Here is a 55,445-nt window from a genome sequence, read left to right as displayed (position 1 = left end):
TCAGTCCTTTTGGAGAAAATTTTTCTATCAAACAGCTTGCATGGTAGAACAAAAAGGAATTCTTTTTTCCAGCGATCGGTAACATTTGCCCTCAAGAATAGATGTGTTTTTGCCGAGGCGCAGAGTGATGAATAACTGGATTCGTACCGCGATCAAAACCCTTGCCTGTGATCAGCAGCGCTCGGCCGATACGCACATGCTCAAGCTGGATGTTCCGGCACTTGGCGCCATCGATATTTACATCAAGGACGAAAGCACTCACCCCAGCGGCAGCCTGAAACATCGTCTGGCGCGCTCTTTGTTTCTTCATGCGATCTGCAGCGGCAACATTCGCCAGGGCACGCATGTGGTGGAAGCATCTTCCGGCAGTACGGCGGTATCGGAGGCTTACTTTGCAAAACTGCTGGGATTGCCCTTCACGGCGGTCATGCCGCGCCATACCGCCAGCAGGAAAATTCAGCAGGTTGAGCTGCTCGGCGGGCGCTGCCACTTCGTGGAGCAATCCTGCGACATGTACCCGGCGGCGGAACGCCTGGCTCGGCTCGACAGCGGTCATTACATGGATCAGTTCACCTACGCGGAACGGGCTACGGACTGGCGCGGCAATAACAATATTGCTGACAGCATCTTCGACCAGTTGAGCGGCGAGGAGCACCCCATCCCCACAGCGATTGTGATGAGCGCGGGTACTGGCGGGACTTCAGCGACCATCGGCCGCTTCATTCGCTACAAAGGCCATGACACGAAGTTGATCGTCGTGGATCCGGAGAACTCGGTGTTCTACGACAGTTACCGCAACGGCGATACCAGCCTGACCAGCCTCAAGGGCAGTCGCATCGAGGGCATTGGAAGGCCGAGGGTAGAGGCGTCGTTTTTGCCGGGTGTGATCGATGACATGCTGCAAGTCCCTGATGCAGCGAGCATCGCTACCCTCGGCTGGCTGGAAAAACGCCTGGGGAAAAAGCCGGGCGGTTCCACGGGGACCAACGTGTGGGGCGCACTGACCGTAGCGCTGCAAATGCAGGAGCAAGGCTTGAAGGGGTCAGTGGTGACGCTGATGTGCGACAGCGGCGAACGCTATCTGGATACCTATTACGACCCCGAATGGGTCGCCCGCACCATCGGTGACCTTTCGCCGTATACGAAAAGGCTGGAGCGGTTGTTGATTGAGAGGTGAGGCCGATGCAAAAAGAGATGCACCATTTGTGTCCGCAGGATATGTCCCTTTTATCCTGACACGCCCCTGTCATGCAGCAAATGAAAATCCTTGTGGGAGCGGTGCTTGCCCGCGATAAGGCTGGACGCGGTCCACGTGAGATAGTGTCCAGACTCATCGCGGGCAAGCACCGCTCCCACAGGAACATCATTTCAAATCAGGTATTTGGGCGTAGCCCACACACTCGGCGCTGGCTACTCACCCACAGGTGGGTTCAGCTTCGCTTCCATCTCTGCAACTTTCGCCTCCAGTGCTTCAAGGCGGGCACGGGTGCGGGCGAGGACGGCCATCTGGCTGTCGAACTCCTCACGACTGACCAGATCCAGTTTGCTGAAGCCGCTTTGCAGCAGGGCCTTGAACTGGGTTTCGAATTCGTTACGCGGGATCGGCGTTTCGCCATTGAACAAGCGCGAGGCGTGGCCGCTCAGGGCATCGAGAAAAGCTTTGGGCGCGAGCATGTCTACCTCCGGTTTCAGATGGGCGGCAGTGTAGCACGGAGCGTCTATAGTCATTTCTAGCGACAACGGGCGCACGATAATGGCGCACCACTGCGTGCACGAACGCACTTTAGTTGTGCGCTGACATGCCTCGCAGGGCGGTTCCGGTGCCTGAAACAGGGATCAAGAGCCTGTATTCAATGAAAATTCACGAGATGGCAAGCTTTCTGCTTAGTCGCTGATGACCCATGCACTGATGCAGTCGCGTTGACGATTACAGTGCGGCAGGCGGAGCGGGGAATGTTTCGTCAAAAGCGGTTTTCTGGGGTTGGTCGGACCTCCTTCAGGCGACCGATGCGTTACAAAGCCAGGCACTGCGCTTAGACTTGAGTCGGGTTTGTTTTCCTGGGGCAAGTCCACCAATTCGGGAGAAAGTTTCATGAAGCTAGTCACTGCCATCATCAAGCCGTTCAAATTGGACGACGTGCGCGAGTCGCTGTCCGAAATCGGCGTGCAGGGCATCACCGTTACTGAAGTCAAAGGCTTCGGACGTCAGAAAGGCCACACCGAGTTGTATCGCGGTGCGGAATACGTTGTCGACTTCCTTCCCAAGGTGAAGATCGATGTTGCCATTGACGATAAGGATCTGGATCGCGTTATCGAGGCGATAACCAAGGCCGCCAACACCGGCAAGATTGGTGACGGCAAGATCTTTGTAGTGAATCTGGAACAGGCTATTCGCATCCGTACCGGCGAAACCGATACCGACGCAATCTAAGCCGCCAACCCAACGCCCCAGGAGAAAACAATATGACTCTGCGTCAATTCGCAGGGCTAGGAGCCCTGTTGTCCCTCGTAACCCCTGGCTTGGCCATGGCGGCAGACGAAGTGGCAGCCCCAGTCCTCAACTCAGGCGACACCGCCTGGATGCTGACCGCAACAGCCTTGGTGCTGTTCATGACCATTCCCGGCCTCGCGCTGTTCTACGGCGGTATGGTCCGTTCCAAAAACATTCTTTCCGTGATGATGCAGTGCTTCGCTATCACTGGCTTGATCAGCATCCTGTGGGTCGTTTACGGCTACAGCATTGCGTTCGACACCACGGGTATGGAAGAAGGCGTCGTCAACTTCAACTCGTTCTTCGGCGGCATGGGCAAAGCGTTCCTGGCAGGTGTGACACCTGCGAGCATCACTGGCGCTGCGGCTCTGTTCCCTGAAGCGGTGTTCATCACCTTCCAGATGACCTTCGCGATCATCACTCCAGCCCTGATCGTCGGTGCTTTCGCAGAACGCATGAAGTTCTCCGCAATGCTGATCTTCATGGCTATCTGGTTCACCCTGGTCTACGCGCCAATCGCGCACATGGTCTGGGGCGGCGTCGGTGGCTTGATGTGGGACTGGGGAGTCCTGGATTTCGCAGGCGGCACCGTTGTTCACATCAACGCTGGTGTGGCTGGCCTGGTGGCGTGTCTGGTACTTGGCAAGCGTAAAGGCTTCCCTACCACTCCAATGGCACCGCACAACCTGGGTTACACCCTGGTCGGCGCGGCAATGCTCTGGATTGGCTGGTTCGGTTTCAACGCCGGTTCCGCCGCAGCTGCAAACGGCACTGCAGGCATGGCGATGCTGGTTACTCAGATCGCAACCGCCGCTGCCGCACTGAGCTGGATGTTCGCCGAGTGGCTGACCCACGGTAAGCCAAGCGCACTGGGTATCGCTTCGGGTGTTGTTGCAGGTCTGGTTGCAATCACTCCGGCCGCGGGCACTGTAGGCCCGATGGGCGCCCTGATCATCGGTCTGGCTGCAGGCGTGATCTGCTTCTTCTGCGCCACCAGCCTCAAGCGCAAGCTGGGCTACGACGACTCCCTGGATGCTTTCGGCGTTCACGGCATCGGCGGTATCGTCGGCGCAATCCTGACCGGCGTGTTCGCAGCCCCTGCTCTGGGCGGCTTCGGCACCGTAACTGACATCGCGGCTCAAGTCTGGATTCAGTTCAAAGGCGTAGCGTTCACCGTCGTGTACACCGCGATCGTGACCTTCATCATCCTCAAGGTGCTGGACGCGGTCATGGGCCTGCGTGTCACCGAAGAGGAAGAAGCTGTAGGCCTCGACCTTGCGCAACACAACGAGCGTGGCTACAACTTGTAAGCCACTGTAAAAAAATGCCCGGTTTACCGGGCATTTTTTTGTCTGGAGTTTGTCGATAGATTGCCCGGCCAAAACGCTTCACCCGATACAAGAGCAGCATTACAAGGGACATTCCTGACAGTTTGCAGAGATACCCGCCATGTCGGCGAGCAAGCGTTGATGGCTTACACAAAAGACGGATTATTGCGCGCTTTGCTTTTTCTTCCAGCGCGTTAGAATGCGCGCCGAATATGCGGAGAACTGTATGTGGCAACAAACCAGAATTACCCTGCGGGCAAGGCCACGCGGGTTTCATCTGGTAACCGATGAAATTCTTGCAGGCTTGCCCGAGCTGCGAGAGTGTCGAGTCGGGTTGCTGCATTTGTGGCTGCAGCATACCTCGGCTTCGTTGACCATCAACGAGAACGCCGACCCGGCTGTGCGTCGTGACTTCGAGCGCTTTTTCAACCGTCTGGTGCCACAAGGCACCCACGGCTTTGAACATGAAGACGAAGGCCCTGACGATCTGCCGGCGCATTTCAAGGCCAGTTTGCTAGGCTGCCAGTTGGTTTTGCCGGTCTCGGCAGGTCGATTGGCGTTGGGCACCTGGCAAGGTGTTTATCTGGGTGAGCACCGAGATGCTGGCGGTGCTCGCAACGTCCTCGCCACCCTTCAAGGTGAACAGGCCTAACCGCTGTTTTGCAGCGGATGTTGAATTTTTTCCGGCAGCATTCGAAAACGTACGCAGCTGGGCTATAACTAATCTGCTTTCGCAAGTCATGAGGTAGAACATGAGCGACGACGACAACGACGATCTGGTTGATGATCTGGAAGGTGAAGAGGACGGTGAGGAGCTTGCAGCTGCTCCCGAGGACGACGGTGCTGAAGCCGATGACGGTGCGGAAGTTTCGGTAACGCCAACCAAAGGCAAGGCCAAGGCTGCCGTCTCGGTTGATGAACTGCCTAGCGTAGAAGCCAAAAACAAAGAGCGTGATGCTCTGGCTCGCGCCATGGAAGAGTTCCTCGCCCGTGGTGGCAAGGTGCAGGAAGTGGAGGCCAACGTGGTCGCCGATCCGCCCAAGAAGCCTGATAACAAATACGGTAGCCGCCCTATCTAAGGGTGTCTGATGCCGGATGAAAAAAGCCCGCTGTCGCTGCGGGCTTTTTTTTGGCAAAAATTGTCCGCTGGTTCGGGCCTGACGCGGCACTGTAGGACTGATGATGACTGTGGGAGCGGTGCTTGGTCTGGGCGGCATTCCGACGATAAGGCTGGACGCGGTTCACTTTAGATCGCGTCCAGCCTTATCGCGGGCAAGCACCGCTCCCACAGTCATCACAAGCCTCAACATCACCTACACCCAGCGACTCAACACATCCGGCAACTGCGTCAGGCTGCTGATCTCGGCATCCGGCAGCGTGTCTGTTTCCCACGGCTTACCCGCCGGGTTGTACCAGATCGCTCGCATACCAGCTTGCTGGGCGCCTGCGATGTCATCGCCGGGGTGATCACCGATGTGCACTGCGGCGCCAGCCTCAACGTTGGCACGCTTGAGTGCTTCCAGAAATGGAGCCGGGTCGGGTTTGCCGATCCCCAGGTCTTCAGCACATAACGCGAAGGCGAAATAATCGGCCAGTCCCAGACGACGCACATCGGCATTGCCGTTGGTGATCACGCCCAGGGTGAAGGTCCTGGCCAGAATCTCCAGGGTCGGATGAACCTCCGGGAATATCTCGACCTGATGGCGGCCATGCAGGAACACCTCAAACGCCTGATCAGCCAGCTCCTGAGCTTCAGTCGAGGCATAACCGGCGTCTTGCAGTGCATGGAACAGCACCCGCCGCCGCAGGGCGCTGATGCGGTGTTTGAAGGTAGGGTCAGCTTCTACCAGACGCGCACGAATTTCCCACAAATGCTCCACCGGCACCGGGCCAAGCTTGGGCGCGTTGGTAGCCAGCCAGTCACGCAGGATGGCCTCGGCGCTGACGATAGCCGGGGCGGTGTGCCACAGGGTGTCATCAAGGTCGAAGGTGATCAGCTTAATCATGGTCAGAACCTTTACGTTTGGCCCGCGGATGGGCGCTGTCGTAGACCGACGCCAGATGCTGGAAGTCCAGGTGGGTGTAAATCTGCGTGGTCTTGATGTCGGCGTGCCCAAGCAATTCCTGCACAGCGCGCAAATCCTGGGACGACTCGAGCAGGTGGCTCGCAAATGAGTGGCGCAACATGTGCGGGTGCAGGTTCTGCCCCAACTCGCGCTCGCCTACGGCTTTGACCCGTTTCTGAATCGCGCGGGGGCCGAGACGCCTGCCTTGCTGGCTGATGAATACCGCATCATCCTCAGGGTTGGCCAGGGCACGTAGCGCAATCCACGCGTGCAGCGCCTCACGGGCCTTCTTGCCCACCGGCAGGACGCGGGTCTTGCTGCCTTTACCGAGCACCTGCACCAGACCTTCGCTCAAGTCCAGTTGCTCCATATTCAAACTGGTCAGCTCGGACAGCCGCAGCCCTGAAGAATAGAACAGCTCCAGAATGGCCTGATCGCGATGAGCCAGAAAGTCATCTTCCACGCCGCCATCCAGCAGCTGCAAGGCGCGATCGGTATCAAGGGTCTTCGGCAAGCGACGTTCACCCTTGGGAGGCGACAGGCCATTGGCCGGATCGTGTTCGCAGATGCCTTCACGATTGAGATAGTGATAAAGCCCGCGCACTGCCGAGAGCAGACGCGACAGGCTGCGCGAGGATTGACCCTGCTGATGCTGACGGGCGATCAGGCTGCGCAGATGCTGAATGTCCAGCGCAGCCCAACTGCTCAGTTGTTGCTTCTCGCAGTACGCCAACACTTTGTTGAGATCACGGCGATAAGCTTCGAGTGTGTGTGGCGACACTTGGCGCTCACTGCGCAAATGTGTGCAGTAAGCGTCCAGCTGTCGTTCCATCACTAGCGAACCGAGCGTAAGGAGTGGGTGAAGCGCGGCAGCAAACGGCTCAGCACATCGGCGATGTAGTTGAGGAACAGGGTGCCCACCGAGCTTTTATAATGCTGCGGATCGCGACTACCAATGGCCAGCACGCCATGCAGACCGAGATGATTAAGGGTCACAACGGCGGTGGAGCCGACTTCCTTGCCTTGCTCGGCGCCGAACAAAAAGATCAGCTCATGCTCACGTAACGCGCCGCACACGGTCTTGTCACCGATCAAACCACCGATAGCCTTTTGCGCATCGACACTGCTGACCCAACGGCCGACCGGCATGGCGTTGTCACTGAACAGAATCAAACTGACGAAGGGCACCTGGAAGTCCTGACGCAGGCTGTCTTCTACAGCAATCACGATCTCTTCGAGGCTGGCGGCATCCATCAGCGCGAGGTTCAGGCGGCGGGTCTTCTCGAACAGCCGGTCGTTGTCGCGCGCAACGTCCATCAGTTGCGACAAACGATGGCGCATCTCGATATTGCGCTCACGCAACAACTTGAGCTGACGCTCGACCAGCGAGACAGTGTCGCCGCGCTGATGCGGGATACGCATCGACACCAGCAACTCGTCGTGTTCGGCAAAGAAATCGGGACGGTCGAGCAGGTAAGCGATGATCGCCTCTGCTTCAAGATTTGGCGCTGCGTTATCGACCGGCGATTCGCTAGGCTTGTCGGTTGAAGTCTGAGGCTTGTCAGTCATCGCTTTTGCTCACTCATAGACGAACTTGGCCTTCATATACGCGGACCGCAGGACCGGTCATCAGCACCGGATGGCCAGGACCGGCCCATTCGATGGACAGTCGACCGCCCGGTAGATCGATCAGCAGTGGCGAATCCATCCAGCCCTGGCTGATCGCCGCGACCGCTGCCGCACACGCACCGGTGCCACAGGCCTGGGTTTCCCCGGCTCCGCGCTCCCAGACGCGCAACTGTGCACGCTGGCGATCAACGACGTAGAGAAAGCCTACGTTGACCCGTGCCGGAAAGCGCGGGTGGTGTTCAATCTTCGGACCCAGCGCATGCACCGGTGCGTTGTTGATGTCGTCCACACGCAACACCGCATGCGGGTTACCCATGGAGACAGCGGCCAGCTCAACCGTTTGCCCATCAACATCAAGGCTGTAGCTCAGCGCCTGCTCGGTGGCCTGGAACGGAATGTCTGCCGGGACCAGCCGTGGCGGCCCCATATCGACGCTGATCTGGCCGTCATTGCGGATTTCCAGCTCGATAATTCCGCTTTTGGTTTCTACCTTGATCAGGCGCTTGGCGGTCAGACGCTTGTCCAGCACGAAGCGGGCAAAGCAGCGCGCACCATTGCCGCACTGCTCGACCTCGGAGCCATCCGAGTTGAAGATCCGATAACGGAAATCGACATCCGGATTGGTCGGTGTTTCGACCAGCAACAGCTGATCGAAACCGACGCCGGTGTGCCGGTCACCCCATTGTTTGGCGTGCTTGGGCAAAATATGCGCGTGCTGGCTGACCAGGTCCAAAACCATGAAGTCGTTGCCCAGGCCGTGCATCTTGGTAAAACGCAGCAGCATGGGTTACTCCGGCAGCAGGCTTTCGCCAGCAAACAGCTCGGCCACGGTCTCGCGGCGGCGTACTTCGAAAGCCTGCGACCCATCGACCAACACTTCAGCGGTACGGCCACGAGTGTTGTAGTTCGAGCTCATGACAAAGCCATAGGCACCGGCCGAATGCACAGCCAGCAGATCACCTTCAGCCAACGCCAGTTCGCGGCCTTTGGCCAGGAAGTCACCGGTTTCGCAGATAGGACCGACAATATCGTAAGTGCGAGGGGCGCTGTCACGCGGGCGAACCGCAGTCACGTCCATCCAGGCCTGATACAGCGCCGGGCGGATCAGGTCGTTCATTGCCGCGTCGACAATGGCGAAATCCTTGTGCTCGGTGTGCTTGAGGTACTCGACTTGAGTCAGCAGCACGCCAGCGTTGGCGACGATAAACCGGCCGGGTTCGAAAACCAGCGACAGGTCACGGCCTTCCATGCGCTCACGGACCGCCTTGATGTAATCGGAAGCCAGCGGTGGCTCCTCATCGCGGTAACGCACGCCAAGACCGCCACCCAGATCGATGTGACGCAGCAGAATGCCGCAATCGCCAAGACGATCCACCAAGGCAAGCAAACGATCCAGAGCGTCAATGAACGGCTCCAGCGTGGTCAGCTGTGAACCGATGTGGCAATCGACGCCGACCACTTCCAGATTCGGCAACTGCGCAGCGCGCACGTAGACATCTTCGGCGTCAGCGATGGCGATACCGAATTTGTTTTCCTTGAGGCCAGTGGAAATGTACGGGTGCGTACCGGCGTCGACGTCCGGGTTGACGCGCAGCGAGATGGGCGCACGCACGCCCATTTCAGCGGCTACGATCTGCAGACGCTCAAGCTCGTCAGTGGACTCGACGTTGAAGCAGTGCACGCCGACTTCCAACGCGCGGCGCATGTCATCACGGGTCTTGCCGACACCGGAGAAAACGATCTTGTCGGCCTGGCCGCCTGCAGCGAGTACACGCTCCAGTTCACCACGGGACACAATGTCGAAGCCAGAACCCAGACGCGCCAGAACGTTGAGCACACCCAGGTTGGAGTTGGCTTTTACGGCAAAGCAGACCAGATGCGGCATGCCGCTCAGTGCATCTGCATAGGCGTTATATTGCGCTTCAATGTGAGCGCGGGAGTAGACGTAGGTCGGCGTGCCGAAGCGCTCGGCAATCGCAGACAACGCTACACCTTCCGCGAACAGTTCACCGTCGCGGTAGTTGAAGGCGTCCATGGAATACCCTTAAAGATGCTTGTGCGATTGCGACTTGGCCTGGTCGTCGGAAGACTTCTGGTCATCCGGCAGGTACAACGGGCCTTTCTGGCCGCAGGCAGTAACGAGGCAAGCGACCGCGACAAGCGCAGCAAGCGAAGAGATCAGGCGCTTCATGGCGAAATCCTTTGTAAAAGCAGTAATTGCGCCCGAGTATACCGGCCACCCATCGGCTTGCCTACGTGGCGGTCCTCCCGTCCGGCGGGGCTTTGACGCAACGCTACCGAATTGCAGTCGACAAAGCGGATTATTGGCGTCTGTAAGGGTCGTTGGGCGGGTATGCTTTGCATTTGCCTTTAAGCGACCGTATCTTGCGTCGCTGCGCAAACAGCCGACACTTTTTGAGGTTCCCCCATGAGTTTGACCGAAGCCCGCTTTCACGATCTGGTGGATGCCACCCAGCAAGCGCTGGAAGATATTTTCGATGAGAGTGGCCTGGACCTGGACATCGAAAACTCGGCGGGCGTGCTGACCGTCAAGTTCGAAAATGGCACTCAGTTGATCTTCAGCCGCCAGGAACCGCTGCGCCAGCTGTGGCTGGCAGCACGCTCAGGTGGCTTCCACTTCGACTATGACGAAGAAGAGAAGCGCTGGAGCTGCGACACCAGCGATGAGCTGCTGAGCGAAATGCTTGCGCGCCTTACGCTGGATCAGGCGGGCGCAGAGCTCGATTTCGACGAGATTTGATCGTGACCGCTAACACCGCATCAGTCCGCCCGCCCAAGCCGCTGTACAGCAACGTCAGCCCGGCGGTGCCTTCGCCTTGTATCAGTCTGTGTCGACTGGACGAGCAGAAAGTCTGCCTGGGTTGCTTCCGCCATGTGGAAGATATCCGTGAGTGGCGCTCGGCAGACGACAATCGTCGCCGACAAATCCGCGCCAACGCGGACCAACGTCGGGCAGTCGCTGATTCAGACCCGGCTCCCGACGCATAACAGCCCTACCCAGACTGTGCCGGGTTGTGTAATGCCCACGCTGTGTTAGTGTCCAGACATGCTTCATCGATGAAGCCTTCAAAACCCCGCCACTTCAGGCGGGGTTTTGCTTTATGCAGCGCAGAAAAGGAGCCTGCCAACATGTCGACACAACCTTCCATCATTTTGACCCGGCTGGACGTTCAGCGCCTTGAGCAGTTGATCGAGAGCCTTGAAGAAACCACCCCCGGCCTCGAAGCCCTGCAAGCCGAGCTGGACCGTGCCGAACAGGTGGTTGGCCACGAAGAAGTGCCCGCGGGTGTCGTGACCATGAATTCAAAAGTGCATTGCCGCGAAGAAGTCAGCGGCAAGGACTACCACCTGAAGCTCGTCTACCCGAAAGATGCCGGCGCCGAAGGCACGGTGTCTATCCTCGCCCCGGTTGGCTCGGCGCTGCTGGGGCTGCAGGTCGGTCAGCACATCGACTGGCCCGCACCGGGCGGCAAGACCCTCAAGCTGACCCTGCTGGCGGTGGAGTACCAGCCGGAGGCGGCGGGGGAGTATTTGTAGAGCCTTACCTTCTATCAAACGAAATACAGATCATTGAATGGATGCAACATACATGTGGGAGCGGTGCTTGCCCGCGATAAGAACGGCGCGATTTATCCTAGACCGCGCCGTTCTTATCGCGGGCAAGCACCGCTCCCACACTACGCCCTGTGCAACGTCGCCAGGAAACCCGCAGCGCCCACGAACAAACCGGCAAAGGTGCGGTTCATGCGGCGCTGCTGTTTTGGGGTTTTAAGCGCTCGCAATACGCGCGAGGCCAGCCCGGTGTAGCCCGCCATCACCGTCATGTCTACAGCAACCATGGTTGCCATGATTGTCAGGTACTGAGCCAGCAACGGGGCATTGGGATCGATGAACTGCGGCAGGATCGCCAACATGAACACCAGCGCCTTGGGATTGCTGATGTTGACCAGAAAACCTCGGGCAATCAGCGCCATTGGTTTACCGATAGGGCGAATGGTCGAGTCATCGGTCAGGTCGGCGGGCAACGCACGCCACTGCTTGATACCTAGATAGACCAGGTATGCCACACCGAACCATTTGATCAGCGTGAACGCCATGTCCGAAGCGGCGAGTACGGCGCCAAGGCCCGCGGCAACAATTGCAATCTGTGCAATCAGTGCCAATTGCAGGCCCAGAGCGACCCAGTACCCTCGCAGGAATCCATAGCGCAAACCGCTGGACATCGACGCAATAGCGCCCGCACCCGGCGAAAGACTGATTACCCAGCACGCGGCAAAAAAAGCCAGCCATGTTTCGAAAGACATCACACACCTCGGGCGAACACCATAGCCCGCTAAGCTAGTAGCTTCTCGGGCAATTGACTAGGCTCTGCGAGACGGCAACTTCAAAAAAAATCAGTTTTCGGGCGTTTTATCGACTGCGATGGTCGGGAAGCCATCTGTGCCACGCCAGCGGCGTACCGACTTCTGGAAGAACTGGCTGTTGGGGACCTGAACCAGCGCACCGCCCGCTTCGGCAGGCTCGATCAACGTGGTAAACATCAGGTTGATCTCTAATACGCGGCCTTTAACGCCCGGCTTGTCGAGGGTATCCACCAACTCGACCACATCACCGATGCGAAACGGGCCAATCGTGTAAATAAGCACGGCGCACAGCAAGTTGGACAGCACACTCCACATGGCGAAGAACGCCACAGCGGCAACGGCGACAAAGCCCGAGAGCGCGGTCCATAGCACGGTGGCAGAAACACCGAGCTGGCCCAGCACGATGACAAACGCGCTGCCCATGATGAACCAGCGCAAGCCACCACGCAGAGGCAGCAGCAACTCGGGCGGCAATGGATAACGCTCGCCCAGACGGGTCAGAAAACGCCCCACCAGCCGTTGCGCCATGTAACCGGCGACCAGGATCAACAGGATCTGCAGCCCCAGCCAGATCGGCTCCACCCAGTGTGGCGGAACCAGCGATCCAAAAGATTCCATCAATCCCCCAACGTATTTACGAAAGTGCTTCCAGCTCGGCCTGCATGGACTCCAGCAACTCCAGAGCTTCCATCCAGGCTTCTTCCAGCTCGCCCTCGCTCACCTTGAGCTTCGCCTGCTCAGCCAACAGATCGCGCAGTTTGTCTTTGTTGGCGGCCTCGTAATTGGCGCTGTCGGCCAACTCGGCTTCAACCCTGGCAAGCCGCTCATGCAAAGTACCGAGGTCGCGCTCAAGCTTGTCGGCCAGTTTCTTGTGCGGAGCCAGTTGCTGACGCAAGGCAGCTGCCTGCTGGCGTTGCGCCTTTTTATCGGTCTTGTCGGCGTTGACCGGTGTGTTGCTGACGGGCGCATTGCGCAGCCGGTAATCAGCCAGCCAGCGAGCGTAATCTTCAAGGTCGCCATCGAACTCCTGAACACGGCCGTCAGCGACCAGCAGGAAATCATCGGTCGTACTTTTGAGCAGATGCCGATCGTGAGAAACCACCAATACCGCACCGCTGAATTCTTGAAGCGCCATGGTCAACGCCAGACGCATTTCCAGATCCAGGTGGTTGGTAGGCTCATCGAGCAGCAACAGGTTCGGCCTGTCCCAAGCGATCAAGGCAAGCGCCAGACGTGCTTTTTCCCCACCGGAGAAATTCAGTACGGGCTCATCGAGACGCGCGCCACGGAAGTCGAAACCACCCAGAAAATCGCGCAAAGCCTGCTCACGCTCAGTGGGTGCTATGCGTTGCAGGTGCAGCAACGGGCTAGCCTTGGCATCCAGCGAGTCCAACTGGTGCTGGGCAAAGTAACCCACCACCGTGTTCTCACCCCGAGCCATGCGACCGCTCAAGGGCTCAAGCTCACCAGCAAGGTTTTTGATCAGGGTCGATTTACCCGCGCCGTTCGGCCCGAGCAAGCCAATACGAGCGCCTGGAGTCAGTTGTAACTTGACCTTCTCCAGCACCGCTCTGTCGCCATAACCCAAGCGAGCGTCGGACAGGTCCAGCAGCGGGCTGGAGATCTTGCTCGACTCGCGGAAGGTGAAATCGAACGGCGAATCCACATGCGCCGCAGACAGTTCTTCCATTCGCTCCAGCGCTTTGATCCGGCTCTGCGCCTGCTTGGCCTTAGTCGCCTGAGCCTTGAAGCGGGTGATGAATTTTTCCATGTGCGCGCGCTGCGCCTGCTGCTTCTCGTAGGCCTGTTGTTGTTGGGCCATACGTTCGGCGCGGGCGCGCTCGAAAGCACTGTAACCGCCACGATAAAGCGTGATCTTGCGCTGCTCGACGTGAGCCACATGATCAACCACCGCATCGAGAAAATCCCGGTCGTGGGAGATCAGCAGCAGAGTGCCGGGATAGCTTTTCAGCCAGTCCTCAAGCCACAGGATCGCATCGAGATCCAGGTGGTTGGTGGGCTCGTCGAGCAACAGCAGATCCGAAGGGCACATCAAGGCTTGTGCCAGGTTCAGACGCATCCGCCAGCCACCGGAGAAATCTCCGACGGGCTTTTCCATCTGTTCGTTGGTAAAGCCGAGACCGGCCAGCAGCTTGCGAGCCCGAGCGTCAGCGGTATAGCCATCGGCGCTGTCGAGCTCCGAGTGCATACGCGCCTGGGCTGCGCCGTCCTGGCTCGCTTCCGCTTCAGCCAGCAAGCGCTGCACCTCGCGCAAACGCAGGTCGCCATCAAGGACGTAGTCCACAGCGATGCGTTCAAGGGTATCGACCTCTTGACGCATGTGCGCAATACGCCAGTCGGCGGGTAGCAGACAGTCACCGGCGTCGGGGGTCAGTTCACCCCGAAGCAAAGCGAACAGGCTGGATTTACCGGCGCCATTGGCACCGATCAGGCCGGCTTTTTGACCGGCGTGCAGGGTCAGCTCGGCGTCTTCTAGCAGACGTTGCGGGCCACGCTGTAAGGTAAGGCTTTGAAGTCGAATCATAATGGCGGCGGAGTCTACCAGCTTCGTCTCAAACAGGTAGCTCACTATGCCTTCTGACCTTTGGAGTTTCACCCTGGATTTCTACGCAAGACCCGGCGTAGAGCAAGCCTGCCTGAGCCTGCAAACCAGCGGCGCCAATGTTTGCCTGCTCTTGTGCGGCGCGTGGCTTACCCAACGTGGCGTCGTGTGCAATGCCGAGCGAGCGCAGGAAATCAGACAGTTGGCCAACCCTTGGCATGACGAGGTAGTGCGCCCGCTTCGCGAAATACGCACGGCATGGCGTAACGACGCTCAGCATGACGTGTCATTGCGCTTGCTACGTGAGCAAGTCAAAACATTGGAACTGGAAGCGGAGAAGGAGCTGCTGACGAGGCTGGAAGCACAGACCCGAAGTTGGTCAACACATCAAACGGTAGAGCAAGGGGATTGGTTGAGTTGCCTGGCGGGCGAGGCCGCCGGGCAAAATCGCGACGCGCTGCAGACGCTGCGCGCCGCGATGTATCAGCCTTAGGAAGCGCTGGTTGGCGTGGTGCCGGTGGTTGGCGCTGGAGCAGGCGTTGCAGCTGGCGCAGGCGCAGTTGCCGGAGTGGCAGACGGAGCCGCTGGTGCAGGAGCCGTGGCTGGCTTGGCAGCTACAGGCTTCGCGGCAGGCTTGGCAACTGCCGGTTTTGCAGCAGGCTTGGCTGCAACTGGTTTAGCCGCTGGCTTGATTGCAGGTTTGGCTGGTGCGGCTTTAGTCGGCGCTTTTGCGACTGGCTTGGCGGCTGGCTTGCTCGCTGGTTTTGCAGCGGCGGCCGGTGCCTTGGCGGCAGGTTTTGGCGCAGCCTTGGCTGGCGTCGCTTTTACAGGTGCCTTGGCAGCAGGTTTGGCAGCAGCGACTTTAGCCGGAGCCTTGGCCGGAGCTTTCACAGGTGCCTTTGCAGTAGCGGTTTTGGCCGCAGGTGCTTTGGCTTTTGCAGCGACAGCTTTGGCAGGTGTTGCTTTGGCAGGAGCTGGTTTGGCTGCACGGCTGGTCAGTGCCTTGCCGACAGCTTCTTTGACTCGGCCAATGCCTTGAGCCAGCTTCAGACTTTCTTGAGCATCACGCTTGAGTTGCAGAATGTAGCCGCGGGTTTCGCTCTGACGTTCTTTCAGCGCGTCCAGCAATTCTTCCAGCTCAGCCACGGCAGACTTCGCTTTGCCCTGTGCCTTGGCTTTACCAGCGGTAGCGGCGTCTTGCAGTTTGGTACGCGACTTGTGCAGTTTTTCCTGCGCTTTGCCACGCTGCTTTTCAAGCTTGGCGAGCAGTTTTTCAGCATCAGCCAGCGCTTGGGAGCAGGCGTCTTCAAGATGTTCGAGCAGGCTGCTCGACAGCTGTTGTAGCAAATGCAACGGAGTATTTACTGGCTTCTTTTTGGCCGACATGACTTACCTCCTGGCTGACTGATTTGCGGCTCATACTAGACCTCTGTCAGCAGCGCCGCTAGGGCATCTTGACAGTATGAAACGCCCGCTGTTGCATAGCGGAATAAATGCCTGTTGCAAGCGCTGCCAACGCAGTGCGAAATTCATCTGAAAACACCCGTCACGCACAGGCCATTGCACTGGCATAATCGCTGACTTCCCAGGCCGGAGAGCATTCATGTCGCGCTACCTGTTCACGTCGTTGTTCCTCTTGTTGCCGGTGGTTCAGGCTGTGCAAGCCGCACCGTCCAGCGAGGCACACGACCTCGCTTACAGCCTTGGCGCAAGCCTGGGCGAACGTCTGCATCAGGAAGTGCCGGATCTTGATTTGCCTGCGCTGATTGAAGGTTTGCAGCAGTCTTACGAAGGTAAACCTCTGGCATTGAAGAAAGAACGCATCGAGCAAATCCTTCGCGAACATGACGCTGCCGTCGCTCAGGCCGAAGCCTCCGGCGCAGTTGAGCCGCTTAGCGAAGCGGCCATGGAGAGCGAACAAAAATTCATGACCGCGGAAAAAGCCAAACCCGGCGTGACCGAACTGGCAGACGGCATATTGATGACCGAACTGGTCGCTGGCCACGGAGCCAAACCAAGCGCTGATGGCCGGGTGCAGGTCCGCTATGTCGGCCGCCTGCCAGATGGCACGGTGTTCGATCAGAGCACGCAGCCTCAGTGGTTTCGTCTCGACAGTGTGATCAGTGGCTGGACGACGGCGCTGCAAAACATGCCTGTTGGTGCCAAATGGCGTCTGGTCATCCCTTCGGCAGAAGCTTACGGCGCGGAAGGCGCTGGTGATTTGATTGACCCGTTCACGCCGCTGGTATTTGAAATCGAGCTGGTCGGGGTGTCGCAGTAATCATCTAGCACAGAACTCTGTGGGAGATTCTATGTTGGCCTGCAAACACAAATCCGTGGGAGCGAATTTATTCGCGAAGGGCCGGTACATCCGAAACTGATGTATCGCTTGAAATGCCGCATTCGCGAATGAAGTGGAGCGCCACCCCGGTCGCTTCCACAGTGAGCTTCAACTTTAATCCAGACAGAAACAAAAAAAGGGTGCCCATTGGCACCCCTTTTTCATTCACAAAGAAGTCATCAGGCCTGAGTAGCCGCTTCTTCCTTGTGGGAGTTGTGGAGCACCTCAATCAGGCAGTCCTCCAACTCAAAGCGTTCATGCAGCAAGCCACCCAGCGTGTTGAACTCCGCAGCAACAGCGGTGCAATCGGAGCAATCACCTCTGTCACAACGGTCATTGAACGCCAATGCCGACTCCGTTATCACCTTGAGTCGCGGGTAAATGGTGTCTGCCAGCTCAAGGCCACGCTCATCGTTGAATGCCTTGGCTTCGCTGTTGAGCTGCTCGTAGATTTCGAAATGCCCGGCCGACACATAATCGACGAGCACCTCACAGAATTTCTGCAAGCCTTCACGATCAGCAGCCAATGCTTCGGGTGTATCACCGAGGGCATCGTAGACGCGAACCAGTTCAAGGCGTTCCTGCAGCCAGCGATCAATCAGCTTATTGACCCCGCCCCAGCGTTCCTGCGCGTTCTGACAGCTTTCCAACATGATGATCTCTTCCCTTCAGGGGCATGCAGTCTGCGCAGGCCTGGTTTTGAGTTCGTCGCTGTGGACGACACAGGCTTTATGGGCGGCAGATGATGCATATATCCAATAACGCTTGCGGGCCAGATTATGCCCGCATGACTAGGCCATCAAGGTACGCAGGAGAGAAAGTTCATACAAGTGTTTAATCCTCGACCCGACTTTCGGCTATCGAAACCCGGACGGTCGCCCTGAAAAACGCATAAAGCATGACCAACGCCAACCCTACAAAAGCCAGCAGGCTCCATTCCGGCAGGCTGATACCAAACAGTGACCAGGATATTTCTGCGCAGAAAGCGGCATCGCTGTACAACCTGTCGATCCATTGATTTAACGAAAGAGCGTCCAGCAGCCATTCACCTTGTGCAATAACTCCAATGGTGTCGTCGGCGGTTGCTGTCTGAAGCCAGACCTGAAAGCCGGCAAGTGCGGCACCGGCGAGCATCATCAGTAAAATGACTGCGCTGTAGACACGGCAACCTGCCCGGCCTGGCGCATGAAACGTAGCAATCAGCGCCAGAATACCGCTGCCGACAAAAGCTGCCCGTTGCCACAGACACAATACGCAAGGTGAAAGCCCATACGCAGACTGCACATAAAAAACACAGCCGATGATCATTGCGCAGGCAATGAACACCAGAAAAAACAAGGAGCGCGTGTGAGCCAGTTGCATGGCAAATCCGTAACGAAAGACGAAGGCAGTTACGGTAGAGAAAGCGTTCAACCCTTTCAAGGCGCTGCCGTAAGGATACGTCCCTGTTTAGGTGGGCCTTTGCGGACAATGGATGACAGCTACGAGACCATCACCTGAAGGAAATTGCCTACAGCAGACAAACATGGAGGATTGTTCCTACATAGCTGTCTGCGCGCCCTAGTGCAGACAGCTATTCGGCCAGCGCTTTCAGCTTGCCAATGCCGGAAGTGGTCGCGCCAGAAGTCGCTCGTCGAGCAAGCTCAAGCCCTCCTGGAAAAGCTGATTGCTGCGCTCTGTTTCGCCCAATTGAGCCAGCAGGCGAGCAAGCTCCGCACAGGTTTCCGGATTACGTTGCAGGCGCAGGCTGGTTTCCAGATAGTCCCGCGCCTTGCCCCACAAACTGCTTTGCAGACACAGCCGACCAAGCGTTAACAGCAGGCTCGGATCATCAGGATGATTTTTCAGCCATCCCTCTGCGACTTGTAACTGACGCGCCGGATCAGCGCCACGCACCAGCCCATACAGACGAGCGAGGTGGCTGTTGTATTCGCGCTTGATCGCCGCACGCAGCGCCTCCTCAGCCTGACCGTCAGCACCCAGCCGACGCAATTGCTCAGCGTAAGCCAGCACCAGCTGGGGTTCCTGACGTTGCGCGGAGGTCAGGCCTTTCCACGCATTGTCCAGCCCTGGCAGGCCCGCCGAGCGTCCGTCGTCGTCCTGCTCGCGGTACGCGGCAAGCGTGAGGTTTTCACCCCAAGCGCGTCGTTCCAGCTCGGCCAGCTCCTGAGGAGGCAGGACCTTGTCCTTGCGCAACTCGGGCATGAGTTTGATCAAGGCAGACCACTCACCACGTTGACGGTACAAGCGCTGCAACTGACGCAGAATTTGCGCGTTATGAGGATGACGCTCGTTCATGGCCTGCAAGGTCACCAACGCGCCATCGCTGTCACCGCGATCCTGCTGCAACTGGGCGTGGCTCAGAGCAATGGCCAACTCTGCCTGAGGCTGACGCTCCAGGGCGCGCTCCAGCAGGTTGTCGCACTCGTCATAACGACCTTGCTCGTTGGCCGCACGGGCCGCACCGAGGTAGTACAAAAGCGGTTGCGGTTCAGCCTCGGCGGCACGATGCAAATGGCGTTGCGCACTGGCCCAGCGACCTTCAACCAGATCCATCTGCCCTTGCTCGATTGCAAGTTGCACACGGCGACTGCGGTTACGCCTGGACCATGGGTTGGCAACTGAACCCGAGGTCGTCACGAGACGAACCAGCAGGCGAATCACCACAAGCACCAGCCAGATAACGAACAGCAGGCCCAAGGTGGCCCACAAGCTCGATTCATAACGGAAGTTTTGATAAGCAATGAGGACGTAGCCGGAGTGTTCGGCAATCGCCACACCAATCGCTGCGGCAGCGGCGATTGCAATGAACAACAGCACATAGGCACGCTTCATGGGCTCGTCCCCTGCCGCGTTTCAGCGGGTTGGCTATTCGCAGTTCCCGGTGCATCTGCCGAGGCATGACGCCGCTCAAGATAGGCCTGAACCGCACTCAGACTTTGCGCCAGATCGGGCGTCATCACCGAAACCGGTTGCCTGGAGAGTTCATCCAGCCGGGCGGTGAGCATCTTGCTCTGGGAGTCGTCCTGATTGAAGTTGGTACGCAACACTTCTTTCGCTTCAGCCAGAGCCTTGTCATACACGAGCGGCTGACCGTTGAGAGCGGCCCACTGCGCCTGCTCCAGAGCGAGACTCAGCGCCAGGCGAACCTGGGTAAGACTCTGGCCAGCCAGCAAAGGGCGGATGTTCTTGTCAGCGTTGAAGTCGATGCGGATGTAATGAGATATCTCGTTCCACCATTGCACCAGATGGCTGTCCTGGCTGTTGGCGTTCGTGAGGCCCAACAGCGACTCGCCCTTGTCCTTGTATTCAGGGGCCAGCTCATTGAGTTGAGCGACCTGATCACGCAACGCGGCAAGCTGCAAAAAAAGCCCGGTACGATCGGGCTGATCAATGCTGCGCAGCGACGCCAGACTTTTCGCCAACTGATCTCGCGCAGCAAACGAACCCGGGTCGTCTTGCTCGCGAAGAATTTCATCCGCGCCCTGCACCAATGCCTGAGCGCTGTTGATGTCCTGCAGCGCAGACAAGCGCAGGCTAGCCAGACGCAGCAAATGTTCAGCCTCAGCCAGACGCCAGTCCTTGCGGCTTGCACCGAGCACGGTTTCGAGCCGCTGACTCAGGCGTTGTTGATCACCTTGCAACTGCGCAACCAGACGACGACGATCCTCCAGTTCATTCGCAGGAGGCAACTGCGCCAGACGCTCCGAAAGCTGCTTCTCGCTGGTCTGCAAGGTCAGGGTTTGCGCGGCGATGTCCTGCATTTGCGTGCGCTGCAGTTGGTGACTGGCCTGAACGGCGCGCAGCTGCCATACCCCCCAGCCTGCGACGGCAATGCCACCCACGCCAAATAGCAAGGCCAGCACAACCAGGCCGTTACTCCGCCCAGCCGGACGTTCAGGCCGCAACGGATCGGGGGTCGGTGGTGTCAGCACAGATTCAGAATCATCTTTGGGCAAGGCTGTTTCGCTCACGTATCCATCCTTTGCATTTGGGCGTAATCGGTAAAAGACAGCAGTCGATCAATACGCCTGAAGAGCAGGTCCGGGTTGTTCCCGTAACGCCGCCAGCAAAGCCGCAGCGCTTGCGCCGCGGCAATTCACAACTGTTCGGGCTCCGGCTTCGCGCGCCATGTCTGCAACGCGCGGGCTCGGCACGAATAAAGTCAAACGCGTCAGTTCAGGCCAACCATCGCCCGCCAACTGACGCAGGTGTTCCAAACCCTGCCCACTGCTGACCACCACCGCGTTCAAGCGTTCCGCCTGGATAAGGTGAGTCAGCGTCGAAGGCGGATAATATGGCAGGTTACGTTTATACAGCGGCAGATAATCAACGCTGACACCCAGGCTGCGTAAACGCTCGGCGAGCAATTCACGCCCGTCGTCGCCACGCATGATTAACACGCGTGAGCCGGGCATGGCGATGGATTGTTGCAGTCGAGGTAAATCCAGCAGGGCCTCGCTATCATCACCATTCTCGGGCCAGCTCACCTCCAGGCCGTAGTCCTGAAGTATCTGCGCGGTACCCGCTCCCACGGTGAACCAAGGCAGGAAAGGTGTCTGCGGCCACAATTGCGCGACCCACTGCAAGCCCAGACGTGCAGCGGGTTTGCTGACCACAATAACGGCGCTGTAGAGGTCCAGGTTCTGAACCAGAGACTGCTGCTCAGCGCTGGCAGGCAAAGGCTCAATTTCGAGCAATGGCAGGCTGCTGCTGAAAACTCCCGTGTCGGCCAACGTCAACGCCAGCGCAGCGGACTCCTCGGCAGGACGGGTCAGCAACAGCCGCCAATCGCTCATTCTCGCTCGGCCTCGCCGTAGACGGCTTTGAGAATGCCCTCTGCGCCCTGTTCGAGCAGGGCATCGGCAACCTGAACGCCGAGCGCCTGAGCGTCTGCTTGCGGAGCACGCGCCTCGGCACGCAACAGCAAACTGCCCGAAGGATCACCCACCAGCCCGCGCAACCAGATTTGCTCGCCCTCAAGTACGGCATAACAGGCGATTGGCACCTGGCAGCCACCGTTGAGGTGTTTGTTCAGCGAACGTTCGGCAACCACCCGGATGGCCGTCTCGTCGTGGTGCAAAGGCGCAAGCAACGCGTGGATTTCAGCATCGACGCTACGGCATTCGATTCCTACCGCACCTTGGCCACCAGCAGGCAGGCTGTCGTCAACGCTGATGCTGGCAGTAATGCGCTCTTCAAAGCCCAGGCGAATCAAACCCGCCGCAGCGAGGATGATTGCGTCGTACTCACCGGCGTCGAGCTTGGCCAGACGGGTGTTGACGTTGCCACGCAGGAAATGAATCTTCAGGTCAGGTCGACGCGCCAACAATTGAGCCTGACGACGCAGGCTGGAGGTGCCAACGACGCTGCCCGCTGGCAGTGCCTCAAGGCTGGCAAAGTGGTTGGAGACAAAAGCGTCACGGGGGTCTTCACGCTCGCAGATGCAAAACAGACCCAGGCCCTGCGGGAAGTCCATGGGCACATCTTTCATGGAGTGAACCGCGATGTCCGCGCGATTTTCCAGCAGAGCTGTTTCGAGTTCTTTGACGAAAAGTCCCTTGCCGCCAATTTTCGACAGTGGCGAGTCGAGCAATTTATCGCCCCGACTGACCATGGGGACCAGCGTCACGAGCAAACCCGGATGAGCCTGTTCCAGACGAGCTTTGACGTATTCGGCCTGCCATAAGGCCAGCGCACTTTTGCGGGTGGCGATGCGAATTTCGCGAGAGGACATGGATCAATCCGTACATGATAGTTGCGACGGATAATAACAGTTCAGGCAAATCGGCTCAGCGCTGTGTGGTCGCAGTGATGATCCAGATCAGCGTTCGAGATCCTGTAGGAGCACACGAGCACCGCGAGGCCGCGATCGCGGTCTGCCTTATACACCGCGATCGCGGCCTCGCGGTGCTCGTGCGCTCCTACAGTCAGGATTTCATTCATTCAGCGAAATCAAAGCTGCTGCATCATCTTGCGCACGCCAGCCACATGCCGGCGGCTGACGATCAGTGCATCGCCATTGAGCCCTTTAAGGAACAACTGGAAATGCCCCAGAGGCGTGCGCTGCAAACGCTCTATTCGCTCACGGGCAACCAGCGCGTTGCGATGGATACGCACAAAACGATCGCCGAACTCATCTTCCAGCGCCTTCAAAGGCTCATCCAGCAAGACCTCACCGCCTTCGTGGCGCAGCGTGACGTACTTGTGATCGGCGATGAAATAGATCACATGATCCAGCGGGATCAGCTCGATGCCTTTACGTGTCCGCGCACTGATATGCGTACGCGGGCCGTTGCCACTTTCAGCCGCAGGGCGAGTCATTGCGGCCAACTGCACGCGGTTTGGGCGCTCGGCCTTTCTCAACGCATCAATCAGGTGTTCGGGCCGCACTGGTTTGACCAGGTAGCCCACTGCGCTCACCTGAAAGGCTTCAAGGGCAAACTCGTCGTGCGCAGTACAAAAGACGACAGCAGGCGGGGTTTCCCGCTCGCACAATCTGGCAGCGACTTGCAGACCATCAAGGCCCGGCATGCGGATATCCAGCAAAACGATATCCGGCTTGTGGCTTTCAATCAGCGCCAAGGCTTCTTCGCCATTGGACGCGCTGGGTTCCAAAACCCGGTAACCCTCAATTTCACTGACCATCCGGCTCAGCCGTTCGCGGGCCAGGGGTTCGTCATCAACGATCAGGACATTCATATAGCTCTGGCTTCCTGCGTGAGTCTCGCACAAGGATAGCGTAGACAGGTGAAGTGACGACCGTCACGGCGCTCCACGCTCAGACTGGCGTGCGGACCAAAAAGTGCCGTAAGACGAGCACCGATGTTTACCAGGGCCTGTTGAGTGCCGTTGGAAGTCTGCCGACTGGCAACTTCGTCATAGGGATTGCTTACACACAATATGAACTCTCCCCTTTCATAATCCGCTTCTACCTTTACGACACCTCCTTCGACGCGAGGTGCAATCCCGTAAATCAAAGCGTTTTCAAGTAATGGCTGCAAGGTTAGCTGGGGAATCGGAAGGTCGTCTGGAATTCCACTGATCACCCAGTCCAACTGTAGACGCTCGCCAAGACGATATTGCTCAATTGATAAATATCGTTTCGCCAACTCCAGTTCATCGCGCCAGGTAACAAGGCTTCCCGGTTTGGCAAGGCTTGCGCGAAAAAGGTCCGACAAATCGAGCACGGCCTGTTCGGCCTTCGCCGGGTTGGAGGCCACAAGGCTCGCAATGCTATTGAGGGTGTTGAACAGGAAGTGCGGGCGGATGCGCGCCTGCAGCGATTCAATGCGGGCGCGCAATTCGCCTTGCTGTTGCTTTCGCCACTGGCTCTGCAGATAAAAATAGCGAAGCATCAGTGCCGACATGATCAGCGCAATCACTCCGTAGCGCACATAGCGCTCAACCATCACCCCGAACGTCACCCTGCCGGTCAACTGGCAGACGTCAGTGACCGCGGTGCAGAGCAGTGTGATAGCCACGACCAGCAAACAACCGAACAGGCCCGCACGCCCGGCAGGCAAGCGCGCCAGCCAAGGTCGAAGCCCGCACAACAGGGCCGCCGACAGCAGCACGATCCATTGCACAAAAAGCGACATGAGCGCCAACCGCACCCAATCGAAAGTCGGGCGCATCGGCTCGACCAGCACCAGAACCAGCACTAATAATTCGGCGAGCAGAACCAGTACCAACAGCGCTTGCGGAAGGCACAATTCAGGAAGAAAGAATTCTTTGCCTGGCCCTGAAGGCGAGGAGTGTTTCGGTAAGCTTTTTCGCATGGACCCAGTCTCGGCTCTGCGGGTCCGTGCGGCAAGCTGCCTGCGAATAAAAAAATGCCAACCTGTTATTATCGCGTGTGTCCGGCGAGCAGACGCGGGCATGTCATTCTTCAGCAGATCACGAGCGAATCCATGAGCACCGACAAGACCAACCAGTCCTGGGGCGGCCGCTTCAGTGAACCCGTCGACGCCTTCGTCGCGCGCTTCACGGCCTCCGTCACCTTCGACCAACGCCTTTATCGCCACGACATCATGGGCTCGGTTGCCCACGCAACGATGCTGGCCAAGGTCGGCGTCCTCACCGATGCCGAGCGCGACACTATTATTGACGGCCTGAAGACTATCCAGACCGAGATCGAAGCAGGCAGCTTCGAGTGGCGCGTTGACCTGGAAGACGTGCACATGAACATCGAAGCGCGTCTGACCGACCGCATCGGCATCACCGGCAAGAAACTGCACACGGGGCGCAGCCGTAACGATCAGGTCGCTACCGACATACGCCTGTGGCTGCGTGATGAAATCGACCTGATTCTTTCGGAAATTACCCGCCTGCAACAAGGCCTGCTAGGCCAGGCAGAGCGTGAAGCCGAGACGATCATGCCGGGCTTCACCCACTTGCAAACCGCGCAACCGGTCACATTCGGTCACCATATGCTGGCATGGTTTGAAATGCTCAGCCGCGATTACGAGCGCCTGGTCGACTGCCGCAAGCGTCTGAACCGCATGCCATTGGGCAGCGCAGCGCTGGCAGGTACGACTTACCCGATCGACCGCGAGTTGACCTGCAAACTGCTGGGCTTCGACGTCGTCGGCGGCAACTCGCTGGACAGCGTGTCGGATCGTGACTTCGCCATCGAGTTCTGCTCGGCCGCCAGCATCGCGATGATGCACTTGTCGCGCTTCTCGGAAGAACTGGTGCTATGGACCAGCGCTCAGTTCCAGTTCATCGATCTGCCAGACCGTTTCTGCACCGGCAGTTCAATCATGCCGCAGAAGAAAAACCCTGACGTCCCGGAACTGGTCCGTGGCAAAAGCGGCCGTGTATTCGGCGCCTTGATGGGCCTGCTGACCTTGATGAAGGGCCAGCCGCTGGCCTACAACAAGGACAATCAGGAAGACAAGGAACCGCTGTTCGACGCCGCCGACACACTGCGCGACTCGCTGCGAGCCTTTGCCGACATGATCCCGGCGATCAAGCCAAAGCACGCAATCATGCGTGAAGCCGCGCTGCGCGGTTTCTCCACTGCGACTGACCTTGCGGACTACCTGGTACGTCGTGGCCTGCCGTTCCGTGACTGCCACGAAATCGTCGGTCACGCCGTAAAGTACGGAGTTGAAAGCGGTAAAGATCTGGCGGAGATGAGCCTCGAAGAACTGCGCAAGTTCAGCGATCAGATCGAGCAGGACGTGTTTGCCGTGCTGACGCTTGAAGGCTCGGTCAACGCCCGCGATCACATCGGCGGCACCGCACCGGCACAAGTCAAAGCTGCAGTAGTTCGCGGCCAGGCGTTGCTCGCTGCGCGTTAAATGTATCTGGTGGCGCACTTCTGTGGGAGCGGTGCTTGCCCGCGATGAAGGTTTAGGTGATTTACCTGCAGCATCGCAGTGACCTTATCGCGGGCAAGCACCGCTCCCACAGGGAAGTGCTCGACACATATTCTTTGAGGAACACCACATGACCGACACTCTCGACAACGATGAAGAAGAATTCGCTGAATCGACCCTGGTCCAGGCCATCGAAAATCAGATCGAAAGCGACAATCCTCCCGCTGCAAAAGCCACGTTCAACAAGCTGACACTGGTTGGCTATGAGCGCGAAGAGATCCTGCAGTTGATGGCCCATGTTCTGGCTATCGAAATTGACGCACTGCTGGAAGAAGACCGCGCGTTCAATACCGAATGGTATGAAGCAGCGCTGCGTGCCCTGCCTGAGCTGCCCCCAGAGGCCTGAGCGGACTGGCGCACCGGCCAACTGACGGCCGGTGGCTAACCCTTGGTAAATCGGGCTCGGCAAAATCCACAGACCAGGTCTACACTGCAAATGCCTCGCTGCCACTAGAACGACGGGGCTACCACGCCGAGCAGGCTTTAACGGTCATCCAGAACCGACGAGCGCAGCACAGACACGTTGATTCCAGGGCCGCGCCAGTCAGTTAGGCGTCTTACTAGAAAAAGTCTGGAGCACCTATGTCGTATACCCCTGAGCTGGTTGCCGAACTGGAAATCCTTGCACTCTACAATCTGGGCAATACTCTTGAAGGACTCAAAGTCCATCACGTGGCCGCCCCGACAGCTGTAGCAGCCGCACAAAGACTCTTCGAAAAAGGCCTGACCACACAGGTTGATGGCGGTTATCTGACCAGCCTTGGGCTGGAAGCTGCCGAGCACGCACAGTCACTACTGACTATCCTCAACGTTGCCAAACAAGCTGCTTGATCACCGCGAGGGTCCGCAAGCCGAAAAAGGTTTAGCGGGCCCTTCATTTATGAAAAACTGCGCCGATAGAAAAATGGCGCCAGAATAAAAACAGACTGAAGTATCAGGCCGTCCTGCCCGCCGTCTCGCTCACCACTTCAATGCTGCCCTTTTCGAGCCCGACAGCCGGTTTGAGTTGTAATGACGCGTAACTCCGAAATCCGTCCAGACCTGGATGAAGGCATTGACCGCAAGGTGCTTTCCCAGCTCCGTAGCCGCTTCCTGACCCTGAACAACGGGCGGCTGGCGCGTGCCATGGAGGGTCTGTCGACTCGCCAGCAAACCGTATTGAATTTGCTGCCGCTGTTTTTCCACGTTAACCATCCGTTGCTACCCGGCTATGTGTCCGGCAGCACGCCCGCAGGCGTTTCTCATTACGAACCCGGCAGCCTGGCGCTGGCTGAAGCGCAACGCCTGACCCGGTCATTCTCGTATAAAGCGCGGCGCGGCCATGCGCGACAGCCCATTCACGGTTTGTTCCTGATGGGCAGCCTGGGCACTCTGGCGCAAGCTGAAGAAAGCGACATGGACGTCTGGGTCTGCCATGACTCGGAACTGAGCCCCGATGAAATCGCCGAACTGCGCAAGAAATGTCAGGCACTGGAGACGTGGGCAGACAGCCAGGGCGCTGAAGCCCACTTTTTCCTGATCGACCCGCAGCGCTTCGTCGCGGGCGAGCGCGATAGCCAGCTCAGTTCCGACAACTGCGGCACGACCCAACATTATTTGCTGCTGGATGAGTTCTACCGCACCGCTATTTGGCTCGCAGGCCGCACACCCATGTGGTGGCTAGTGCCGAGCTATGAAGAACAGCGCTACGCCGATTACACCCATACGCTGCTGTCGAAGCGTTTTATCCGCGAGGACGAAGTGCTCGACCTGGGTCATATGGCTGTTATCCCGCCTGGTGAGTTTCTCGGGGCCGGGTTATGGCAGTTATTCAAAGGTATCGAGTCGCCCTACAAATCGGTCCTCAAACTGTTGCTGACCGAGGTCTACGCCAGTGAGCACCCGAAGGTTCAGTGCCTGAGCCTGCGCTTCAAGAAAGCAGTGTTTGCCAACCGCGTGGATCTGGATGAGCTGGACCCTTACATGGTGGTATACCGGCGCATCGAGGAGTACCTGATCGAGCGCGGCGAGCTTGAACGGCTGGAGCTGGTACGGCGCAGCCTGTATCTGAAAGTGAATAAAAAACTGACGGGCTCGACGCGGCTGCGCAATACCGGCTGGCAACGGCAACTGCTCGAACGCCTGACTCAGGAATGGGGCTGGGACGAACGCCAATTGCTGTTACTCGACAGTCGCAGTCAATGGAAGGTGCGTCAGGTTGCCCACGAGCGCCGTGCACTGGTCAACGAACTCAATTACAGCTATCGCTTCCTGACACAGTTGGCTCGCCAGCAAAACGTGGCCAGCTCGGCAACCGCCAGGGACCTGAATGTACTCGGCCGCCGGCTGTATGCCGCGTTTGAACGCAAGGCTGGCAAGGTTGAATTCATCAATCCGGGTATCGCGCCCGATCTGGCTGAGGACACCCTGACGCTGGTGCAATCGCCTAACAAGCGCGAACCAGGCAAAGCCCAATGGGCGCTTTATAACGGCAGCCTGGGCGTCCACGAGTGGATTAACTTCTCACCGATAAAACGCAGCCGCGAGTTGCTTGAACTGCTGACCTGGTGCCATCGCAACAACGTGATCGACAGCACCACACGGCTTGCGCTGCATCCGGGCAGCAGCGACCTGAGTGAATTTGAGCTGTTCAATCTGCTGGGCGCGCTGCAACAGCAAATCCCGGTGCCGCTGGAGATTGTCAACGAAGAGCGCCTGTTGAGCCCCGCAGTGCCGAGCGAGATTCTCTTGCTGGTCAACGTGGGCGTCGATCCACTCCGGCATCACCGGGACCTGAACATCCTGATGACCACCGAGCGCACAGACTCGTTGAGCTACGCCGGTGTCCGGGAAAACCTTGTGCTGACCCTGGACCAGATCACGCTCAACAGCTGGAATGAAATCCTTGTCAGCCGCTATGACGGCGTCCACGCGCTACTCGATTGCCTCAGCGAGTTGCTGAGCAATCTACCTGAGGGGGCGACGCAGCCTGCTGTTCGAGTGCGTTGTTTCTGCCACAACCGCGCCCCCGCCATCGCCCAGCGCGTCGAGGAGCTGGTTGCGACAGCGCAATTGCTGCACGCCGCAAGCCTCAACCATCGCTATCTGATTCAGGTTCAGCAGCAATATCACGTGCTGGAAATGGCCCCGACTCAACCGGTGACCCATGTGGTGATCAACAGCCTTTCAGGCCTGTTCGAGTATCTGGGCGAAGAGCTGCCCCGTTACAGCCCGCTGCACCTTGACCCGCACGCACTGAGTGATCACGACCTGGCGCTGATCCTGCCTCACGGCCAACCCGAATGTGTTCAGGTGTTTTACAGAATCAACGAGACGGAAGCGGACCTCTACGCACTTGATGAGCACAATGCGCTCTGGCATCAACGCGTTCCTTATCACGATGAGTTGAGCCTGCTGCAGCCGCTACAACGCTTCTTCCATGCACTGGTTTATCGTCGTAGCGCCATGCTGCCGGTGGATAATTCCAGCGCACCGGCATTTCTTGAAACGCTGTATTACCAGGTCCTGCCGTCCGGAGCCGGACGCGCCCGACGCATCGAACCCCGCAGTGCACCGACTGCCGCGAGCAAGCCGTTTTACGACGTGCAAGCGATTGTCGAAGAAGCATCGCCCGGCCAGGTCAACGTTACGCTGTACTGCGATAACACTGAGTTTTCCGAGTTGGAGCATGGTGATCAACTCTTCAGCGTCGTGGCTCGACAGATCCTTGAACGGCGCACAGAGCCTGAACACTATCGCTGCTACATCACCGACCTGGATCTATCCGGGCTGCTGGACGACGCTCGCGGACAGACCATCCTGTACCTGCGCTACAAAGCGCAGCTGGAAAAGTCGCTCAACGACGCGATCGCCCAGGCCTGAACCGATGACAGAAACAACAAACCCCGGCATGCCGGGGTTTGTTTGCACAATAAGAAACCTGTGGGATGACTCTATGTTGGCCTGTGACCCCAATTTCAGTGGGAGCGAATTCATTCGCGAAGAGGCCAGTACACTCACAGCCTGTGTATGGCCTGAAGCACCGCCTTCCCGAATGAATTCGGTCCCACCAGTCCTGCGCAAGCTTGAGATCACTAGCAACCTGTGGAATGGCTCGTATTGGCCTGTGACCCCAATCCCAGTGGGAGCGAATTCATTCGCGAGAGGCCAGTACATCCACAGCCTGTGTATGGCCTGAAGCAACGCCTTCCCGAATGAATTCGGTCCCACCAGTCCTGCGCAAGCTTGAGATCACTAGCAACCTGTGGAACGGCTCGTATTGGCCTGTGAATCCAATCCCAGTGGGAGCGAATTCATTCGCGAAGAGGCCAGTACACTCACAGCCTGTGTATGGCCTGAAGCACCGCCTTCCCGAATGAATTCGGTCCCACCAGTCCTGCGCAAGCTTGAGATCACCGGCAACCTGTGGGATGACTCTGGTGACCCCAAATCCAGTGGGAGCGAATTCATTCGCGAAGAGGCCAGTACACTCACAGCCTATGTATCGCCTGAAGCACCGCCTTCCCGAATGAATTCGGCCCCACCAGCCCTGCGCAAGCTTGAGATCACCGGCCACCTGTGGGATGACTCTGGTGACCCCAATCCCAGTGGGAGCGAATTCATTCGCGAAGAGGCCAGTACATCCACAGCCTCTGTATGGCCTGAAGCACCGCCTTCCCGAATGAATTCGGTCCCACCAGTCCTGCGTAAGCTTGAGATCACTGGCAACCCGTGGGGAGCCTTTATGCGTTGTTCGAAGACAACGGCTCTGCACCCGGAACAGGTTCTTTGCTGCGCCAGTGCGGCAAGGAGTTCCAGTAGCGCTCGCCCTTGGCATCGTCGTACATGCCTTCCCAACGGGAGATGACCAGTACGGCCAGTGCATTGCCGATCACGTTCAATGCGGTACGCGCCATGTCCATGATTCGGTCAACACCAGCAATGAACGCCAGGCCTTCAAGCGGAATACCCACGCTGCCCAGCGTCGCCAGCAACACCACAAAGGAAACCCCCGGTACGCCTGCGATGCCTTTAGAGGTCACCATCAGCGTCAGAACCAACATCAACTGCTGACCGATGGACAGATCAATGCCGTACAGCTGTGCAATGAACATCGCCGCGATGCTTTGGTACAAGGTCGAGCCATCGAGGTTGAATGAGTAACCGGTCGGCACAACGAAGCTGCAAATCGCCTTCGGCGCGCCATAGGCTTCCATCTTGCTGATCACGCGCGGCAGTGCTGTTTCAGAGCTCGCCGTCGAGTAAGCCAGGATCAGCTCATCCTTGAAGATGCGCATCAGCTTGATCACCGAGAAACCAAACAGGCGGGCGATCAACCCAAGCACTACGAAAGCGAAGAACGCGATGGCCACGTAAACCAGAATCACCAGCTTGGCCAATGGCAACAAGGAGGCGAAACCGAAGTTGGCAACGGTCACGGCGATCAGGGCAAACACCCCGATAGGCGCGTAGTTCATGATCATGTGAGTGACCTTGAACATGGTTTCCGAGATACCCTGGAACACCTTCAGGACAGGCTCGCGCACTTCAGCCTCAAGGCTGGCCAGACCCAGACCGAACATCACCGAGAAGAAGATGATCGGCAACATGTCGCCACGGGCAACGGCGGCGAAGATATTGGACGGGATCAGGTTGAGAATCGTCGCGATGAATGCGTGGTCATGCTGCACTTCAGCCGTGGTCGCGGTGTACTTGGAGATATCGACCGTACCCAAGGTACTCATGTCGATGCCCGCACCGGGCTGGAAGACATTGGCCAGCACCAGTCCGACCAGGATAGCTATCGTCGTGACCACTTCGAAGTAGAGGATAGTCTTGAGGCCGATACGGCCCAGCTTCTTGGCATCGCCAACACCCGCAATCCCTACCACCAGCGAGGCAACCACAATCGGCACGACGATCATCTTGATCAGGCGGATAAAGATATCGCCTGCGGGCTGAAGGATGTTACTGATCCACCAGGCCTTCTCTGCGCTGAAATGGTTAAGTAGCGCGCCCAGCGCAATCCCGAGTGTCAGACCGATGAGGATCTGCCAGGCCAGGCTCAGCTTTGCCTTCTTCATGTCGTTACCTTTTTTCAAGTGGCTCGGACATCTCTGGACCCATATGCCCGAATTCGCTGATCCACAGCAGCATCGAGTCATCGGTTACCGGTCAGAACTGTCCCAAGTAGATGCAGCAAGCGAGCATCCGGCTCTGTAGCTGACGAAAAAAGGCGCAACTATTCCCACGCATCGGCGCAACGTCTAATGCCGTAAACGACTACCCCATGCCGAATCGGCATAACGTTTGCGACGAAAAACATGCCTGAAAACGACAAGGGTGTGCCGCGTATCGGCTCAAAGGTGGCTAATTCGCCCTCTAGAGGCCATCTGGAAAATTAATCATGAGGGATCAAACAGGATGTGGCGGGGGAGAGAAGCGGAAAGTTCTTACATGAAATGTCGGATGTGTGGCGGCATGACGCGAACTAAAACGATAAAACGCAACGCAAGACAGCCGATGTTTTCTCGAGGATTCGAGATCACCATCATGGACTTGCGTCGCGGTTCTTCCTGACCCGGCCCTCGTCGGGAGTACTCCCTGTACTCCTAGGTCACTCCGATCCGAACAATCAAAGCGTCCCGGCCCCCTGGTCATGCGCGAGTCTTTTCAAATCGCGCATCTAAAGAGCATCCCGAACATGGATGCTCTCTGTTCTTGAATGCCTTGAATCAGTACCAGTTGGGATCCTTGCGGAGCTGCTCTTGAAGCATGCCCTGCATACCCTCATCGGGTTCACCCAGGTATCGATAGGTTGCGTGACGTGTCGGCGACTTGTCCGAAGGCAGGCCGGCCGGCACATCTACCAGCAGCGCATAGGCTTTGTCCTTGTCGAGGCTAAAGGCCACGAGCAGACGCTGGCTCTTGCAGGTTTCAGCGGTTTCGCACAAAGGACCTACAAGATAATTCTCGCCGTCCTCAGGCACAGCGGTCATCTGCTGCTCGCTGGCTCCGGACAGATTGATCACCCAGTCGGGCAACCGCTCCTCCTTTTTGATCACTGAAGTCCAAGTGGATCGGTACTCGGGGTCAGATCCCAGTAACTGATTGACCCGAGCCTGTCCGTCATTGGCAGCCATCGCCATCGCGCTACCGCCCACTAACAGGGCGGCTGCGATTGAGTGCAGAGACGTGCGCATATTCAGCCTCGGCCGCGACGGCCAAAGAAGAACGAGACCACGAACATAACCAGGAACACAACGAAGAGGATCTTCGCGATACCGGTTGCGGTGCCTGCGATACCACCGAAGCCAAGTACAGCGGCGACAATGGCAATGATCAGAAACGTGATTGCCCAACTCAACATGATGACTCTCCTTATCTGCTTTTAATGGATGCTGCTATTACTTCTGCGGGTCAAAAAACCCAGGTTTGCTGGTGCTGCACTTCACTTACAGGAGCCTTGCGGTCAACAGGCGTAAGGCTCAGCGAGGTATCCCGGGCCATCGATGCGCTGGCGTTGGAATAGGACTGGCTGTAAGTGAAGGGCTGCTTGATCTGAGCTGCTTCTCGGGAGTTATCCCAGTGCTGAAACTGCTGAACTGCAATCAGAGTGACCAACAGCGCAAGACTGGCGAACAAGCCCTGCTGAAGGTGTTGAGGCGAAATACGCAATTGAGTAAGACGCTGACGGTTCATCTGGTTGCTCCTGACGCCACACGGGGCGTCAAACTTGATCTTGTTGCCGGTTAGTCACGGCTTGTATGAATAGGTTATTGCAGCCTGCGTGCCAGCTTTTCAACAACGATAATATTCATATAAATCAATGACTTAAAAACACCAAACAAAATTACCTGCTAGCATCCTGCACGATCACCCGTCATGGGTCGTGCAGGATGCACGAGCCTCCCTGGCAGGCTGATCAGCCTGTTGTCCGGGCCATGACTTTCAACGCGTCCGCATTGACGCCCTTCACGCCGCGAATATTTCGTGCGATCTCGACCGCAAGTTCTTTTTCCGCGTAATTGGCGACGATGCCGTTGAGGCTGACCAGCCCGCTTTTGGTATCGACCTTGATATTCAGACCATCGAGGTTGCGACTGTAGATAAGGCTGGATTTGACCTTGCTGGTAATCCACACATCGCTGATGTCTTCAGCCGGGCTATTGGCCTGAGGATCGGTACGCGACGCGATGGAGTCTGCGGCACTGATGCTGATCAGGTTATTCACGCTGACGACATCATCCGTGTTGGTCGCCAGGCTACCGGCGACTTCTTTGGCTTCCGGGCTTTGCGCACGACCTTTGAGGGTGACGACGCCGTCTTTCGCGTCCACATCAATGTTGAGCGCCTCCGTGACACTGCTCCATAACAGTTTGGATTTCACGGTTGCAGTCAACGTCGCATCTTCGAAGCGCTGGGCCATGCTGGCCTTGGTGCCAGGCTCCGCGGCGACATTGCCATCGGTTTGCAACTGATTGTCGACCTTGTCGATGCCTTTGACATCCAGCGCAATTCTTTCCGCCAGTTCACGATCAACCTGATTTTCGACCGTCCCTTTCAATACCGCCGTACCTTGCTCGACACTCACGTCGATTTTGAATGGACTCAGGTGTTTATTGAGGGCGAATGCGGTCCAGATCGAACCTTCCTGACGCGCTTCGGCGAGCTGGCTGGGCAAATCGCCCTGGGCAGCACTGGCCATCAAAGGGTTCAGGCCCAGCACGGTGATTGTGGCTGTGGCCAGAGCGAGCTTTTTCAGCGGGTGCATGGCACTTCTCCGTCTTATCGCTATGTAGGGGTTTCGAGCAGATCACTCAGAGTGAAAAGCAAAAGAAACCCGCAAGCGATGTGCCAAGCATTTATTGGAATCAATATCCTTATAAATCAGCTAGTTACATATAATTCGGTCAGATAGCTACCATGCAGCTCGCATAATCAATCAGAATCAACCATGCAACTTGCCCGATTATTCCGACACTAACGCAAGACAATTCATTAAGGAGCGTAGGAAAAATGGAAGCAGCCACTGAGAATCAGGGCCGTATTCTGCTTGTGGATGACGAATCCGCGATCCTTCGCACGTTCCGTTATTGCCTGGAAGATGAGGGCTACAGTGTCGCCACCGCCAACAGCGCATCCCAAGCGGAAACGTTGCTGCAACGCCAGGTCTTCGATCTGTGCTTTCTGGACTTGCGGCTAGGCGAAGACAATGGACTCGATGTACTGGCGCAAATGCGCGTCCAGGCACCCTGGATGCGGGTAGTGATCGTCACTGCCCACTCAGCGGTAGATACCGCAGTCGATGCGATTCAGGCCGGTGCAGCCGATTATCTGGTCAAGCCGTGCAGCCCTGATCAACTGCGTCTGGCAACGGCCAAGCAACTGGAAGTACGTCAGCTATCGGCGCGGCTGGAAGCGCTGGAAGGTGAAATTCGCAAACCTAAAGACGGCCTCGACTCCCACAGCCCTTCGATGATGGCGATTCTGGAAACCGCCCGCCAGGTGGCGACCACCGACGCTAACATCCTCATTCTGGGTGAGTCAGGTACAGGTAAGGGCGAACTGGCCCGCGCCATTCATGGCTGGAGCAAGCGCAACAAGAAATCCTGCGTCACCATCAATTGCCCGTCGCTGACCGCAGAGCTGATGGAAAGTGAACTGTTTGGTCACAGCCGCGGGGCATTTACCGGTGCGAGCGAAAGCACACTGGGGCGTGTCAACCAAGCTGACGGCGGCACGCTGTTTCTCGACGAGATCGGCGACTTTCCGCTCACTTTACAGCCAAAACTGCTACGTTTCATTCAAGATAAAGAATACGAACGCGTCGGCGACCCCGTGACTCGACGGGCTGATGTGCGCATTCTTGCGGCGACCAACCTGAACCTCGAAGACATGGTGCGCAATGGCCGTTTCCGGGAGGATCTGCTGTACCGCCTGAACGTCATTACTCTGCACCTGCCCGCCCTGCGTGAACGCACCGAAGATATCCTGACCCTGGCGGACAGATTCCTGGCCCGCTTCGTCAAGGATTACGCCCGCCCGGCAAGAGGTTTCAGCGACGAAGCCAAAGCCGCCCTGCTGAACTATCGCTGGCCAGGCAATATCCGCGAACTGCGTAACGTGATTGAACGCGCCAGCATTATCTGCCCGCAGGAGCGAGTCGAAATTGCCCACTTGGGTATGGCCGAACAACCCACCAGCAATGCCCCGCGAGTCGGTGCGGCGCTGAGCCTGGACGAACTGGAAAAAGCCCATATCGGCGCGGTCTTGGCCACCAGCGATACTCTGGATCAGGCAGCCAAGACGCTAGGCATCGACGCGTCGACGCTCTATCGCAAACGCAAGCAGTACAACCTATGACTAACGCGGCATGAAACTGGCGATGAAGTTGCGAACGCGGCTGTTCTTCAGCATCTCGGCCTTGATAACGGTAGCGTTGTTGGGGCTGATGCTCGGGCTTGTCAGCGTCATGCAAATGGCGAACTCCCAGGAATCGCTGATCCAGCAGAACTTTGTGACACTGGACACCGGGCTGAAGCTTCGGCAGAACCTGGGCGATCAACTGGTCATGATGCTCAATGAGACACCTGATCCCAAACCGCTTGGCAAGCTTCAGGACCAGTTCCGGGTCTTGCTGGAGCAAGGCGTCGAGCACGATGAACGCAATAACGTCGACAACGGTTTTCACGCAGCCAGGGTGGATTATCAGAAATTTATTGATGCGTATGAAGAGTCCCGCCAGTCCTCGCGTGCGATGCGTGACAATTCGGAACTGACCGAAGCCTTCAACGACCTGCGCAATAACTTGCTGATCGCCCATCGCAAGTCGCTGGATAACATCAGCCAGGTGGAAGTGCATTCCCGTGAAAGGGCGCTATGGGTGGCAGGCTTGCTCGGCCTGGTGGGGCTTGCGGTGTTGTGCATCGGATTCATCACGGCGCATGGCATCGCCCGGCGCTTCGGCGCACCCATCGAGGCACTGGCGAAGGCAGCGGATAATATCGGCAAGGGCAATTTTGAAGTGACCCTGCCGATTTCTTCTGCGGCAGAAATGAACCTGCTGACTCGACGTTTCGGGATCATGGCCGAAGCATTGCGGCAACATCAGGCCACTAACGTGGACGAGCTTCTGGCAGGCCAGCAGCGCTTGCAAGCGGTGCTGGACTGCATCGATGACGGCTTGCTGATGATTGACCGTCAAGGTCGCCTGGAGCACCTCAATCCGGTTGCCCAGCGCCAGTTGGGCTGGGACGAGCCAAAGCTTGGCCAAGGGCTTGGTGAGGCGTTGCAGCGCCCAGAGCTGGATGAACAGCTGTACCTGACCCTGCGGGGCGGCACACTGGAGCGCGCGCCGGAGGATCTTGCCATCGAGGTGGACGGCGAATCACGGTTGCTGACTTATAGCCTGACGCCGGTCAGCCACACCAAGGGCCACATTCTAGGCGCAGTGATGGTGCTCCACGACGTGACCGAGCAGCGCGCCTTCGAACGGGTTCGCAGCGAGTTTGTATTGCGCGCCTCCCATGAACTGCGCACGCCAGTCACCGGCATGCACATGGCGTTTGGTCTGTTCCGCGAACGCGCGAAATTCCCTGCAGACTCCAGGGAGTCGGACCTGCTCGACACGGTCAACGAGGAAATGCAACGTTTGATGCAGTTGATCAACGACCTGCTCAACTTTTCCCGCTATCAGAATGGCCTGCAGAAACTCACGCTTGCGCCCGTCTCAATCGAAGAGATGCTGGAGCAGGCACGACAGCGCTTCGACGCAAAAGCCCATGATCAAGACATTGTCTTGTCGATTGAAACGCAGGATCCACTGCCCCGACTCCACGCAGACCGTGCTCAGCTTGAACGCGTACTGGACAATCTGCTGGATAACGCACTGCGCCACACCCCTGAAAATGGCTTGATTCGCCTGCAGGCACGCCGCCATGGCGAGCGGGTGATCATCAGTGTGGAAGACAACGGCGAAGGCATTGCCTATGGTCAACAGGGGAGAATATTCGAACCCTTCGTCCAGGTCGGGCGCAAGAAGGGCGGTGCCGGGCTGGGTCTCGCGCTCTGCAAGGAAATCGTGCAACTGCACGGCGGCCGCATGGGCGTTTACTCCAGGCCAGGGCAGGGCACCCAGTTTTATATGGCGCTGCCGTTATAGGGTTAATCGGCACCACCGCGCTGTCGCGCAGCAAACATTGGCCCTGCCTGTAGGAGCGCGCTTGCCCGCAATTCAATCTGTCAGTCGATGAATAGATCGCCAGCAATGACGCCGTCGCGGGCAAGCGCGCTCCTACAGGCAAAAAAGCGATCTCCCGCAGGAACGCTATGCCACATCCTCAGCCCGACGCCCCTGACTGCGACGCCCACCGGTGACCAGCTCGCTGAACTTCTGAGCGCTCAGGGGCCGGGCGAATAACCAGCCTTGCCCGTATTTCACACCTTCGCTCATCAGCAGCCGGGCTTGGGACTCGAACTCGATACCTTCAGCGATTACCCGCAATTGAAGGGCATGAGCCATGCGAATGATGTGTGGGGCCACACCACTGCTGGCAGCGTCGTGACCCAGGGCGTCGATGAACGCCTTGTCGATCTTCAAACAATCCACCGGCAAGGTTTGCAGGTAAGCCAGGCTGCAGTAGCCCGTGCCGAAATCATCGATCAGCACTGGATGCCCCTTGTCGCGCAAGGCCTGCAGGTGGTTTCGCGCGATAACAACATCGATCAGTCCGCGCTCGGTCACCTCAAAGGCAATCTGCCGGGCCGAGACTTTATGCACCGCCAACAGTTTGGCCGTCACCCGCCCGATGCGAGGCGCCATCACATCACAGGCTGCAAGGTTAACCGAGATGTACAACTGCGGATTGGCACGCAACAGCGGGCCTAGTTGCTCAAGCGATTGCTGCAGAACGAAATCAGTGATCTGGCGGATCTGACCGGTATTTTCTGCCAAGGGGATGAACAGATCGGGACTGGTCAGCGTGCCGTCCGGCCTGCGCCAGCGCACCAGCGCCTCGGCACCCACGCAAAGGCGCGTGCCCAGATCAAAAATGGGCTGATAGAGCACTTTAAGCTCATCGCGCCGCAACGCGCCATTCAGCTCCCCCCCTAATGACTGTTGCTGACGCACCAGTTGCAGCACCAGCACCCCAATGAACAAGGCAACCAGCAAACTGGCCGGAACCAACAACCACCAGGCTCCTGTTACCTTCTCCTGAAGGCCGGCGCGCGGAGCAATCATCACCAGCTGATATTCAGGGCTTTCAGTTGGCATGCGATAGATCAACCGGGTGTCGGTGATCATCAGCTTCTCAGTGCCGGTCGCAGACCAGGGAATACTGGGCGGCCAGGACTGCTCAGGCCCCAGTACCGTGACGGCCTTGGCCCCGTGGTTGAGCACGACCAGCAAGCTGCCGCCGCTGGGCAAATCCACCACATCGGTCAAATGCCCGCGGGAGGTCGAAACTCTGAAGCCGCCCAGCCCGAGCACCAGCGATGCAAGGTTGTCATCAGGTTGGGCCGCCGTATTGAGCCAGTAATCGTAGGTGGGGCCGCGAATATCCGGCTCCCGGGATTGAGCGACAGCGATATCGCGCGCACCGCTGGAACACACCCTGCTATCGCCAACGAAAGCGGCTTCATAGATAAACCGGTAACTGGAGGTGACCTGACGCAGGCGCTCGACCATCTCCGGGCTGCAACGACGCAGAGGCTGGGCCTCCAACTGATCGAGCCCGGTACGCAACTGGCCAAACAGTTGCTCCATACGCACCAGAAAACGCCCGCCCTGAGCATTCATCTGCTCGCTTTCGTTCTGTCGCGCCTGATGCACTGCCAGGGCGAAGCTGCCCGCCAACAGCACAGCCGCACTTATCAAGGCGGCGAGCAAAGCCATCAGCCAAGGACGATAGAAGGTCAAGCGAAAGGGTGTTGCCGTGTCGCGCATCAGGTTGTTATCCGCAGGTATCCCTGTAGGTATAGCAACAAGCGCGGAAATAGCCCGTTTGATTAGGGCTACGGCAACAATTTAGTGGAATTAACGCTGACGGTTGAGCACCTTGAGGATCGCGGCGCTCTGGACATCTGGCTGTCCGTCAAAACGCGCAGGCCGATAGTGCATCTGGAATGCAGCCAATACGTCCCGCGTCGCAACATCCAGCTCGCCGGTTTGCGGCGTTGAGTAACCCACCCTGGCGAGTTGCTGCTGGAACCAGACGACGTCTGGCACGGTGTCCAGCATCAACGCCTGCTGTTCCGCAACCAGGCGCTCATCAGGCCATACACCCAGGCCTTCTTGCGCCAGTCGCTTCCAGGGAAAGAGCGGCCCCGGATCAAGCTTGCGCGCCGGAGCAATGTCACTGTGACCAATGATGTGGCGAGGGTCGATGTGGTTACGCTTGACGATGTCCTTGAGCAGCACGATCAGCGCCTGAATCTGACCTTCCGTGTAGGGATACCACAGCCTGCCAGTGGGCGTGTCGCGATACCCCGGATTGACTATTTCGATGCCAATCGAGGCAGAGTTCAACCAGGTACGCCCATCCCACTCGCTTTCACCCGCATGCCAGGCCCGAGCGTTCTCGTCGACCAGCTTGTAGACGGTCGGCGGGATGTCACCGATCAGATAATGCGCACTGACCTCGCCATGGGTGAGCAATTCGAGGGAGCGCTCCAGCGTCGCGGAGGTGTAGTGGACCACAACAAACTGGATACGATTGTCGTAATTCACCGAAGGATGACTGGTATCGAGTCGCGGCCCGCTGGTGCAGGCCGTTAACGTAATGAGCAGCAGGGCAGATAAAAACAGCTTCATGAAAACCTGAACACATGGACAGTAAAGAAGGGAGCATAACGCACTGCCGGGAAATCGGTCATGGCAATCAGGCCCTCGGTCAGCCTTGCTCAACCCGGTTTCGACCGTTTTCCTTGGCACGGTACAGGGCCTGATCGGCGCGCTTGAGCGCTACATCACTTCGCTCTCCGGGACGTAGCGCGGTCACGCCGCTGGAAACGGTGATCGTTACCGGCTCGCTTTTGAAATGGAACGGGCACTGCTCAACAGCGACCCGTAACTGTTCCAGCAAAGCCAGACCCGCCGTCACTTGAGTGGCCGGCAGCAGAATTACAAACTCCTCCCCCCCAAAGCGGGCAATGAAATCGGTGGAGCGCAGCTGTTTCTTCAGAACCTTGGCGACTATTTTCAGGACCCGATCACCGGCCAGATGCCCGTACCCGTCGTTGATACGTTTGAAGTGATCAAGATCCAGAATGCAGACCAGCAGACTGGTTTTGTTCTTTTGCCACACGGCCATCTCGTGCCCAAGACGCTCTTCCCAGGCTGCCCGGTTGGGTAAACCAGTCAAAGGATCAATCAACGCCTTTTGCCGCTGCTCTTCCAGATTGGCCCTGAAACCCAGCGCTTCCTGCTCCATGGTCGCCACTCGACTGGCCAGGCTTTGCAGGCGTGCGGCCACATCCTGCTCACGCTCATCACGGGTCTTCTGGTGCTGATCCATAGTCCCCAGCAGACCTTCCAGCCGGTTCTCCAGAATTTTCTTCAGGCTAGGCAAGTCAGCAGCGTCCTGGACACTGCTTTGCAAACCATCCACCTGAAGACGCAACTCATTGTTCAGCTCTCGCGAGGCTGTCTGCTGGTCAACGTAATCCTCGCTGGCGGCCTGGAGGTTGCTCTGGAATGACTCCAGACGCTCATTGAGCTGCTTTAGATAAATCTCGAACTCATGTTGGCCGCTATCAGTGATAGCAAGCATCAAGACCGCAAGATCGTCGAGAATAGGCAGCAATTCGTACCAGTTAAGACCATGTTCGAGACGCTGACGCATCGCCTCGGCCTGCGGGCGATGATGCTCCGGGAGTGTCAGATCGTTGAGAAGTCCCAGCAGTGTGTCTTCGATATGCGCCGCTACCGAGCTGTAACTGGGCTCCGGAGAGCTGGGTAATGCATAGGCAGAATCTTCTCCGCCACCCTCTGCATCCTCAGGCACCTCTTCTTCGTCGGTGACAGCAGCCACTGGCTCCGGGACATACTCATAAGGTACCGCCGGGGTGGGCGTCAGCAGATCCTGAATCGGTGGAGCTTCCGGCGTGGAAGCGGTCTTGGGTTCGACAGGCGCTGATGAAACAGGAACAGGTTGAGCGTCCACCTCAGCCACTGCAACAGCGGCGGGCTGGGCCACCGGGACCTGCACGTCTGGCAGCGGGGCTTGCAGTGGCGGAGCAGAAGACGGAGGCGGTGATGCCTCCAATGGAGCCTTCACTGCGGCTAATGGTGGATTATCGGTTGCGCCTGCTTGCTGTTGAGTATCGGCAGGCCCGTCCCAATCATCCGCCTCGGCTGCGTCGGGCACGCGATCGGCTTTAGCCGCAGACGCAGCCTCATCAACAACCGCAGGCGCTTCAGCTTCTTTAGCAGCTGAATCGCCTGTTTCATGCCCACCAAACAAGCGCTGCAACAACCCTGGCCGGGGCGGCTCTTCGGGCCGTTCTATAACGGTCAGCGCTTGCCCCTGCAGACCGCTGAGTTCGCCCAACAGAAGAGGCAGTTCCCGGGCCTGAGAGGCGCGCTCTTCAAGGTCTTTGGCAAAACGCTTGAGTGGCTTGCGCACGTCCTTGGGCAGTTGCAGGGACTGCAACTGCGTCACCAGCGACACCAATGCACTGCTGACTTGGGCAGCGCGCTCTTCGCGGCGTTGCTCTGAGTCCAGCACGGCTTTTTCCAGCTTCGGAATCAGTGCGGCAAGGCCTGCGTCCATGTCGTCCTTACGGACGATTTCGCGCATTTCCTTCATACATTGGTCAACAGCCCGGTCCGAGCCTTCTGCCGCCAGACTGCTGCGCACCAGGCCCCGGCGCAGCAAGTCGAGACGGGCGTTCCAGCGTTTTTCAAGCTTGTCTTGTTGTTCGATGCCTTTGAGGTACTTTTCTCGCCAGCGTTCAGCTTCGTCACTCATGCAGGGGACCCGGGATGACTGAGGGCAGGCAGCGAGTCGCCACTTAAGGAAGCAGGCAGGCGGATCTCTACTGCAACAGGCAGGTGATCGGAAATAGGCTGAGCCAATACCTGAACCCGCTCCAGAGTGAGTGTAGGACTGAGCAGAATATGATCAAGACAACGTTGAGGTCGCCAGCTTGGGAAGGTGGCTTCGACCTGTGGAGCCAGCAAACCCAGGTCGCGCAGGGGTGAGTTTTCCAGCAGATCCAGGGCGTGGGTGTTCATGTCGCCCATCAGGACCTGATGGCGATAACCACCGATCAATTCGCGGATATACGCCAGTTGCCGTGTCCGGGTGCGTGCGCCAAGGGCCAGGTGCATCATCACCACGACCAGCGCATCCTCCCCCTCGCCAAAACGAAGCAGAATCGCGCCGCGCCCACTCGGCCCCGGCAGCGGATGATCCTCGATAGCCCAGGGCCGCAGGCGGCTCAGCACACCATTGCTGTGCTGACCAAAACGGCCAAGGTTGCGATTGAGTTGCTGATACCAGTACGGGAAGGCACCCAACTGAGCGAGGTGTTCTACCTGGTTGACGTAGCCTGAACGCAAGCTGCCGCCATCGGCCTCTTGCAAGGCAACCAGATCGAAATCCCCCAGCAAGTCACCTATCTTGCGCAAATTGCCGGCTCGTCCCACGTGTGGCAGTAAATGTTGCCAGCTGCGCGTGACGTAATGGCCATAGCGGCCGGTGCTGATGCCGACCTGAATGTTGAAGCTAAGCAAGCGAAGCCGGCCATCGGCTGGCAGACCGCTTGCTTGCAGGTGATGTTCGTTGACCCGCGGATCATGCAGGCCAACGCTTCTTACCTCTTTCCTGCGCAGCATGGCAGGCGCTGCTTACTTGGCTGCAGCCGCTCGCTCTTTGGCGATGAGTTGATCAGCCACTTGCAGGGTTTGCTCTGGACCACCGGCAGAACCCAGGTCGAAACGGTATTTGCCGTTGACGATCATGGTCGGTACGCCAGTGATTTCATACTTCTTGGCCAGTTCCTTGTACTGGGCGATCTTGCCCTTCACAGCGAACGAGTCGAAAGTTTCCAGGAACTTGGTCTTGTCGACGCCCTGAGTGGCGACGAAATCAGCCATGTCATTCTTGTCGGTCAGACGCTTGCCACCCTTCTGGATAGCATCAAACACGGCTGCGTGAACCTTGTGCTCTACGCCCAGGATATCCAGGGTGATGAAGAGTTGGCCGTGTGCGTCCCAAGGGCCGCCGAACATGGCAGGGATGCGGACGAAGTGAACGTCAGCGGGCAGCTTTTCAACCCACGGGTTAATGGTCGGCTCGAAAGCGTAGCAGTGCGGGCAGCCGTACCAGAACATTTCCACAACTTCGATTTTGCCAGGCTCGGAAACAGGAACGGCGCTGCTCAGCTCGGTGTACTGTTTACCGGCTTCGATTGGTTCGGCAGCTTGTGCCGTAACACCGAAAAGACTGGCGGCAACCAGTGCGGCGCTGAGGATCAGATTACGCATGCTTTACTCCTGAGGCTGATATGAGTCGCCTTCAAACGACCGGACTTCGACCGGTCGGCAAGGCGCGAGTTCGCTAGTGTAACGCTGGCACGAACAAAAAAGGGTAGCCGAAGCTACCCTTTTTAAGTTGAAAAGCTGTTGGAGCCGGGCCTGCCCGCGAAGAACGGTAACGGGGTGTGTCTGGAGTTGCGCGGTGACGTTGCAGGCGATGCATGCGATGCGCCCGGAGACATACCGCGTTATCGTTTATCGCGAGCAAGCTCGGCTCCCACAGGATCAGCGTCAGCCAACCCTGTTAATGCAGTCCCTGAATGTACTGCGACAGCGCCTCGATATCCTTGTTGCTCAACTTCGCCGCAATCGAGCGCATGACCATGGTGTCGCCGTCATTGGTGCGATCACCTTCGCGGAAAGCTACCAGCTGCTTCTTGATGTAATCCGCATGCTGGCCGCCCAAGTGCGGGAAACCCGCAGCCGCGTTACCGACACCGTTAGGAGAATGGCAGCCTGTACAGGCAGGCATGCCCTCATTCAGCTTCCCGCCTCGAAATAGAGCCTCACCGCGAGCAACAAGCTTCTCGTCAGCGGCCCCGACACTACCTTTCTGGCTGGCGTAATACGCAGCGATGTCGTTCAGATCCTGCTCATTGAGGTTGGCCAGCAAGCCAGTCATCTCCAGCACGACGCGTTTGCCGTCCTTGATTTCATTGAGTTGCTTGAGCAGATAGCGCTCGCCCTGGCCTGCCAGTTTGGGGAAGTTCGGCGCCAGGCTGTTACCGTCAGGACCATGACAAGCGCCGCACACAGCGGTTTTGGCCTGACCGGCAGCCGCATCGCCGACTACGGTCTCAGCCGCCTGAGCCATGCCGCAGATGCCCAGGATCAACAGCAGACTCACGCAAATTTTGTTCATCAGGAAATCCAAATCGGCTAAAGGTGAATAGTTATATAGAGGTGGACTCGCTCATCCAGACGGACGAAGGTTCACGAATCCCCGCTATTGCGGTCCCTGCACAATCCACGCAACGGCATCGCTTTGAACTCCTGAACACAGGCGGCTCCAAAGCCTTCATACTCAGCAACCCTTTCAGGTTAAAAGCGGACTGCGTTCTAATGCGCTTATAGTTCTCGCTTGGCTGATGTAGCTTCCCGTGACCGGGACAAAGCACACACAAAATCTGCGGTAATTATATACTGGCCTCACTGAAACGGAAACGACACCTCTTGCCGCACCCCTTGCAGGCACCGCTCTTACCGGAAATCACATGCAACTCAAGAACCCCATTCTCGGCTTGTGCCAACAGGCAACCTTCATGCTCAGCGCTGCCAAAGTCGACCAGTGCCCGGACGACGAAGGCTTTGAAGTGGCCTTCGCAGGGCGCTCCAACGCAGGCAAGTCGAGCGCGCTGAATACCCTGACGCACGCCAGCCTGGCCCGCACATCGAAGACGCCGGGTCGTACGCAACTGCTGAACTTCTTCAAACTGGACGATGAGCGGCGCCTGGTCGACCTGCCGGGTTATGGCTACGCCAAGGTACCCATCCCGCTGAAACTGCACTGGCAGCGTCACCTTGAAGCTTATCTGGGCAGCCGGGAAAGCCTGAAAGGTCTGATTCTGATGATGGATATCCGTCACCCGATGACCGACTTCGACACCCTGATGCTGGACTGGTCGATTGCCAGCCACATGCCCATGCATATTTTGCTGACCAAGGCCGACAAGCTGACCTACGGCGCGGCCAAGAACACGCTGCTCAAGGTCCAGTCGGAAATCCGCAAGGGTTGGGGCGACGCAGTCACTATCCAGTTGTTCTCTGCGCCAAAGCGTATGGGGCTGGAAGAAGCCTATACCGTGCTGGCGGGCTGGATGGAGCTGGAAGACAAGGCACCGGCCGAGTAAATCGCAGGCAAAAAAAACCCCGGACTTCATATGGGGGAGGGGAAGTTCGGGGTTCAAGTTCCAGACTTCCAGGGAGGGAAGCCGGATATCTGCCAACACTTAACACAACTAGGAGCATGACTGGCTTTACGGCCAATCGAGTTCTCTGACTCGTGTTTCGAGGGGTAAGTTCCTGCCGCGCGGAAATTCTCGGTGGGCCAGAGCCTTATCAAGGCGTCTCAAGTTGGAGCGCTACCCCTGTGGGGGCGAATTCATTCGCGAAGGGGCCAGTACATCCGCAGCCTCTGTATCGTCTGAAATACCGCCTTCCCGAATAAATTCGGTCCCACAGGAATCGGTTTTACTGCGTGGTCAGTGCGCCTCATCCCAGTTATTGCCCACGCCGACTTCCACCAGCAGCGGCACATCCAGCTGGGCTGCGCCGCTCATGTACGGACGAATCTGCTCGCTGATCTGCTCAACCAAGTCTTCACGAACCTCAAGCACCAGTTCATCGTGCACCTGCAGGATGACCCTGGCGTCCAGCTTCGATTCCTCCAGCCAGCCATTTACCGCCACCATGGCTTTCTTGATGATGTCTGCCGCCGTGCCCTGCATCGGCGCGTTAATCGCCATGCGCTCGGCGCCTTTGCGCAAGGCCTGGTTCTTGGCGTTGATGTCCGGCAAATACAGACGACGGCCAAAGATGGTCTCCACGAAGCCCTGTTCAGCGGCCTGCGTGCGGGTGCGCTCCATGTAATCGAGCACGCCTGGGTAGCGGGCGAAATAACGGTCCACGTACGCCTGAGACTGTTTGCGATCCACACCGATCTGCTTGGCCAGACCAAAAGCACTCATGCCGTAAATCAGTCCGAAGTTGATCGCCTTGGCGCTGCGACGCATGTCGGTGGTGACGTTTTCAAGCTCGACGCCGAAGACTTCCGCAGCCGTTGCCCGGTGCACGTCCAGGTCATTACGGAAGGCGTGCAACAGACCTTCATCCTTGGCCAGATGGGCCATGATGCGCAGTTCGATCTGCGAATAGTCCGCTGCCAGCAGCTTGTAGCCCTTGGGGGCGACAAACGCCTGACGAATACGACGCCCTTCAGCGGTACGGATCGGGATGTTCTGCAGATTCGGGTCACTTGAGGACAAACGACCTGTCACCGCCACCGCCTGATGGTAGGAGGTGTGAATGCGACCGGTGCGCGGATTGATCTGTTCTGGCAGACGATCGGTGTACGTGCTCTTGAGCTTGCTCATCGAGCGGTACTGCATCAACACCTTGGGCAGGGGGAAGCCTTGCTCGGCCAGTTCAGCGAGCACCGCTTCGGCAGTCGAGGCCTGCCCTTTGGCAGTTTTGCTCAGGATCGGCATGCCGAGTTTTTCATACAGGATCACGCCCAGTTGTTTCGGCGATCCCAGATTGAATTCTTCTCCGGCAATCTCGAAAGCCTCGCGCTCAAGAGCGACCATCTTGTCGCCCAGCTCAACGCTTTGAATGCCGAGCAGCTTGGCGTCCACCAGCGCACCCTGGCGTTCGATACCCGCCAGCACCGGCACCAATGGCATTTCGATGTCATTGAGAACCGGGGCCAGGCTTGGGATCGCAGCGAGCTTCGCTTGAAGCGCTTCGTGCAAGCGCAGCGTTATGTCAGCTTCCTGAGCAGCGTACTGCGCGGCCAGTTCCAGAGAAATCTGGTCGAACGTCAGCTGTTTCACGCCTTTGCCAGCGATGTCCTGGATATTCCCGGCGGCATGCCCCAAGTATTTCAGCGCAAGGCTTTCGCGGTCATGGCGGGTTGCGGTGGAATCCAGCACATAGGATTCAAGCATGGTGTCGTACAGCAGCCCCTGAACTTCAATGCCCTGACTCTGATCGCCATCAATGGCGCAGTTAGCGAGGATATTGATATCAAACTTGGCGTGCTGACCGACTTTGATTTTGCTCGGGTCTTCCAGCAGCGGTTTGAGCTGCTTGAGTACGTGATCACGGTCCAGTTGCTGCGGCACGCCCATGTAGGAGTGAGTCAGCGGGATGTAAGCGGCTTCGTGAGTCTGCACGGCAAACGACAAGCCCACCAGTTGCGCACGCTGGGCGTCCAGGCCATTGCTCTGGGTCACGAACGCCACCAGCTTCGCGTCGTTGAGTTTCTTCAGCCAAACGTCGAGCTGGCTCTGCTCAAGGATGGTTTCGTAGCGGGACTCTGCCGGGGCCGGGGCTTCTTCGATGGCGATTTCCAGACCGACACGCTTGGCGTCGCGGTGCAGCTCTTCAATCCAGCTTTTGAATTCCAACTCGGCGTACAGCTCAAGCAGCGCTTCACGATCAGGCTCGGTGCAGTGCAGTTGATCCAGCTCGATATCCAGTGGCACATCGATCTTGATCGTCGCCAGTTCGTACGACAGGAACGCCATCGCCCGGTGCTCTTCGAGCTTGGCAGCCAGGGTTTTCGCGCCACGGATCGGCAGCGTCGCGACCATTTCGAGGTTTTCGTACAACTCTTTCAGGCCGCCGCCCACGCCGACCAACAGGCCTACGGCAGTCTTTTCGCCAACGCCCGGCACGCCTGGGATGTTATCGACCTTATCGCCCATCAGCGCCAGGTAATCGATGATGTGCTCAGGGCCGACGCCGAACTTCTCTTTCACGCCCGCCACGTCCTGGACGCTGCCTGTCATGGTGTTGACCAGCGTGATGTGGCCATCCACCAACTGCGCCATGTCCTTGTCGCCGGTGGAAATGATTACCGGCCGGTCCGCCGCCGCGCTACTGCGCGCCAAGGTGCCGATCACGTCATCGGCTTCGACCCCGTCCACGCACAGCAATGGGTAGCCCAAGCCTTTTACGCAGGCATGCAGCAGGTCGATCTGCACGCGCAAATCATCTGGCATGCTCGGGCGATTGGCTTTGTACTCGGCATACAGATCGTCACGGAACGTGCCGCCCTTGGCGTCGAACACCACCGCAAACGGGCTGTCCGGATATTGCCGACGCAGGCTTTTGAGCATATTCAGCACGCCCTTCACGGCTCCAGTCGGCAAACCTTTGGACGTGGCAAGTGGCGGCAGCGCGTGAAAAGCGCGGTACAGGTAAGAAGAACCGTCCACCAGGACGAGGGGAGCTTGGCTCATGAGCAGAATCAACCTTTTCGGCGGGGTCGGCGCTAGAATGCGAGGACCATTGACGACAAAGGGACAAGGTTATCATGCGCACAACAAATCGCCTGTTGCTGGCTGGCCTGTTTGCACTCTGCCCGCTAATCGCTGTTGCTGCCGATGACGCACCGTCAGGAGACCCGGAAGTTACTATCCGCACCGAAGGTGACAAGACGATTCAGGAGTACCGCCAGAATGGCTTCCTGTATGCCGTCAAAATCACCCCGAAGGGCGGTAAGCCCTACTTCCTGGTGCGTGCCGATGGTACAGATGCCAATTTTATTCGTTCAGACCAACCGGATATGCTGATTCCGTCGTGGAAAATATTCGAGTGGTAAGGTCCCACATTCACCCTTTTTGCTGGCAGCCCTGATATGTCCGTATTTACACCCCTGGCTCGGCCCGAGCTGGAAACATTTCTCGCCCCTTACGGGCTAGGCCATCTACGTGACTTTCAAGGCATTGCCGCTGGAAGCGAAAACACCAACTACTTCATCAGCCTGGAGCAGGGTGAGTTCGTGCTGACGCTGGTGGAGCGTGGTCCGGTTCAGGAAATGCCGTTCTTCATCGAACTGCTGGACACCCTGCACGACGCTGATTTACCCGTGCCGTATGCGCTGCGCACCACGGACGGCAGCGCGTTGCGCGAACTGGCAGGCAAACCCGCGTTACTGCAGCCGCGCCTGCCGGGCAAGCACATCAGTGAGCCGAATAATCAGCATTGCGTGCAGATTGGTGAATTGCTTGCCCACCTGCACCTGGCAACACGCGACAAAGTGCTGGAGCGCAAGACCGATCGCGGTCTGGACTGGATGTTGAGCGAAGGCGCAACGCTGATTTCTCATCTGGATGCTGCGCCGAGTGCATTGCTCAAAGCTGCGCTGGAAGAAATCGAACGCCTGAAGCCAAAGATCATGGCCTTGCCCCGGGCGAACCTGCATGCCGATCTGTTCCGCGACAACGCGCTGTTCGAAGGCACGCACCTGACCGGCCTGATCGACTTTTACAACGCCTGTTCGGGGCCGATGCTCTATGACCTGGCTATCGCGCTGAACGATTGGTGTTCGGACGAAGAGGGCAAGATCGACGCACCACGCGGACGGGCCTTGCTGGGTGCTTACGCAGGACTGCGTCCGTTTACCGCTGCCGAGGCTGAATTGTGGCCAACCATGCTGCGCGTTGGCTGCGTGCGTTTCTGGCTGTCACGCTTGATTGCAGCGGAATCCAATGCAGGGCAAGACGTGCTGATCCATGATCCGATGGAATTCCAGAAGCGCCTGGAGCAACGACAAGAAACGCACCTGCCGCTGCCGTTTGCGTTGTAATCCTATTCCTGATGATACCGCTGACACAGGCTGGCCATGATCTCAAACTCATGATCGACCTGTGGGACCGAGTTTATTCGGGAAGGCGGTATTTCAGGCGATACATAAGCTGCGGATGTGCTGGCCCCTTCGCGAATGAATTCGCTCCCACCGGGAACAGACATAGCATCTGCCACAGAAAACGCGTCCGCAGGTAGATCAAAGGCTTTCCAGCCCCCGTGAGAGCGCCTGGCACAAATCACGGGTGCTGCTTCAACCCTGTGGGACCGAATTCATTCGGGAAGGCGGTATTTCAAGCGATACACAAGCTGCGGATGTACTGGCCCCTTCGCGAATGAATTCGCTCCCACCGGGATTGCGCTTGTGAACAGACATAGCAATGCTGAAACACCCCTTTCGCAGCCTTCGGCAGCTCCTACAAAGACTACCGACCGACTTCAAAGACTCTCCAGACACCCCACCAGATCATCCCCAAGCTTGTTTAGCAGCAGCTCATACCCCGTCGCGTTCGCCGGGGTTTCACCGCCCAATGCATCCAGCTCAGCCAGCTTTGCAGGCAGCCCGGCCGCCAGGGTTTCGGCAAGACGCGGACGCAATGGCGGCTCGCTGAACACGCAGGTTTTGCCCACTTCCGTCAGCCGTGCGCGCATCGCCGCAACATGCTGGGCGCCCGGCTGTACCTCGGCAGCAACGCTGAACACGCCCGCATGCTTGAGGCCGTAAGCGTCTTCGAAGTAATCGAAAGCCTCGTGAAACACGAAGTAGGGCTTGCCCGCGATGCCGGCTACCCGGCTCTTGAGACGCGCATCCAATACATCCAGACGCTCATTGAACGCCTTGGCATTACTCGCATACCGCGCAGCGTTGGCAGGATCGGCAGCACTTAAATCACTCGCCATTTTTGCCGCAATCACCCGGGCGTTTACTGACGACAGCCACAAGTGCGCGTCCAGACTTCCGGGACGATGATCATGATCATGCTCGTCGTGGCCATCTTCGTCGCCTTCTTCGTGAGACGCGCTGTCAGCGCCGAAGTGGCGCAACTTCAGTCCCGGCAGCGATTGCACAGCTACGACCGGCAAGGTCCGGCTTTTCAGAACACGTGGCAGGAAGCCTTCCATGTCCGGGCCGATCCAGTAGAGCAAATCGGATTGCTGCACGCGCCGTACGTCGGATGGTCGCAAAGCATAGTGGTGAGGCGAAGCGCCCGGAGGCAAAAGCACCTCTGGTTTACCGACGCCGTCCTGCACAGCCGCCGCAATCAGCTGCAGTGGCTTTATGCTGGTAAGGACGCGGACTTCAGCCTGAACCGGGGAAATTGTCAGCAAACTGGCGGTTAAAACGATAAAAAAGGCAAAAAGACGATGCACGTGGGCCACTCATTGAAGGCGGGAACGGGTAACATAATAACGTCTCTAGCAAATATCGTCGCCGCCCATGCCTATTACACCGTTGGCCAGTCGCCCTCACGACCACTCCCATTGCGTGCATACCGCGCTCTCCGAAGCCGATGCGCTGTGCGCCCAGAAAGGCCTGCGCCTGACCGCTTTGCGCCGCCGCGTGCTGGAACTGGTCTGGCAAAGCCATAAACCGCTGGGTGCCTATGACATCCTCGCCGTACTCAGCGAAGAAGACGGCCGCCGCGCCGCGCCGCCTACCGTTTACCGCGCGCTGGATTTCCTCCTGGAAAACGGCCTGGTACACCGCATTGCTTCGCTGAACGCCTTCACCGGCTGTAACCACCCGACTCACGCGCATCAGGGTCAATTCCTGATTTGCCGTGAATGCCACGCCGCCATCGAGCTGCAAAGCCCGACCATCAGTGACGCCGTGACAGGCGCCGCCGCCGAAGTCGGTTTCGCCGTCGAAGGCCAGACCGTGGAAATCATCGGGGTATGTTCCGGCTGCAAGGCGGCCTGATGAGCAACGCGTTAATCAAACTTGAGCGCGTCGGCGTCGCCCTTTCCGGGCAGAACGTGCTGGAAAACATTCACCTGAGCGTCAAGCCCGGGGAAATCGTCACCCTGATCGGCCCCAACGGCGCAGGTAAAACAACGCTGGTGCGTGCGGTGCTTGGCTTGCTCAAGCCGGATTCCGGCAGCGTGTGGCGCAAATCGAAGCTACGTGTTGGCTACATGCCGCAAAAGCTGCATGTTGACCCGACGCTACCGCTGTCCGTGCTGCGTTTCCTGCGTCTGGTTCCCGGCGTAGATCGAGCGGGTGCGCTGGCAGCCCTTGTGGAAGTGGGTGCCGAGAAAGTCATCGACAGTCCGCTACAGGGGATTTCCGGCGGTGAAATGCAGCGCGTTCTGCTGGCCCGCGCCCTGTTGCGCGAACCGGAACTACTAGTCCTGGATGAGCCCGTGCAGGGCGTCGATGTAGCGGGGCAGGCCGAGCTATATAGCTTGATCACCCGCCTGCGTGATCGTCACGGATGCGGCGTATTGATGGTCTCTCACGACCTGCATCTGGTGATGAGCACAACGGATCAAGTGGTATGCCTCAATCGCCACGTCTGCTGCTCCGGCCACCCGGAACAGGTCAGTCACGATCCTGCGTTTGTCGAGTTGTTCGGCAAGAACGCACAAAGCCTGGCGATTTATCACCACCATCACGACCACGCTCATGATTTGCATGGCGAAGTCGTCGAGGACGCCGCCGATTTGGCCGGCTCTACCCACACACACGTTCACGGAGACAGCTGCAAGCATGGCTGATTTTCTTCTTTACGCCTTGCTTGCTGGCCTGGCTTTGGCGCTGGTTGCCGGCCCTCTGGGCTCGTTCGTGGTTTGGCGACGCATGGCCTATTTTGGCGACACCCTTTCTCACGCCGCTCTGCTGGGTGTCGCGCTGGGGTTTCTACTGGATGTCAGCCCGACAATTGCGGTGACAGTCGGCTGCCTGCTGTTGGCGATTCTGCTGGTTACGCTGCAGCAACGTCAGCCGTTGGCGTCGGACACTCTCCTTGGGATACTCGCGCCCAGTACCTTGTCCCTCGGGCTGGTGGTGCTGAGTTTCATGCATGACGTGCGCATCGACCTGATGGCGTACCTGTTCGGGGACTTGCTGGCGATCAGCGCCAATGATCTGGTCTGGATACTCGGCGGCTCGCTGGCAGTGCTAGGGTTACTGGTAGTGCTCTGGCGTCCGCTGCTGGCAATCACGGTGCATGAAGAGCTAGCAAAGGTTGAAGGTCTGCCGGTCGCGGGCCTGCGCATGGCGCTGATGTTGTTGATCGCTGTCGTGATCGCTGTGGCAATGAAAATCGTCGGAGTTTTGTTAATTACCTCACTGCTGATCATTCCAGCAGCTGCGGCACAGCGTCACGCCCGCTCGCCGGAGCAAATGGCGCTTGGTGCAAGCGTGCTTGGCGTAGTAGCTGTGTGCCTTGGGCTGTCGATGTCCTGGTTCAAGGACACCCCGGCAGGGCCATCAATTGTGGTTTCAGCAGCGGCTTTGTTTCTGCTGAGTTTTGTCCTACCCAAACGAGCGGTGTAGACTTGCTCGTTTTTTGCGCAATTAGAGAATCGCAGGAATGAAGCCGTTCGCATCCCGTTATCTGCTGCTTGCCGCATTTTCCGTCCTGTTGGCTGCCTGTCAAAGCGCGCCATCGGTGGACACGCCTGTGGCCGTAACCGAGCCAGACGGTTTCGCCCAGCTTGAGCAGAGCATTACTACCAATGAACTGGCCACCGCCGAAGATCAGTTGGCAAAGCTGCAAGCAGCAGCGCCGACAGACATTCGTCTTGAGCCGTTCCAGCGTCGCCTGGCTGAGGCCTATTTGAGCCGTAGCCAGATTGGCCTGCAAAAGGGTGACGTCAACGCTGCCGCAACGGCCCTGAGCCGCGCCCGAGCCTTGATGCCCAAGGCTCCTGCATTGACCAGTGGCGTCAATGGCGCCATCGCCCATGCCCGTAAAGCCGAGCTGGACAAAGCCGAAGCAGAATTGAAGGCAGCTGAAGCGAAGCGTGTTGCCAAGTTGATTGATCCATCGGCAGAAAGCACCACCATCGAGTTGAAGATCGGCGATATGGCGCAACTTCGTCGTCAGCTGGATGCTATCGCAGCCGATACTGTCGCATTCAATTGCGTCGTATTGCTGCAAGTACCGCGCACAGACGATTACCCATGGCTGGCCACATTGCTGACCAAACGGGTGAACAAGATCAATCCGGATTTCGAGCTGGAACTGCGCCGCAAGATCGAGCGCAATGAGAAGGCGACCGTCGTTCTGAAGCCTGCACAGCAATAGAGGCAAAATGCAGTCCTCATGTGGGAGCGGTGCTTGCCCGCGATAAGGGCGACGCGGTCTAAAGTGAAATCGCATCCAGCCTTATCGCGGGCAAGCACCGCTCCCACAAGGATGAGAGTGATGCCTGCTTAGCCTTTAAGCAGGAATCGCTTTAGCCTTCGGCTCGCG

Annotated in this window: 56 protein-coding genes (1 of these 56 cut by a window edge); 23 read left to right on the top strand and 33 right to left on the bottom strand. The window is 58.0% G+C overall.

What is annotated here, in order from left to right; genetic code table 11:
* Positions 1–127 precede the first annotated feature (127 nt).
* Positions 128–1,177, top strand: a complete 1,050-nt coding sequence (locus tag EE949_RS28355) for a PLP-dependent cysteine synthase family protein (RefSeq protein ID WP_240350464.1) — start codon at positions 128–130, stop codon at positions 1,175–1,177.
* A gap of 233 nt (positions 1,178–1,410) precedes the next feature.
* Here the strand turns inward: EE949_RS28355 and EE949_RS28350 are convergent, their stop codons facing one another.
* Positions 1,411–1,674, bottom strand: coding sequence for an accessory factor UbiK family protein (locus EE949_RS28350; protein WP_027899842.1), 264 nt, complete (start codon positions 1,672–1,674; stop codon positions 1,411–1,413).
* Between the two features lie 418 nt (positions 1,675–2,092).
* Here EE949_RS28350 and glnK point away from each other — a divergent pair, with 418 nt between their 5' ends.
* The 4 genes from glnK to sutA all read left to right on the top strand — a co-directional run bounded on the left by glnK (position 2,093) and on the right by sutA (position 4,898).
* A complete protein-coding gene (gene glnK / locus EE949_RS28345; protein ID WP_002555808.1) occupies positions 2,093–2,431 on the top strand; it encodes a P-II family nitrogen regulator in 339 nt (112 codons plus the stop codon).
* Between the two features lie 32 nt (positions 2,432–2,463).
* Positions 2,464–3,801, top strand: coding sequence for an ammonium transporter (locus EE949_RS28340; protein WP_087271566.1), 1,338 nt, complete (start codon positions 2,464–2,466; stop codon positions 3,799–3,801).
* A gap of 244 nt (positions 3,802–4,045) precedes the next feature.
* A complete protein-coding gene (locus EE949_RS28330; RefSeq protein WP_122667311.1) occupies positions 4,046–4,471 on the top strand; it encodes a secondary thiamine-phosphate synthase enzyme YjbQ in 426 nt (141 codons plus the stop codon).
* A gap of 100 nt (positions 4,472–4,571) precedes the next feature.
* Positions 4,572–4,898, top strand: coding sequence for a transcriptional regulator SutA (sutA, locus tag EE949_RS28325; RefSeq protein WP_122667310.1), 327 nt, complete (start codon positions 4,572–4,574; stop codon positions 4,896–4,898).
* A 234-nt stretch (positions 4,899–5,132) separates the two neighbouring features.
* Here sutA and EE949_RS28320 read toward each other — a convergent pair whose 3' ends face one another.
* Genes EE949_RS28320 through lptM form a run of 6 tightly spaced genes read right to left on the bottom strand, consistent with a single transcriptional unit; the run spans position 5,133 to position 9,705 of the window.
* Complete coding sequence (locus EE949_RS28320) at positions 5,133–5,825, bottom strand: HAD family hydrolase (protein WP_122667309.1); 693 nt, start codon at positions 5,823–5,825, stop codon at positions 5,133–5,135.
* Positions 5,818–6,717 (bottom strand): tyrosine recombinase XerC, encoded by a 900-nt coding sequence (gene xerC, locus EE949_RS28315; RefSeq protein ID WP_122667308.1) that lies wholly within the window; start codon positions 6,715–6,717, stop codon positions 5,818–5,820. Before xerC ends, EE949_RS28320 begins: the two co-directional genes overlap by 8 nt.
* A 2-nt stretch (positions 6,718–6,719) precedes the next feature.
* Positions 6,720–7,454, bottom strand: coding sequence for a DUF484 family protein (locus EE949_RS28310; protein WP_122667307.1), 735 nt, complete (start codon positions 7,452–7,454; stop codon positions 6,720–6,722).
* 13 nt (positions 7,455–7,467) lie between these two features.
* Positions 7,468–8,298 (bottom strand): diaminopimelate epimerase, encoded by an 831-nt coding sequence (dapF, locus tag EE949_RS28305; RefSeq protein WP_122667306.1) that lies wholly within the window; start codon positions 8,296–8,298, stop codon positions 7,468–7,470.
* A gap of 3 nt (positions 8,299–8,301) precedes the next feature.
* Positions 8,302–9,549 carry a diaminopimelate decarboxylase gene (gene lysA / locus EE949_RS28300; protein WP_122667305.1) on the bottom strand — a complete coding sequence of 416 codons (1,248 nt, stop codon included), beginning with the start codon at positions 9,547–9,549 and terminating at the stop codon, positions 8,302–8,304.
* Positions 9,550–9,558: 9 nt separating this feature from the next.
* Positions 9,559–9,705 (bottom strand): LPS translocon maturation chaperone LptM, encoded by a 147-nt coding sequence (lptM, locus tag EE949_RS28295; protein WP_049827215.1) that lies wholly within the window; start codon positions 9,703–9,705, stop codon positions 9,559–9,561.
* Positions 9,706–9,942: 237 nt separating this feature from the next.
* Here lptM and cyaY point away from each other — a divergent pair, with 237 nt between their 5' ends.
* From cyaY to rnk, 3 genes are all read left to right on the top strand, one after another.
* Positions 9,943–10,275, top strand: coding sequence for an iron donor protein CyaY (gene cyaY / locus EE949_RS28290; protein ID WP_122667304.1), 333 nt, complete (start codon positions 9,943–9,945; stop codon positions 10,273–10,275).
* A 2-nt stretch (positions 10,276–10,277) separates the two neighbouring features.
* Complete coding sequence (locus EE949_RS28285; RefSeq protein WP_122667416.1) at positions 10,278–10,523, top strand: DUF1289 domain-containing protein; 246 nt, start codon at positions 10,278–10,280, stop codon at positions 10,521–10,523.
* Between the two features lie 141 nt (positions 10,524–10,664).
* Entirely contained in the window at positions 10,665–11,072 is a 408-nt protein-coding gene (rnk, locus tag EE949_RS28280) for a nucleoside diphosphate kinase regulator (RefSeq protein WP_122667303.1), read from the top strand.
* 140 nt (positions 11,073–11,212) lie between these two features.
* Here rnk and EE949_RS28275 read toward each other — a convergent pair whose 3' ends face one another.
* The 3 genes from EE949_RS28275 to EE949_RS28265 form a co-directional block, all read right to left on the bottom strand.
* Positions 11,213–11,839: a LysE family transporter gene (locus tag EE949_RS28275; RefSeq protein WP_122667302.1), complete on the bottom strand. Its 627-nt coding sequence runs from the start codon at positions 11,837–11,839 to the stop codon at positions 11,213–11,215.
* Positions 11,840–11,929: 90 nt separating this feature from the next.
* Positions 11,930–12,517 (bottom strand): mechanosensitive ion channel family protein, encoded by a 588-nt coding sequence (locus EE949_RS28270; protein WP_122667301.1) that lies wholly within the window; start codon positions 12,515–12,517, stop codon positions 11,930–11,932.
* A 16-nt stretch (positions 12,518–12,533) separates the two neighbouring features.
* Entirely contained in the window at positions 12,534–14,444 is a 1,911-nt protein-coding gene (locus EE949_RS28265; RefSeq protein ID WP_122667415.1) for an ATP-binding cassette domain-containing protein, read from the bottom strand.
* A 46-nt stretch (positions 14,445–14,490) separates the two neighbouring features.
* Here EE949_RS28265 and EE949_RS28260 point away from each other — a divergent pair, with 46 nt between their 5' ends.
* Complete coding sequence (locus tag EE949_RS28260) at positions 14,491–14,955, top strand: TIGR02444 family protein (RefSeq protein ID WP_122667300.1); 465 nt, start codon at positions 14,491–14,493, stop codon at positions 14,953–14,955.
* Here EE949_RS28260 and EE949_RS28255 read toward each other — a convergent pair.
* Positions 14,952–15,848 (bottom strand): AlgP family protein, encoded by an 897-nt coding sequence (locus EE949_RS28255; protein WP_122667299.1) that lies wholly within the window; start codon positions 15,846–15,848, stop codon positions 14,952–14,954. The genes EE949_RS28260 and EE949_RS28255 overlap by 4 nt on opposite strands.
* Before the next feature lie 217 nt (positions 15,849–16,065).
* Between EE949_RS28255 and EE949_RS28250 the strand changes: the two genes are divergently transcribed.
* Positions 16,066–16,743, top strand: coding sequence for an FKBP-type peptidyl-prolyl cis-trans isomerase (locus tag EE949_RS28250; RefSeq protein ID WP_122667298.1), 678 nt, complete (start codon positions 16,066–16,068; stop codon positions 16,741–16,743).
* Between the two features lie 239 nt (positions 16,744–16,982).
* On the opposite strand, the gene rsd is transcribed toward EE949_RS28250, so the two are convergent.
* The 8 genes from rsd to EE949_RS28210 all read right to left on the bottom strand — a co-directional run bounded on the left by rsd (position 16,983) and on the right by EE949_RS28210 (position 24,584).
* A complete protein-coding gene (rsd, locus tag EE949_RS28245; RefSeq protein WP_122667297.1) occupies positions 16,983–17,456 on the bottom strand; it encodes a sigma D regulator in 474 nt (157 codons plus the stop codon).
* A 181-nt stretch (positions 17,457–17,637) separates the two neighbouring features.
* The gene (locus EE949_RS28240) at positions 17,638–18,165 is read right to left on the bottom strand and encodes a disulfide bond formation protein B (RefSeq protein ID WP_122667296.1); all 528 of its coding nucleotides are present in this window, start codon (positions 18,163–18,165) and stop codon (positions 17,638–17,640) included.
* A 228-nt stretch (positions 18,166–18,393) separates the two neighbouring features.
* On the bottom strand, positions 18,394–19,638 hold the full coding sequence (locus EE949_RS28235; protein ID WP_122667295.1) for a heme biosynthesis HemY N-terminal domain-containing protein: 1,245 nt from the start codon (positions 19,636–19,638) through the stop codon (positions 18,394–18,396).
* A complete protein-coding gene (locus tag EE949_RS28230; RefSeq protein ID WP_122667294.1) occupies positions 19,635–20,777 on the bottom strand; it encodes a uroporphyrinogen-III C-methyltransferase in 1,143 nt (380 codons plus the stop codon). Before EE949_RS28230 ends, EE949_RS28235 begins: the two co-directional genes overlap by 4 nt.
* A gap of 48 nt (positions 20,778–20,825) precedes the next feature.
* Positions 20,826–21,602, bottom strand: coding sequence for a uroporphyrinogen-III synthase (locus EE949_RS28225; protein WP_122667293.1), 777 nt, complete (start codon positions 21,600–21,602; stop codon positions 20,826–20,828).
* Positions 21,599–22,540, bottom strand: coding sequence for a hydroxymethylbilane synthase (hemC, locus tag EE949_RS28220; RefSeq protein ID WP_122667292.1), 942 nt, complete (start codon positions 22,538–22,540; stop codon positions 21,599–21,601). The genes EE949_RS28225 and hemC overlap by 4 nt, the downstream gene beginning before the upstream one ends.
* A 218-nt stretch (positions 22,541–22,758) precedes the next feature.
* Complete coding sequence (locus tag EE949_RS28215; RefSeq protein WP_122667291.1) at positions 22,759–23,505, bottom strand: LytR/AlgR family response regulator transcription factor; 747 nt, start codon at positions 23,503–23,505, stop codon at positions 22,759–22,761.
* Complete coding sequence (locus EE949_RS28210; protein ID WP_122667290.1) at positions 23,502–24,584, bottom strand: sensor histidine kinase; 1,083 nt, start codon at positions 24,582–24,584, stop codon at positions 23,502–23,504. The genes EE949_RS28215 and EE949_RS28210 overlap by 4 nt, the downstream gene beginning before the upstream one ends.
* A 132-nt stretch (positions 24,585–24,716) precedes the next feature.
* On the opposite strand from EE949_RS28210, the gene argH reads away from it, so the two are divergent.
* The 4 genes from argH (at position 24,717) to EE949_RS28190 (ending at position 30,050) form a co-directional block, all read left to right on the top strand.
* Positions 24,717–26,111: an argininosuccinate lyase gene (gene argH, locus EE949_RS28205; protein WP_122667289.1), complete on the top strand. Its 1,395-nt coding sequence runs from the start codon at positions 24,717–24,719 to the stop codon at positions 26,109–26,111.
* Between the two features lie 148 nt (positions 26,112–26,259).
* Positions 26,260–26,535 carry a hypothetical protein gene (locus EE949_RS28200; RefSeq protein WP_122667288.1) on the top strand — a complete coding sequence of 92 codons (276 nt, stop codon included), beginning with the start codon at positions 26,260–26,262 and terminating at the stop codon, positions 26,533–26,535.
* Between the two features lie 236 nt (positions 26,536–26,771).
* Positions 26,772–27,020 carry a TIGR02647 family protein gene (locus EE949_RS28195; RefSeq protein WP_122667287.1) on the top strand — a complete coding sequence of 83 codons (249 nt, stop codon included), beginning with the start codon at positions 26,772–26,774 and terminating at the stop codon, positions 27,018–27,020.
* Positions 27,021–27,200: 180 nt separating this feature from the next.
* Positions 27,201–30,050 (top strand): class I adenylate cyclase, encoded by a 2,850-nt coding sequence (locus EE949_RS28190; protein WP_122667286.1) that lies wholly within the window; start codon positions 27,201–27,203, stop codon positions 30,048–30,050.
* A gap of 860 nt (positions 30,051–30,910) precedes the next feature.
* Here EE949_RS28190 and gltP read toward each other — a convergent pair.
* The 5 genes from gltP to EE949_RS28165 form a co-directional block, all read right to left on the bottom strand.
* Entirely contained in the window at positions 30,911–32,251 is a 1,341-nt protein-coding gene (gene gltP / locus EE949_RS28185) for a glutamate/aspartate:proton symporter GltP (RefSeq protein WP_122667285.1), read from the bottom strand.
* A gap of 651 nt (positions 32,252–32,902) precedes the next feature.
* Positions 32,903–33,370: an inhibitor of vertebrate lysozyme family protein gene (locus tag EE949_RS28180; RefSeq protein WP_122667284.1), complete on the bottom strand. Its 468-nt coding sequence runs from the start codon at positions 33,368–33,370 to the stop codon at positions 32,903–32,905.
* 2 nt (positions 33,371–33,372) lie between these two features.
* Positions 33,373–33,537: a DUF1328 domain-containing protein gene (locus tag EE949_RS28175; RefSeq protein WP_002555679.1), complete on the bottom strand. Its 165-nt coding sequence runs from the start codon at positions 33,535–33,537 to the stop codon at positions 33,373–33,375.
* A 50-nt stretch (positions 33,538–33,587) separates the two neighbouring features.
* The gene (locus EE949_RS28170) at positions 33,588–33,869 is read right to left on the bottom strand and encodes a hypothetical protein (protein ID WP_122667283.1); all 282 of its coding nucleotides are present in this window, start codon (positions 33,867–33,869) and stop codon (positions 33,588–33,590) included.
* Between the two features lie 223 nt (positions 33,870–34,092).
* Positions 34,093–34,941: a BON domain-containing protein gene (locus EE949_RS28165; protein WP_122667282.1), complete on the bottom strand. Its 849-nt coding sequence runs from the start codon at positions 34,939–34,941 to the stop codon at positions 34,093–34,095.
* A 245-nt stretch (positions 34,942–35,186) separates the two neighbouring features.
* Here EE949_RS28165 and algB point away from each other — a divergent pair, with 245 nt between their 5' ends.
* On the top strand, positions 35,187–36,533 hold the full coding sequence (gene algB, locus EE949_RS28160; protein ID WP_122667281.1) for a sigma-54-dependent response regulator transcription factor AlgB: 1,347 nt from the start codon (positions 35,187–35,189) through the stop codon (positions 36,531–36,533).
* Positions 36,534–36,543: 10 nt separating this feature from the next.
* The gene (locus EE949_RS28155; protein ID WP_122667280.1) at positions 36,544–38,331 is read left to right on the top strand and encodes a KinB sensor domain-containing domain; all 1,788 of its coding nucleotides are present in this window, start codon (positions 36,544–36,546) and stop codon (positions 38,329–38,331) included.
* A 165-nt stretch (positions 38,332–38,496) separates the two neighbouring features.
* On the opposite strand, the gene EE949_RS28150 is transcribed toward EE949_RS28155, so the two are convergent.
* The 6 genes from EE949_RS28150 to EE949_RS28125 all read right to left on the bottom strand — a co-directional run bounded on the left by EE949_RS28150 (position 38,497) and on the right by EE949_RS28125 (position 45,574).
* The gene (locus tag EE949_RS28150; RefSeq protein WP_122667279.1) at positions 38,497–40,116 is read right to left on the bottom strand and encodes an EAL domain-containing protein; all 1,620 of its coding nucleotides are present in this window, start codon (positions 40,114–40,116) and stop codon (positions 38,497–38,499) included.
* Between the two features lie 90 nt (positions 40,117–40,206).
* Complete coding sequence (locus EE949_RS28145; RefSeq protein WP_122667278.1) at positions 40,207–40,983, bottom strand: N-acetylmuramoyl-L-alanine amidase; 777 nt, start codon at positions 40,981–40,983, stop codon at positions 40,207–40,209.
* A gap of 79 nt (positions 40,984–41,062) precedes the next feature.
* Complete coding sequence (locus EE949_RS28140; protein WP_122667277.1) at positions 41,063–43,141, bottom strand: diguanylate cyclase; 2,079 nt, start codon at positions 43,139–43,141, stop codon at positions 41,063–41,065.
* Complete coding sequence (locus EE949_RS28135) at positions 43,138–44,010, bottom strand: endonuclease/exonuclease/phosphatase family protein (RefSeq protein ID WP_122667276.1); 873 nt, start codon at positions 44,008–44,010, stop codon at positions 43,138–43,140. Before EE949_RS28135 ends, EE949_RS28140 begins: the two co-directional genes overlap by 4 nt.
* Positions 44,011–44,022: 12 nt before the next feature.
* Entirely contained in the window at positions 44,023–44,661 is a 639-nt protein-coding gene (locus EE949_RS28130) for a thiol:disulfide interchange protein DsbA/DsbL (RefSeq protein WP_122667275.1), read from the bottom strand.
* 295 nt (positions 44,662–44,956) lie between these two features.
* A complete protein-coding gene (locus EE949_RS28125; RefSeq protein WP_122667274.1) occupies positions 44,957–45,574 on the bottom strand; it encodes a c-type cytochrome in 618 nt (205 codons plus the stop codon).
* A gap of 352 nt (positions 45,575–45,926) precedes the next feature.
* Here EE949_RS28125 and yihA point away from each other — a divergent pair, with 352 nt between their 5' ends.
* Positions 45,927–46,562, top strand: a complete 636-nt coding sequence (gene yihA / locus EE949_RS28120) for a ribosome biogenesis GTP-binding protein YihA/YsxC (RefSeq protein ID WP_122667273.1) — start codon at positions 45,927–45,929, stop codon at positions 46,560–46,562.
* Positions 46,563–46,913: 351 nt separating this feature from the next.
* Here the strand turns inward: yihA and polA are convergent, their stop codons facing one another.
* On the bottom strand, positions 46,914–49,676 hold the full coding sequence (polA, locus tag EE949_RS28115; RefSeq protein WP_122667272.1) for a DNA polymerase I: 2,763 nt from the start codon (positions 49,674–49,676) through the stop codon (positions 46,914–46,916).
* Between the two features lie 74 nt (positions 49,677–49,750).
* Here polA and EE949_RS28110 point away from each other — a divergent pair, with 74 nt between their 5' ends.
* Both EE949_RS28110 and EE949_RS28105 read left to right on the top strand, forming a co-directional pair.
* Positions 49,751–50,038: a DUF2782 domain-containing protein gene (locus tag EE949_RS28110; protein ID WP_122667271.1), complete on the top strand. Its 288-nt coding sequence runs from the start codon at positions 49,751–49,753 to the stop codon at positions 50,036–50,038.
* A 36-nt stretch (positions 50,039–50,074) separates the two neighbouring features.
* Positions 50,075–51,025 (top strand): homoserine kinase, encoded by a 951-nt coding sequence (locus EE949_RS28105; RefSeq protein ID WP_122667270.1) that lies wholly within the window; start codon positions 50,075–50,077, stop codon positions 51,023–51,025.
* Positions 51,026–51,462: 437 nt separating this feature from the next.
* On the opposite strand, the gene EE949_RS28100 is transcribed toward EE949_RS28105, so the two are convergent.
* On the bottom strand, positions 51,463–52,395 hold the full coding sequence (locus tag EE949_RS28100; RefSeq protein ID WP_430735906.1) for a zinc ABC transporter substrate-binding protein: 933 nt from the start codon (positions 52,393–52,395) through the stop codon (positions 51,463–51,465).
* 67 nt (positions 52,396–52,462) lie between these two features.
* On the opposite strand from EE949_RS28100, the gene EE949_RS28095 reads away from it, so the two are divergent.
* From EE949_RS28095 to EE949_RS28080, 4 genes are read left to right on the top strand one after another with little or no spacing between them, the layout of a single operon-like run.
* A complete protein-coding gene (locus EE949_RS28095; protein WP_122667268.1) occupies positions 52,463–52,945 on the top strand; it encodes a Fur family transcriptional regulator in 483 nt (160 codons plus the stop codon).
* A complete protein-coding gene (gene znuC, locus EE949_RS28090) occupies positions 52,945–53,742 on the top strand; it encodes a zinc ABC transporter ATP-binding protein ZnuC (RefSeq protein WP_122667414.1) in 798 nt (265 codons plus the stop codon). The genes EE949_RS28095 and znuC overlap by 1 nt, the downstream gene beginning before the upstream one ends.
* The gene (znuB, locus tag EE949_RS28085) at positions 53,735–54,523 is read left to right on the top strand and encodes a zinc ABC transporter permease subunit ZnuB (protein WP_122667267.1); all 789 of its coding nucleotides are present in this window, start codon (positions 53,735–53,737) and stop codon (positions 54,521–54,523) included. Before znuC ends, znuB begins: the two co-directional genes overlap by 8 nt.
* Before the next feature lie 37 nt (positions 54,524–54,560).
* Complete coding sequence (locus EE949_RS28080) at positions 54,561–55,277, top strand: PA5502 family lipoprotein (RefSeq protein ID WP_122667266.1); 717 nt, start codon at positions 54,561–54,563, stop codon at positions 55,275–55,277.
* A 135-nt stretch (positions 55,278–55,412) separates the two neighbouring features.
* Here the strand turns inward: EE949_RS28080 and katE are convergent, their stop codons facing one another.
* A protein-coding gene (gene katE / locus EE949_RS28075) for a catalase HPII (protein ID WP_122667265.1) crosses the window boundary here: on the bottom strand, positions 55,413–55,445 show its 3' portion. Its footprint extends 2,118 nt past the window's final position; only the last 33 of its 2,151 coding nucleotides appear in the window; the start codon falls outside the window, past its right edge — the gene reads right to left on this strand; its stop codon occupies positions 55,413–55,415.

This window comes from Pseudomonas viridiflava (genome assembly GCF_900602065.1).
GTDB lineage: Bacteria > Pseudomonadota > Gammaproteobacteria > Pseudomonadales > Pseudomonadaceae > Aquipseudomonas.
The sequence above is the reverse complement of the archived record's forward strand: the minus strand, read 5'-3'. Positions and strand labels throughout refer to the sequence as shown.

What these genes read in the sequence shown, in the direction of transcription:
- argH (WP_122667289.1), top strand. Translation starts at nt 24,717, where the DNA reads ATGAGCACCGACAAGACCAACCAGTCCTGGGGCGGCCGCTTCAGTGAA.
- EE949_RS28130 (WP_122667275.1), bottom strand. Translation starts at nt 44,661, where the DNA reads ATGCGTAATCTGATCCTCAGCGCCGCACTGGTTGCCGCCAGTCTTTTC.
- EE949_RS28150 (WP_122667279.1), bottom strand. Translation starts at nt 40,116, where the DNA reads ATGCGCGACACGGCAACACCCTTTCGCTTGACCTTCTATCGTCCTTGG.
- xerC (WP_122667308.1), bottom strand. Translation starts at nt 6,717, where the DNA reads ATGGAACGACAGCTGGACGCTTACTGCACACATTTGCGCAGTGAGCGC.
- EE949_RS28225 (WP_122667293.1), bottom strand. Translation starts at nt 21,602, where the DNA reads ATGAGCGATTGGCGGCTGTTGCTGACCCGTCCTGCCGAGGAGTCCGCT.
- EE949_RS28260 (WP_122667300.1), top strand. Translation starts at nt 14,491, where the DNA reads ATGCCTTCTGACCTTTGGAGTTTCACCCTGGATTTCTACGCAAGACCC.
- EE949_RS28195 (WP_122667287.1), top strand. Translation starts at nt 26,772, where the DNA reads ATGTCGTATACCCCTGAGCTGGTTGCCGAACTGGAAATCCTTGCACTC.
- EE949_RS28170 (WP_122667283.1), bottom strand. Translation starts at nt 33,869, where the DNA reads ATGAACCGTCAGCGTCTTACTCAATTGCGTATTTCGCCTCAACACCTT.
- EE949_RS28105 (WP_122667270.1), top strand. Translation starts at nt 50,075, where the DNA reads ATGTCCGTATTTACACCCCTGGCTCGGCCCGAGCTGGAAACATTTCTC.
- znuB (WP_122667267.1), top strand. Translation starts at nt 53,735, where the DNA reads ATGGCTGATTTTCTTCTTTACGCCTTGCTTGCTGGCCTGGCTTTGGCG.
- gltP (WP_122667285.1), bottom strand. Translation starts at nt 32,251, where the DNA reads ATGAAGAAGGCAAAGCTGAGCCTGGCCTGGCAGATCCTCATCGGTCTG.
- cyaY (WP_122667304.1), top strand. Translation starts at nt 9,943, where the DNA reads ATGAGTTTGACCGAAGCCCGCTTTCACGATCTGGTGGATGCCACCCAG.
- hemC (WP_122667292.1), bottom strand. Translation starts at nt 22,540, where the DNA reads ATGTCCTCTCGCGAAATTCGCATCGCCACCCGCAAAAGTGCGCTGGCC.
- sutA (WP_122667310.1), top strand. Translation starts at nt 4,572, where the DNA reads ATGAGCGACGACGACAACGACGATCTGGTTGATGATCTGGAAGGTGAA.
- EE949_RS28080 (WP_122667266.1), top strand. Translation starts at nt 54,561, where the DNA reads ATGAAGCCGTTCGCATCCCGTTATCTGCTGCTTGCCGCATTTTCCGTC.
- rnk (WP_122667303.1), top strand. Translation starts at nt 10,665, where the DNA reads ATGTCGACACAACCTTCCATCATTTTGACCCGGCTGGACGTTCAGCGC.
- EE949_RS28095 (WP_122667268.1), top strand. Translation starts at nt 52,463, where the DNA reads ATGCCTATTACACCGTTGGCCAGTCGCCCTCACGACCACTCCCATTGC.
- EE949_RS28275 (WP_122667302.1), bottom strand. Translation starts at nt 11,839, where the DNA reads ATGTCTTTCGAAACATGGCTGGCTTTTTTTGCCGCGTGCTGGGTAATC.
- EE949_RS28355 (WP_240350464.1), top strand. Translation starts at nt 128, where the DNA reads ATGAATAACTGGATTCGTACCGCGATCAAAACCCTTGCCTGTGATCAG.
- EE949_RS28330 (WP_122667311.1), top strand. Translation starts at nt 4,046, where the DNA reads ATGTGGCAACAAACCAGAATTACCCTGCGGGCAAGGCCACGCGGGTTT.
- yihA (WP_122667273.1), top strand. Translation starts at nt 45,927, where the DNA reads ATGCAACTCAAGAACCCCATTCTCGGCTTGTGCCAACAGGCAACCTTC.
- EE949_RS28145 (WP_122667278.1), bottom strand. Translation starts at nt 40,983, where the DNA reads ATGAAGCTGTTTTTATCTGCCCTGCTGCTCATTACGTTAACGGCCTGC.
- rsd (WP_122667297.1), bottom strand. Translation starts at nt 17,456, where the DNA reads ATGTTGGAAAGCTGTCAGAACGCGCAGGAACGCTGGGGCGGGGTCAAT.
- EE949_RS28310 (WP_122667307.1), bottom strand. Translation starts at nt 7,454, where the DNA reads ATGACTGACAAGCCTCAGACTTCAACCGACAAGCCTAGCGAATCGCCG.
- EE949_RS28265 (WP_122667415.1), bottom strand. Translation starts at nt 14,444, where the DNA reads ATGATTCGACTTCAAAGCCTTACCTTACAGCGTGGCCCGCAACGTCTG.
- EE949_RS28190 (WP_122667286.1), top strand. Translation starts at nt 27,201, where the DNA reads ATGACGCGTAACTCCGAAATCCGTCCAGACCTGGATGAAGGCATTGAC.
- EE949_RS28210 (WP_122667290.1), bottom strand. Translation starts at nt 24,584, where the DNA reads ATGCGAAAAAGCTTACCGAAACACTCCTCGCCTTCAGGGCCAGGCAAA.
- dapF (WP_122667306.1), bottom strand. Translation starts at nt 8,298, where the DNA reads ATGCTGCTGCGTTTTACCAAGATGCACGGCCTGGGCAACGACTTCATG.
- EE949_RS28240 (WP_122667296.1), bottom strand. Translation starts at nt 18,165, where the DNA reads ATGCAACTGGCTCACACGCGCTCCTTGTTTTTTCTGGTGTTCATTGCC.
- EE949_RS28135 (WP_122667276.1), bottom strand. Translation starts at nt 44,010, where the DNA reads ATGCTGCGCAGGAAAGAGGTAAGAAGCGTTGGCCTGCATGATCCGCGG.
- glnK (WP_002555808.1), top strand. Translation starts at nt 2,093, where the DNA reads ATGAAGCTAGTCACTGCCATCATCAAGCCGTTCAAATTGGACGACGTG.
- EE949_RS28125 (WP_122667274.1), bottom strand. Translation starts at nt 45,574, where the DNA reads ATGAACAAAATTTGCGTGAGTCTGCTGTTGATCCTGGGCATCTGCGGC.
- lysA (WP_122667305.1), bottom strand. Translation starts at nt 9,549, where the DNA reads ATGGACGCCTTCAACTACCGCGACGGTGAACTGTTCGCGGAAGGTGTA.
- EE949_RS28235 (WP_122667295.1), bottom strand. Translation starts at nt 19,638, where the DNA reads ATGAAGCGTGCCTATGTGCTGTTGTTCATTGCAATCGCCGCTGCCGCA.
- EE949_RS28255 (WP_122667299.1), bottom strand. Translation starts at nt 15,848, where the DNA reads ATGTCGGCCAAAAAGAAGCCAGTAAATACTCCGTTGCATTTGCTACAA.
- EE949_RS28320 (WP_122667309.1), bottom strand. Translation starts at nt 5,825, where the DNA reads ATGATTAAGCTGATCACCTTCGACCTTGATGACACCCTGTGGCACACC.
- EE949_RS28270 (WP_122667301.1), bottom strand. Translation starts at nt 12,517, where the DNA reads ATGGAATCTTTTGGATCGCTGGTTCCGCCACACTGGGTGGAGCCGATC.
- EE949_RS28165 (WP_122667282.1), bottom strand. Translation starts at nt 34,941, where the DNA reads ATGCACCCGCTGAAAAAGCTCGCTCTGGCCACAGCCACAATCACCGTG.
- EE949_RS28200 (WP_122667288.1), top strand. Translation starts at nt 26,260, where the DNA reads ATGACCGACACTCTCGACAACGATGAAGAAGAATTCGCTGAATCGACC.
- EE949_RS28140 (WP_122667277.1), bottom strand. Translation starts at nt 43,141, where the DNA reads ATGAGTGACGAAGCTGAACGCTGGCGAGAAAAGTACCTCAAAGGCATC.
- EE949_RS28110 (WP_122667271.1), top strand. Translation starts at nt 49,751, where the DNA reads ATGCGCACAACAAATCGCCTGTTGCTGGCTGGCCTGTTTGCACTCTGC.
- EE949_RS28350 (WP_027899842.1), bottom strand. Translation starts at nt 1,674, where the DNA reads ATGCTCGCGCCCAAAGCTTTTCTCGATGCCCTGAGCGGCCACGCCTCG.
- znuC (WP_122667414.1), top strand. Translation starts at nt 52,945, where the DNA reads ATGAGCAACGCGTTAATCAAACTTGAGCGCGTCGGCGTCGCCCTTTCC.
- EE949_RS28215 (WP_122667291.1), bottom strand. Translation starts at nt 23,505, where the DNA reads ATGAATGTCCTGATCGTTGATGACGAACCCCTGGCCCGCGAACGGCTG.
- EE949_RS28250 (WP_122667298.1), top strand. Translation starts at nt 16,066, where the DNA reads ATGTCGCGCTACCTGTTCACGTCGTTGTTCCTCTTGTTGCCGGTGGTT.
- EE949_RS28155 (WP_122667280.1), top strand. Translation starts at nt 36,544, where the DNA reads ATGAAACTGGCGATGAAGTTGCGAACGCGGCTGTTCTTCAGCATCTCG.
- polA (WP_122667272.1), bottom strand. Translation starts at nt 49,676, where the DNA reads ATGAGCCAAGCTCCCCTCGTCCTGGTGGACGGTTCTTCTTACCTGTAC.
- algB (WP_122667281.1), top strand. Translation starts at nt 35,187, where the DNA reads ATGGAAGCAGCCACTGAGAATCAGGGCCGTATTCTGCTTGTGGATGAC.
- EE949_RS28175 (WP_002555679.1), bottom strand. Translation starts at nt 33,537, where the DNA reads ATGTTGAGTTGGGCAATCACGTTTCTGATCATTGCCATTGTCGCCGCT.
- EE949_RS28340 (WP_087271566.1), top strand. Translation starts at nt 2,464, where the DNA reads ATGACTCTGCGTCAATTCGCAGGGCTAGGAGCCCTGTTGTCCCTCGTA.
- lptM (WP_049827215.1), bottom strand. Translation starts at nt 9,705, where the DNA reads ATGAAGCGCCTGATCTCTTCGCTTGCTGCGCTTGTCGCGGTCGCTTGC.
- EE949_RS28180 (WP_122667284.1), bottom strand. Translation starts at nt 33,370, where the DNA reads ATGCGCACGTCTCTGCACTCAATCGCAGCCGCCCTGTTAGTGGGCGGT.